The following is a 55,995-nucleotide window of genomic DNA, read 5'->3' as shown; positions in this document are numbered from 1 at the left end:
GGTTGGGCAATTCTGCAGCCGGTAGATGGTTCTGGGTGCCGACGTGCATACCATCATCCCCTAGAATTGTTCGGTTTCCGCCAAACCGGAAACCTACCGAAATAGTTCGATAAACCAACATCTTGCCGAAGGTTTTGAAGGCTTTCCGGCATTGCCGCATCGCCACATTCGGTGTTGCCGACAGGCCACATCGTGTGTCCATTCAGTGGCACCCGTGCACAAACCGTTTTGCTTACCCGACGAGCGCAGGCATAGTTCCTCGCGACGGTGGGGGGTTACTCGATCGTCCCGTGACAGAGGTTTCGCTGAAGTCCCTCGCGTGATGCGGGTGTGTCCGATGGCGCGAAGCGGCTGAAGCGGTTTTTCGGGATGGGAATGACGGGATCGTCCTGGGGGATTTAGGTCCGGTCGTCTCAGAAGAGCAACTTGGAGGTTTAACATGAAGACGGTTAAGAGCCTTATCCTTGGCTCGGCGGCGGCCCTGCTCGCCGTGGGCGCAGCCCAGGCGGCAGACCTTCCGATCAAGGCCAAGGCTGTCGAGTATGTGAAGGTCTGCTCCCTCTACGGCGCAGGCTTCTACTATATCCCCGGCACCGACACCTGCATCAAGCTCGGCGGCTATCTGCGCGCTGACGTGATCCTCGGTGGCGCGAACGACTACGGCTTCAACAACAGCCAGGCGACTGCGAACGGTGGTTCGAACAATCGTCTGACCAACTACTACTACAGCCGCGCTCGTACGGTCCTCAACATCGACACCCGCACGGCGACCGAATACGGCGTCGTCCGCACCTACGCTGATATGATCTTCAGCTACGACACGGGCAACATCACCAACACCAGCACTGGCTCGGCCTTCGCTGCTGGCGGCACGACGCTCGGCGTCTACAACGCGTTCATCCAGTTCGCTGGCTTCACCCTCGGTCGCTCGGTCTCGATCTTCGACACGCCGTGGCAGAGCTATCCGGCTGGTGGTCCCGATACCATTCCCGGCGGTTCCAACCACGTGACCGGTATCAACCAGATCGCCTACACCGCCGACTTCGGTCAGGGCATCACCGGCTCGCTGGCCTTGGAGAACCCGGACTCGCAGTCCAACGGCAACGGCAACCTGTGGAACGTGAACGGCTTCGCGGGAACCGGCTCGGTTAACGCCGCGGGCGTGATCACCACCACTCCGGCTGCCACCGTCGCCGGCAACGCCCTCATCAACGGTCAGTACGGCACGAACGCTCTGGGCGGCACGCGCTCGCCGGACATCGTCGGTGCCCTCCGCGTCGATCAGGCCTGGGGTCTGTTCCAGCTGTCGGCTGCTGCGCATGACATTCATCCCGCCTACTACGGCGGATCGGAAGTCACCGGTCATCCGTCGGACAAGTGGGGTTGGGCTGTGCAGGCCGCTCTGTCGATCAAGAACATCCCGACCGGTCCGGGTGACTCGATCAACTTGCAGGCTGTCTACACCGATGGCATGACCCGCGAGAACTTCCAGGTTCTGTTCCCGCAGCAGTTCGTCATGTTCAGCGGTACCGGCGTCGCCGGAGCCTATCAGAGCGTCGGTTTCGCCGGCATTTCTGACGGTGTCTTCGGAGCTGGCGGCAGCATCGAAACCACCAAGTCCTGGGGCTTCCGTGGCGGTTACACCCACAACTGGAACCCGAACTGGGCGACCGCGATCTACGGCGGCTATGCTGGCCTGAGCTACACCAGCAACGCGAAGGCGCTGATCTGCGCGAACTTCGTCGCCGCCTACGGCGCCGCCACGGCGACCTGCAACCCCGACTTCAACTTCGGCGTTGTCGGTATCAACACGGTCTGGACCCCGGTCAAGAACCTGGCCTTCACGGCTGACCTGAGCTGGTCGCGTCTGGATCAGAAGTACACTGGCACGATCGCCGTCCCCGCTTCGTCCTACTCGACGTTTGCGAAGCCGGCTGCGACGTACGAGCTTAAGGATCAGAACTCCCTGACCCTGATGCTCCGCGCCCAGCGCACCTTCTAATACCGTCTACGCAATCAACTTCGAGCCCCCGGCAGGTCACTGCCGGGGGCTTTTATTTTTGTCGATTTCATCCAGGAGCAGTCCTGCCTTCTTCTGGACGAGCGTGTCGACCCGTGCGCTGGCGCGGCATGGCGGTAGCTCATCGGCTGACGGATCCGATTCCGAGCGTCGCGTCGACTTGTGGCAGCCACGCCCAAATTCGAGCCGGCCCCAGCTGGGTCGGGCCCGGGGCGCGCCATCATCCTGAACAGACACTCATCTTGCGAGTGGCTTGCAGCTTCTGGCGGCCATTGCTGCTGCGCGCTCGTCGGCGTTCATTTTCGGGGTGAAAGCCGCATCTGCGGAGTTCCATCGCGAAAATTTCGCGAAACATTCGCGTCCGTGCCGGGGCAGCGCCGTGCCGAGCATAAGGCGAAACGGGCGTTCTTCTTTCGCACCGCCACGAGAATGGTCCGAGAATACACCAAAAGTGCCCCGCGAGCGCTGCGACCCCAACCCCAATCGCTGTCACGTTGAGGCCCATAGGAGATCGGACCGGCGCAGGTGGGCGGGCCGTGATCCACACATCGTGACTATGAGAGCAGTTTGGAGGTTGGAATGAAGACGGTGAAGAGCCTTATACTTGGCTCGGCGGCGGCGCTGGTGCTTGCTGTCGGTGGAGCTCAGGCCGCCGACCTTCCGATCAAGGCGAAGCCGATCGAGTATGTGCGGGTGTGCTCGCTGTATGGCGCGGGCTTCTTCTACATTCCCGGCACCGACACGTGCATCAAGCTGGGCGGCTATCTGCGCGTTGATGCCGCGTTCAACACCAACAACATCTTCCAGAACCAGGCGAACGGTACCGGCGGTGCCCGCAACCGGCTCAGCAACTACTACACGACCCGCTCCCGCGCCGACTTGACGATCGATACCCGCACGTCGACGGAATATGGCGTCGTCCGCACGTTCTTCGAAGGTGTGTTCCAATTCACCGGCGGGACCGTCTCCGGGTCGAACCCGACGACCTTTACCGGTGACGCGATCGGCGGTGGCACGCTCGGTGTCTTCAACGCCTTCATTCAGTTCGCCGGCTTCACCATGGGTCGAGCCTTGTCGGTTTTCGATGCCCCCTGGGCGAATTATCCCGGCAACAATTTCGACGGCCTGGCCGGTGGCGGCGGCACCATCACCGGTGTCAACCAGTTCACCTACACTGCCGATTTCGGCTCTGGAATCACGGCAGCGATTTCAGCCCAGGATTCCCAGGTGAACTCGCAGACCAACATCTGGAACACGACGGGGCAGACGGCGGCCGGCGTCCTCACCGGCAACTACGGCACGACGTCGTTCGGCGGCAACGTGTCTCCCGACATCGTCGGCATGGTGCGCGTCGACCAGGCCTGGGGTCTGGTTCAGGCGTCGGTCGCGGCTCACGACAACCACACCGCCTTCAACGGTGCCACCGAAGTCACGGGTCATCCGGCTGACAAATGGGGCTACGCCGCGCAGGTGGCGTTGTCGGTCAAGAACATCCCGACCGGTGTCGGCGACACGATCAACGTGCAGGGCGTCTACACCAACGGCGCCAGCCGCTACAATTTCCAGAGCCTCGCACCGATCAACTATGCGATGTATGGCGGCACCAACATGGCCGGTGCCTACCAGAGCCTCGGCTTCGCCGGCGTCTCCGACTCCGTGTTCGCGACGGGCACTCAGCAGCAGCTGACGACGACCTATGGTTTCCGCGGTGCCTACACTCACAACTGGGATCCGTTCTGGAACACCGCCGTTTACGGCTCCTATGCCGCCGTGCGTTACAACGCCACGGCCAAGGGCCTGATCTGTAACGGCGCAGGCATCGTCGAGCTGAAGATCGCGGCGGCCAACTGCAACCCCGACTTCAACATCTCGACGATCGGCCTCATCACCCGCTGGACGCCGGTCAAGAACCTGACGTTCTCGGCCGACGTGGCATGGACCCGGCTGGATCAGAAGTTCACCGGAACCGCCGTCGCTCCGGCTGTCGCCGCCGTGGCGAAGCCCGCAGCCACCTACCAGCTGAAGGACCAGGACTCGGTCTCGATGCTGCTGCGCGCCCAGCGCAACTGGTGATGCGGGGCGAGTGACGAATCGGATAGCGAATAGGGAGGATGGACGATCATCGTCAGTCTCTCTATTCGCTGTCGCTGGTCGCGGGCGACCTGCTTGTCCTGCCTGGCCTTATCGACTTGGTGCCGATTGGCGGTACCAAGCGCAATGAGTTGATGACCGCGCTCGGGTTCATGCCGCGAATGTGAGATGAGCCGGAGCTCAGCTCACATTGCTGTTGAGCCTCGCAGGTCTCATCCGGTCGCGATCTGATCCTGAATTATTTCGAGCTGAGCGCGCGGCCGTCTCCGCGATCTTGCACGGCCCAGGATCAACGGTGAAACGAACCGTGTGGAGCGCGACTTGCTGCTTCGGCTCTGAGCCGACCTCCGTCACACTCCCTCGAGTCGAGGCGCGCCACGGCGATGCTTCGTGCAGATCTCGGAATTCTCTTCAGCAGCGACCGCCTAGGAACTGGATTGCAGCGCCAATAGCTGCCGCGAGAAGCTGACCAGCGGCGATCACCGGTCCAAAGGACGTCTCTGGAGGCGCGCAGGACCTGTGACGAGAGTATGCCCCGGAGTTCGGCGAGCTCGCCCGTCGATGAGGAGGGCGGCTGTCTCGGAGATTCTGACGCTTTGCAAGGCTCACGGAACGAGCTGGCAGCGCTCGAATTGGTCTGCGTCCCTCGAACAATGGAGAAATTCAATGACAATAGTGAAACCGATCTGCGCGTCGATTGTGCTGTTGGTGGCGGCTACGGCGTTCACCCCGAGCTTTGCTCGAGGGCGAGGGCCCGGCCCGTGCACGAGCCCGGGCAATTACGCTGTCGGTGCGGAGGGCCCGGCGATGAGCGGCGGGCAGTTGATGGCTGGCGTCGGTCAGTGTCGGCGGGTCGCGGGGTGGCGCAACAGCTACGCTTACGATCGCGGACCGTGGCAGCAAGCCCCAAGCTATGGTTATCGCGAGCCGGATTACGGCTACGGTGCTGCCGGGTTCGGCTTTGGCGGCGGCGAATGGTGAGCAGCGCAGAAGCGCGGAAAGTGCGCCGGCGGCGAGTGAGTCGCCGGCGCAGCCTCATGAGAAGATGAGCAGAGATGGACCTTGATGGCCTTGCGTAGGCGTCACGGTCTTGTGCGGTCGGCAGCGATCGTCACCGGCGGCACAGCCTGCCCTTGCCGCCAAGCTGCTGGCCAGCGAACGACCCGACGGGACCCGGCAAGCTCACGGACGAGTCCCATGGTCTCCAAGCGGTCCAGCCCGAGCAAGACGGGCCGTGATCGGGAGCTATCTTTCGCGTCGCGACTCGCTACTCGACGACGGACCCACGGCGCAGATCGGCCTCGATCTGCAGCCGTGACCCGCCGCCGAAGCGGGCGCGATAGACCTGCAGATTTTCCATCACGCGCTGCACGTAGTTGCGGGTTTCCGCGAACGGGATCAGCTCCACCCAGTCGACCGCATCGACATTGGGATCGCGCGGATCGCCATATCGCTCGATCCATTTCTTCACGCTGCCCCGGCCGGCATTGTAGGCCGCGAACGTCATGATGTAGGAGCCGCGATAGTCCTCGAGCAGGCCGCCGAGCTCGGCCGCGCCGAGCTGGGCGTTATACACAGGATCGGTCTTCATCCGGTTGAGATCGAAGCTGACGCCGGCGCGCTTGCAGACATAGCGGCCCGCATCGGGCGTGACCTGCATCAGCCCGTAGGCCTGCGCCGGAGACACCACGGCCTGGTTGAACGCGCTTTCCTGGCGGGCGATCGAGAAAATCACGCTCTGCTCGACCTCGGGTCCGATCGACCGGAACGCCGGGATGCCGTTGACGGGATAGGCGTAATGATCGAACGGCAGCCCGCGATTGAGCGCGGCCTTGCCGACCAGCAGCATCGCCCGCGCATCGCTCTGCCGGCCAGCGGCCTCGGCGAGCCCGAGCAGCACGTCTGGATCGCCATTGTCACCCATATCCGCGAAGATCGGGATCGCGACCTCGCCCTCGTCGAGGTCGTACAGCAGCTGCACCGCGCGAACCACTTCGAGACGCTCCACACCGCGGCCACGGCCGCCGGGCGCAGCGTTGAGGCCGAGCTGCGGCAGCCCGAGCTTGGCCCGCGCCAGCTGGCCGTAATAGCTCGTCGACTGCTCGGCCGCTGACGTGTAGGCGGCGCGCGCCTCCTGCATCCGGCCCATCGCCTCTGCCGCGCGGCCCTGCCAATAGCCGGCGCGCGCCAGCGTGGTCGGGTTGACGCTGCCGACGCCGATGCGGGCAAAGTGCTGGGCGGCCGTCGCCGGATCTTTGAGGAAGCGCAGCGCGATCCAGCCGGCGGTGAATTCCTGCTCGGTCTTGTAGATGTCGCGATTCGGCAGCGCAGCGTCGCGAGCGATCAGATAGGCGCTGCGGTAGTCGCCGGTATCGATCATCTTGCGCGCCAGAAGGCGGCGCTCGATCCACCATTCGTCGAGATTGTGCAGGCGGCCGGAATCCTTCGGCGCGCTCAGCATCAGCTGCGCCGCTTCCGTGAAATTCTCGTCGCGCCTGAGCAACTGGATCTTGCTGAAGATGTAGCCGGCGTCGCCATGCAGCTCATGCGGCACCGCGTCGAGTAGCGCGCGGCTGTTGGCGGCCTTACGGTAGGCCGCGATGCGCGCCTTGGCCAGCGCCATGTGCCCGGAACCGAGCCGCTTGGCCGCGCGCAGCGCTGCCTCGTGCTCGCTGCCATACAGCAGCGTGTCCATCCGCGCCTTGTGGTCGCCGCCGGAGATCAGGGCGCCGAACTGGTCGAGGATGTTGTTCTCGGTCTCCTCCGACATCGCATCGTTGCGCCAGGCCTCGCGAACCAGGCGCTCGGCATTGGCGCGGTCGCCGCGGTTGAGCATGACGCGGGCGAGCGCGAACTTGCCCTTGGCCGACAGCGGCGATTCGTTCTCGAACCACGACCACACCACCGAATCGTCGCGCTTGTCGTCCCACAGCGCGGCCTCGAGACGGCGGCGCAGGAAGCTCTGCGACGGCCAGCTCGGATTGGCGGTGATGAAGGCGCGGTAGCGCTCGACGGTGGCGTTGTTGTTGTCGCTGCGCAGGATGACCCATTCCGCGAGCTTGCGGGCCACGGGGTCCGAGATGGCCTGCTCGACCTGGGTGGCGTCATCCGGCTTGCGCTTGCGCACCAGCTCGATGACGTTCTCGAGCGCATCCTTGTCCGACTGCGAGGTCGAGGCCGTCGCGGCGATCGCGGCCGTAGCGATGGGCTTGCGGGGAGCGGGGAGGGCCGCGTGCTGGCGCGGCGGCAGCGCGCTGGGCATTGCACTCGGCGCCGAACCTGGCACCGCCCCTGGCGTAGTATCCCTGGGGGCGCCGCGGCTTGGCTCGGCAGCGCCTTTGCCGATGCTCTTGGTGTCCCTGAGATCCGCCTTCACATCGGCCTTGGCTTCCGCCCGCGCGTCAACCTTGCTTCTGGACTCGGCGGTATCTCTTGCGGGCGTTGCGGGAATCATGGAACGCGCGATCGGGCGCGCCTTCGGGAGAGGAACTTTGTCCTTGGCCAGCGCGATATCTCCGCCAAGGGCGAGACCCAGCGTCAGGCCGGCGGCCAGTGACGCCGAGAGAGACATCGACAGGGCGGTCGATCGCAATACGGCGGCGCGGGCAGACACGGGTACGGCGTTCCTTTGCGGCGGATGACTTCGATCCCTGACGCTCTTGGTCTATCGAAAAGGTGAACAAATACTAAATGTACCGGGATCGTTTGCAACCTGCGCCAACACCGCGGCGAAATCACGACCGAAGGGCGGCGTCACGGCCGTCCGCGAACTGACGGACAATCGGTTTCCGGGTTCCACTGAGCGGCGGCGTGACGCGGGAGAGCCGAAGTCCGGGCTGATTCGATCAGTTCGCGTGCCTGTTGAGAAGGCAGCCGACGTCAGGGCAGGCCTTCCGCCAGATGTCCAGACCCGGTATGAAGTGCGCTTCGCTCTGGGGCAACGCGCGTTGGGAGGGAGTTTCATGGCAGCCAAGACGAATTTCCGAGGCTCTTTCACCGCCTTGGTGACCCCTTTCAAGAACGGATCCGTCGATGAGGCGGCGTTCCGCAGCCTGGTGAACTGGCAGATCGATGAGGGGACCAACGGCCTCGTGCCAGTCGGCACGACCGGCGAGAGTCCGACCTTGAGCCATGACGAGCACAAGCAGGTGGTCGAGTGGTGCATCGCCGAGGCCAAGGGCAGGGTGCCCGTGGTCGCCGGTGCCGGCTCAAATTCGACCAAGGAGGCCGTCGAGCTCGCCCAACATGCCGAGAAGGCCGGCGCCGATGCCGTGCTGGTCGTCACGCCGTACTACAACAAGCCGACGCAGGAAGGCCTGTATCAGCACTTCAAGGCGATCAACGACGCGATCGGCATTCCGATCATCATCTACAACATCCCGCCGCGCTCGGTGATCGACATGTCCGTCGACACCATGAAGCGGCTGTACGACCTGAAGAACATCGCCGGCGTGAAGGACGCCACCGCCAGCATGGTGCGGGTGTCGCAGCAGCGCGCGGCGCTCGGCGCGGAGTTCAACCAGCTCTCCGGAGAGGACGCCACCATCATCGGCTACATGGCCCATGGCGGCCATGGCTGCATCTCGGTGACGTCGAACGTGGCGCCGCGGCTGTGCGCGGAGTTCCACGCTGCCTGGCAGAAGGGCGATGTCGCCACGGCGCTGAAGATCCACGACAAGCTGATGCCGCTGCACACCAATTTGTTCATCGAGTCGAACCCGGCGCCGGTGAAATACGCGCTGTCGCTGCTCGGCAAGATCGACGAGAAGCTGCGGCTGCCGATGGTGCCGGTGTCCGAGCCGACCCGTGTGGCGGTGCGCCAGGCCATGGTGCATGCCGGGCTGATCAACTGAGCTGAGCCGTTTCTTGCACGTCTGATGGGGAGACAGACATGTTGAAGGAATTCCGAGAATTCGCGATGAAGGGCAATGTCGTCGACCTCGCGGTCGGCGTCATCATCGGCGGCGCGTTCGGCGCCATCGTGACCTCGCTGGTCGGCGACATCATCATGCCGATCATCGGCGCCATCACCGGTGGTTTGGACTTTTCGAACTACTTCATTCCGCTCGCCAAGTCGGTCACTGCGACCAACCTGGCGGACGCAAAGAAGCAGGGCGCCGTGCTCGCCTATGGCAGCTTCCTGACGCTGACGCTGAACTTCTTCATCGTCGCCTTCGTGCTGTTCATGGTGATCCGCGGCATGAACAAGCTGAAGCGCCGGCAAGAGGCTGCTCCGGCCGCGCCGCCGAAGCCGAGTGCCGAGGTCGAGCTTCTCACCGAAATCAGGGATCTCCTGAAGAAAGCCTGACGTGGCGAACAAGAACGAGCCGAAGATCACCGTTGCCGCCGAGAACCGCAAGGCGCGGTTCAACTATGCGATCGAGGACACGATCGAGGCCGGCATTGCGCTGACCGGCACCGAGGTGAAGTCGGTCCGCGGCGGCAAATCGACGATCGCGGAATCCTATGCGGATTCCCGCGACGGCGAGATATGGCTGATCAACGCCAACATTCCCGAATATCTGCAGGCCAACCGCTTCAATCACGAGCCGAAGCGGCCGCGCAAGCTCTTGCTGCATCGCAAGCAGATCAACAAGCTGATGGGCGCGGTCGAGCGTGAGGGCATGACGCTGATCCCGCTCAAGCTCTATTTCAACGAGCGTGGCCGCGCCAAGCTGCTGCTGGCTGTCGCCAAGGGCAAGAAGCTGCACGACAAGCGCGAGAGCGAGAAGAAGCGCGATTGGGGCCGCGAGAAGGGTCGCCTGCTGCGCGCGCGCGGTTGACGCGCTGCGAGCCGTTGCGCGCTTGCCTGGGCCGCAGTCTGAACGCCAGAGCCTTGCCTAAACCTTCTTAGTGCCTCAGCCGTGGGATGCACCGATGACTCAGAAGAACCTGCTGGAGGTCGACTGGAGCAAGATCCCGGTGCCGGCCGATGACGGTGCGGCCGATCATCTCGTCGGCATGACCCTTCCGCCGCTCAGCCTGCGCGCCACCGACGACTCGCTGGTGACGCTGTCGGATCTGCCGGGACGGACGGTGGTGTTCGCCTATCCGCGCACCGGCGAGCCCGGCAAGGTGTCGCTGGTCGAGGACTGGGACCTGATCCCGGGCGCACGCGGCTGCACGCCGCAGGCCTGCAGCTTCCGCGACCTGTTCGGCGAGCTCAAGGCGGCCGGCGCCACGCACGTCTTCGGCCTGTCGACGCAGAGCAACGCCTATCAGACCGAGATGGCCTCGCGGCTGCATCTGCCGTTCCCGGTGTTGTCCGACGAGAAGCTGGAACTGACCCACGCGCTGCGCCTGCCGACGATGGAGATCGCCGGCCTGACCCTGATCAAGCGCCTCGCGCTGATCGTCGACGACGCTCGCATCACCCACGTGTTCTACCCGGTGTTCCCGCCAGACCGGAACGCGACCGACGTGCTGGACTGGCTGAAGGATCATCCAGCGTCGACGGCCTGAGACAGGCGTAGGGTGGGCAAAGCAGGCCGCGCGTGCCCACCGGCGGTGCCGGTGAGTGAGGCCGGTGGGCACGGCGCGCGAAGCAGCAATGCGAACGACAACGACACGGGCGCGCCTTTGCCCACCCTGGTGACGGGCAACTCATGAGTTCGACCGCGCGAACGCTGTCCGATACAGCGCCCTCTCCCACAAGGGGAGAGGGCGCAGTTATGGGCACCGCGCTCGCGTCCGGAAATGCTTGCTCCTCCGAACTAATCCAGCTCGGCCTTCACGCGGGCGAAGACTGCGTGGAACATCTCGGTCGTCAGCACGCCGGTGTTCGTGTTGTAGCGCGAGCAGTGGTAGCTGTCGTACAGCCTGATGCCGCCGGCCTGGTGCACGGCGCCATGGGAAAACGGCGCTGCGGCGGCGCGCAGGCCGAGGAGCTTCAGCAGCGTGTCATGCGAGATGCGGCCGAGCGCCACGATGCTGCGCAGGCGCGGCATCGCGGCGATGCTGGCGGCGAGGAAGCTGCGGCACTGGTTGATCTCGGCCGGCAGCGGCTTGTTCTGCGGCGGCACGCAGCGCACGGCATTGCTGATGCGGCAGTCGATCAGGGTCAGCCCGTCATCCGGACGTGCGTCGAACCGGCCTTTGGCGAAACCATATTGCAGCAGCGTGCCGTACAGCAGTTCGCCGGCGTAATCGCCGGTGAACGGCCGGCCGGTGCGGTTGGCGCCCTGCAGTCCCGGCGCCAGGCCGACGATCAGGAGGCGGGCGTTCGCGTCGCCGAACGACGGAACGGGCGCATTGAACCAGGACGGCTCGCGCGCCCGCTGCGCGGTGCGGAAATCCACCAGACGCGGGCACAGCGGACAATCACGGTCCGGATCGGTCGGGTGAGCCACTGAGGAATGTGAGGCCGAATCGGTCGTTCGAGTGCCGCGCGGGACCGGCCTAGTCCTCGAAATCGTCATCGGGAGACGTCGTGGTGGGCGTGGGCGTGCGAGCGGCCGGCGTGGTCGAGCGCTGCAGGAATTGCGGCGAATGGTGGCGCGGCTCGCGCGGGGCCGGGCGTTCGGACGGATCGCGGCCGAGCTTCGACTGCAACTCGACGAGGTCGGTGAAAACGTCCGCCTGGCGGCGCAGCTCGTCGGCGATCATCGGGGGCTGGCTCGAGATGGTCGAGATCACGGTGACGCGAACACCGCGGCGCTGCATTGCTTCGACCAGCGAGCGGAAGTCGCCGTCACCTGAGAACAGCACCATCTGGTCGATGTGCTCGGCAAGCTCCATGGCGTCGACCGCGAGCTCGATGTCCATGTTGCCCTTGACCTTGCGGCGGCCGCTGGCGTCGATGAACTCCTTGGTCGCCTTGGTCACGACCGTGTAGCCGTTGTAGTCCAGCCAGTCGATCAAGGGGCGAATCGACGAATATTCCTGATCCTCGATAATGGCCGTGTAGTAGAACGCACGAAGCAGCGTGCCGCGGCTCTGAAATTCCTTGAGGAGGCGCTTATAGTCGATGTCGAAGCCGAGCGTCTTGGCCGTTGCGTATAGGTTGGCGCCGTCAATGAAGAGCGCAATCTTATTGGTCGAAGATGACATTCAGTGTCTCGCGTTCAGTTAGCTTCTGTTTTTGGCGCGATGGGGTGGGTCGCGCATTCCATCTCAAGATACTGCCAAGGCGCGTGCGGACGGTCAGGTGTGACGTTACCGCAAACGGGATTGATCGGGGCAACAAAGGCGCACTTGTGACCGCGCAATGAAGCGTTTTCTTGTCCAAAGCCATGTTTGGCGGCTCCGGACGGCCCGTCAGCAAGGTCCCGGAATTCGACACCCCTTGCCGGTTAAAGAGACCGGTGGCCAGTTTGGCCTTGCGAAAACCGGTCAGTCTCTATAACTAGCCCAACATAATCAGCATATTAAGCACACAAAGGACCGGAGCGACAATGGCGCGCGTCACTGTGGAAGATTGTATCGATAAAGTCGACAACCGGTTTGACCTGGTCCTCCTGGCCGCGCATCGCGCGCGTATGATCTCGTCAGGTTCGCAACTTACAATTGACAGAGATAATGACAAGAATCCCGTTGTGGCACTCCGGGAGATTGCGGATTCGACCATTTCTCCCGAGGATCTGAAGGAAGAACTGGTGCATTCGCTGCAGAAGTTCGTCGAGGTCGACGAGCCCGAGCCCGACACGGTGCCGCTGATCGGCTCGGCTGGTGCCAGCGTCGATGCTGACGACACCGAGGTCGCCGTCGAGCGGATGACCGAGGAAGAGCTGCTCAAGGGTCTCGAAGGTCTCGCTCCGCCGGAGGAGCAGCCGGAAGAGGACGAGTGACGTCCTTCATCACCGCCGGCGCAAGCCTGGATTAACTTGTGAGATTGTGAAGGCCCGGACATCGTCCGGGCCTTTGCATTTGAACGTCATTTCGTGATTACCATAGGTCGCGCTGCGACCGCCTGCCGTCGGGTGGATTCGGTCCCAAAGATAAAGGTTTAGTCATTTTCCATGGTGGTTCCGGGCCACACTCCTCAGCAGATGCAGGCGGCGGCCGAATCAGCCGCGGTGGCGCCGCCGGCTGAGCGGCCGCGGCCGCCGAAGCCGCGCTCGCGCATGATGCGGCAGTACGACCTCGTCGAGCGGGTCCGTTCCTACAATCCGGATACGAACGAGGATCTGCTCAATCGCGCCTATGTGTACGCGATGAAGGCGCACGGCTCGCAGACGCGGGCCTCGGGCGACCCGTATTTTACCCATCCCCTCGAGGTCGCGGCCATTTTGACCGACCTCAAGCTGGACGACGCCACGATCGTCGCGGCGCTGCTGCACGACACGATCGAGGATACCGAGGCGACCCGCGCCGAGATCGACCGCTTCTTCGGGCCGGAGATCGGCGCGCTGGTCGAGGGTTTGACCAAGCTGAAGCGGCTCGAGCTGGTGTCGCGGGAGGCCAAGCAGGCCGAGAACCTGCGCAAGCTGTTGCTGGCGATCGCCGACGATGTCCGCGTGCTGCTCGTCAAGCTCGCCGACCGCCTGCACAACATGCGCACGCTCGACTTCGTGCCGGAGGCCTCGCGCCGCCGCATCGCCGAGGAGACGCTCGACATCTATGCGCCGCTGGCCGGCCGCATGGGCATGCAGGAGATGCGCGAGGAGCTGGAGGATCTCTCCTTCCGCACGCTCGATCCGCAGGCCTATGGCGTCGTGATGCAGCGGCTGGACGCGCTGGCCGACCGCAACCGCAATCTGATCGGCGAGATCGAGAGCCAGCTGGCGCGCAAGTTCCGCGACCATGGGCTGACCGCCCGGGTGTTCGGCCGGCGCAAGCGGCCATTCTCGATCTGGACCAAGATGGAGCGCAAATCCATCGGCTTCGAGCAGCTGTCCGACATCTTCGGCTTCCGCGTCATCATGCCGGACCTCGAATCCTGCTACCGCGCGCTCGGCATCGTGCACACGACCTGGCCGGTCGTGCCGGGGCGCTTCAAGGATTACATCTCGACGCCGAAGCAGAACGACTATCGCTCCATCCACACCACCGTGATCGGGCCGGGCAAGCAGCGCGTCGAGCTGCAGATCCGCACCGAGGACATGGACCAGATCGCCGAGCTCGGCATCGCCGCGCACGCCTTCTACAAGGACGACATCGGCTCGCCGACCGAGCTCCTGAAGCGCGAATCGAATGCGTTCGCCTGGCTGCGCCACACCATCGGCATCCTCTCGGAGAGCGCCAATCCGGAGGAGTTCCTCGAGCACACCAAGCTCGAGCTGTTTCACGATCAGGTGTTCTGCTTTACGCCGAAGGGCAAGCTGATCGCGCTGCCGCGCCACGCCAATGTGATCGACTTCGCCTATGCCGTGCATACCGATGTCGGCAACAGCGCCGTCGGCTGCAAGATCAACGGCAAGTTCGCCGCGCTCTCGTCGGAGCTGCAGAACGGCGACGAGGTCGAGGTGCTCACCTCGGATGCGCAGTCGGCGCCGCCCTCGGCCTGGGAGACGCTCGCCATCACCGGCAAGGCGCGGGCGGCGATCCGGCGCGCCACGCGCACCGCGGTGCGCGATCAATATGCCGGGCTCGGCCGACGCATCGTCGAACGCCTGTTCGAGCGCACCAAGCTCGAATATGCCGACGACAAGCTCAAGGGCGCGCTGCCGCGGCTGGCGCGGGCGTCGATCGAGGACGTGATGGCGGCGGTCGGGCGCGGCGAGATCAAGGCGTCCGACGTCGCCCGCGCGATGTATCCCGACTACAAGGAAGAGCGCGTCGTGCGCTATGGCGCCAAGAAGACGGCAACGCCGGCTGCAAAAACCGCGGCACCGGCAACCGAGCCGGCGCGCGGCGCATTCGCGATTCCGATCAGCGGCCTCAACTCCGGCCTGCCGGTGAAGTTCGCGCCCAATGGCGGCGCCGTGCCGGGCGACCGCATCGTCGGCATCGTCACGCCGGGCGAGGGCATCACGATCTATCCGATCCAGTCGCCGGCGCTGAAGGATTTCGAGGACGAGCCGGAGCGCTGGCTCGACGTGCGCTGGGACGTCGATGAAACCACGCCCCAGCGCTTTCCGGCGCGCATCAAGGTCGAGAACGTCAACGAGCCCGGCAGCCTCGCGCAGGTGGCGACCGTCATTGCCGAGCACGACGGCAACATCGACAATATCAGCATGAGCCGCCGCTCGCCGGACTTCACCGAGCTGACGATCGATCTCGAAGTCTACGACCTCAAGCATCTCTCGGCGATCATCAACCAGCTGCGCGCCAAGACGATCGTGGCGAAGGTCGACCGTGTGAATGGCTAATCTGCGGGTTTGGCCGCAGCGTTTCCTCCGGCGATGAGCTAAACCAGCAATTCCGTTTTGAGAGAACACCGCGAGCCTGCCGATGTCCCATCCCCCGAAGCTGCGCCTCGGCGTCAATGTCGACCACATCGCTACGTTGCGGAATGCGCGCGGCGGCCGTGCGCCGGATCCGGTACGCGCTGCGCTGCTCGCCATCGAGGCCGGCGCCGACGGCATCACCGCGCATCTGCGCGAGGACCGGCGGCACATCCGCGACGACGACATGGCCCGCCTCAAGGCGCAGATCTCCAGGCCGCTGAACTTCGAGATGGCGGCCACCGAGGAGATGGTGCGGATCGCGCTGGCGACGAAGCCGCATGCCTGCTGCCTGGTGCCCGAGCGGCGCGAGGAACTGACCACCGAGGGCGGGCTCGACGTCGTCGGCCAGCACAATGCGCTGGCGCCGGCGATCGCCCGGCTCAGCGAGGCCGGCATCCGGGTCTCGCTGTTCATCGCCGCCGACCCCGCCCAGATCGAGATGGCGGCGCGGCTGCGCGCGCCAGTCATCGAGATCCATACCGGCGGCTGGTGCGACGCGATCACCGATGGCCACCATGACAAGGCGGACGCCGAATGGCAGCGCATCGTGGCCGGTGCCCGCCAAGCCTATGCCGCAGGGCTCGAGGTCCATGCCGGCCATGGCCTGGATTACGCCACCGCCGAGCAGATCGCGGCCTTGCCTGAAATCCGCGAGCTGAACATCGGCTACTTCATAATGGGCGAGGCGCTGTTCGTGGGCCTGGCCGAGAGCGTGCGGACGATGCGCGCGGCGATGGATCGGGGCCGCGACCGGGCGACAGGGGCCACGGCATGATCATCGGCATCGGCTCGGACCTGATCGACATCCGCAGGGTCGGCGAGGTGATCGAGCGCCACGGCGAGCGCTTCCTGAACCGGATCTTCACCGAGGCCGAGCGCGCCAAGGCCGAGCGGCGGGCCAAGAACGAGAAGATGGTGGTCGCCACCTACGCCAAGCGATTCGCCGCCAAGGAGGCCTGCTCCAAGGCGCTCGGCACCGGCATCCGCCAGGGCGTGTGGTGGCGCGACATGGGCGTGGTCAACCTTCCGGGCGGCCGCCCGACCATGCTGCTGACGGGCGGCGCAGCCGAGCGGCTGAAGGCGCTGACCCCCGCGGGGCACGAGGCCCGGATCGACCTGTCGATCACCGACGACTGGCCGCTCGCCCAGGCTTTCGTCATCATTTCGGCGGTGCCCCTGGCGTCGTCCTGAGCCGGGCCGACGCCCAAGCGAAAACAAAAATACGATTGATTCCAGCATCTTATATTATTTTGATGCGGCTCTTGATTGCGCCGCCCCGCACAGTCGTCTAAAACCCGCCGGGATCGAACCGGCAACATCAAAGGCGGATTCTGGCTCAAACCGGAGTTGGCCTTGACCACCAGAATCAGGACAGACTCCCTTAAGCTGCGGACCCATACGTTGTTCGCGGTCGGCGGGGTGTTATGCAACGGCTGGCGAATCATCGGACCATTCGCCCAGGGACAGTGAAAGAGCGATGAGCGTGACCTCCGGAACCAAGACTGAGAGCGGCATCGGTGAAACCGTTCGTGTGGTCGTTCATGCCCTCCTGATCGCACTCGTGATCCGCACGTTCCTGTTCCAGCCCTTCAACATCCCCTCGGGATCAATGAAGGCGACCTTGCTGGTCGGCGATTATCTGTTCGTGTCGAAATATTCGTACGGCTATAGCCATTTCTCGATTCCGCAGTCGCCCAACATCTTCTCGGGCCGCATCTTCGGCTCGGAGCCTCGGCGCGGCGACATCGTCGTGTTTCGCCTGCCGAAGGACACCGAAATCGACTACATCAAGCGCGTGATCGGACTGCCGGGCGACCGCATCCAGATGCGTGACGGCCTGCTGTACATCAACGACGCGCCGGTCCAGCGCGAGCGGCTGACCGACTTCGTCGGCGAGGATCCCTGCGGCACCGCCGATTCGATCGCGCGGGTGAAGCGCTGGAAGGAGACGCTGCCGAACGGCGTCAGCTACGAAACCCTGGATTGCTTCGACCACGGCCCTTACGATAGTACGGACGTGTATACGGTGCCGCCCGGCAACTTCTTCATGATGGGCGACAACCGCGACAACTCGACTGACAGCCGTGTTCAGACGGCGGTCGGCTATGTCCCGTTCGAGAACATCATCGGCCGCGCCCAGATGATCTTCTTCTCCATTCGGGAGAACGAGCATGCCTGGGCGTTCTGGCGCTGGCCGATGTCCATCCGTTGGGAACGTCTGTTCAAGATCGTACGATGATCGACGACTCACCCGAGATCCAGACGACGCAGGCTGCTGCAACGAGCCCGCAAGCCGGCGCGGGCGCGCTCGAGGCTGCGCCCAAGACGTCGACGCGACCCAAGCCGGACGCGAAGCCTGAGGTGAAGTCTGAGGCAAAGGTCGAGCTTAAGGTCGAGCCGAAGATCGAAGCGAAGTCTGACGCGAAGACCGAAGCGAAGTCTGCCAATCCTGCCGAGCCGGCCTCCGAGGTCGATGGCCAGGGACCGAACGGCGTTGCGCCTCCGGTCGATGCGGAATCCGATGCCAAGCCGTCCGGCAAGGCCAAGGGCAGCCGCCGGACCAAGACCGCCGGAACCGGAGTCACGAAGAGCGTGAAGGCCGCCGAGAAGGCGGCCAATGCCGCGATCGAGGCGCGGATCGGCCATCGCTTCGCCGATCCGTCACTGCTCAGCACGGCCTTCACCCATGTCTCAGCGCTGAAATCCTCCAAGAAGCGCGGCGACAGCTATCAGCGCCTCGAATTCCTCGGTGACCACGTCCTGGGCCTGATCGTGTCGGACATGCTGTACCGCGCGTTCCCGAGCGCCGACGAAGGCGAACTGTCGAAGCGGCTGGCCGATCTCGTGCGCAAGGAGAGCTGCGCCGATGTCGCCAAGTCGCTTGGCCTGCTGGATGACATCAAGCTCGGCGCCGTTGGCGCCGGCGCCGGCGCGCGGCTGCGCAAATCGGTGCTCGGCGATGTCTGCGAGGCGGTGATCGGCGCGATCTTCCTGGATGGCGGCTACACGGCTGCGGCCGGCTTCGTCGAGCGCAACTGGACCGAGCGCATGCGCAAGCCGCGGCGGCCGCTGCGCGATCCGAAGACCGTGTTGCAGGAGTGGGCGCAGGGCAAGGGCTTGCCGACGCCGGTCTATCGCGAGGTCGAGCGCACCGGCCCGCATCACGATCCGCAATTCCGCGTTGCTGTCGATCTGCCCGGTCTGGAGCCGGCCGAAGGGGTGGGCGGATCCAAGCGGGCAGCCGAGAAGGTGGCGGCATCCGTGATGATCGAGCGCGAGGGCGTGAGCGGCGGCAGCAATGACGGCTGAGCAACAGGCCGGGCAGGGCGCGACCCGCTGCGGTTTCGTCGCGCTGATCGGCGCTCCGAATGTCGGCAAGTCGACCCTCGTCAATGCGCTGGTCGGCTCCAAGGTCACGATCGTCTCGCGCAAGGTGCAGACGACGCGCGCGCTGATCCGCGGCATCGTCATCGAAGGTCAATCGCAGATCATCCTGGTCGACACGCCCGGCATCTTCTCGCCGAAGCGAAGGCTCGACCGCGCGATGGTCACGACGGCCTGGAGCGGCGCGCATGACGCCGATCTGGTCTGCGTGCTGCTCGATGCCAAGAAGGGCCTGGACGACGAGGCGCAGGCCATCATCGACAAGGCGGCTTCGGTGGCGCACGAGAAGATACTGGTCGTCAACAAGGTCGACCTGGTGCCGCGGGAAAAGCTGCTGGCTTTGGTCGCCGCGGCCAATGAGAAGCTGGCCTTCGCGCGCACCTTCATGATCTCGGCGCTGTCGGGGGACGGCGTCGACGATCTCCGGCGCGCGCTGGCCGAGATGGTGCCGCCGGGACCGTTCCATTACCCCGAAGACCAGATGTCGGACGCGCCGATGCGTCACCTCGCGGCCGAGATCACCCGCGAGAAGATCTATTCGCACCTGCATCAGGAATTGCCCTATCAGTCCACGGTCGAGACCGACAGCTGGACCGAGCGCAACGACGGTTCGATCCGGATCGAGCAGACAATCTTCGTGGAGCGTGACAGCCAGCGCAAGATCGTGCTCGGCAAGGGCGGCGCGACGATCAAGTCGATCGGGGCGCAGTCGCGCAAGGAGATCGCCGAGATCACCGGCGTGCCGGTGCATCTGTTCCTGTTCGTGAAGGTGCGTGAGAACTGGGGCGACGATCCCGACCGCTATCGAGAGATGGGTCTCGAGTTCCCTAGAGAATGACGATGAGCGTGCCGCGCAACGTGTTGTGGTTCGAAGTGCTGCTCTACAGCTCGCTGATGCTGGATGCGCTCTCGGTTGCCGTCTCGGATCGCACGCCGACGCTCGAGATCACCGAGGACATGATCACGGCGCAGACCATTCTCAACGGCGTCGTCATCCTGCTGATGTTCTATTTCGTCTATCTCGCTGCGCAACGACGCAAGAACTGGCCGCGCTGGGTGCTGCTGGCGGCGCTGGTGCTGTCCGGCGTCTCGCTGGTCCAGGTGATCGGCGACAAGGGCATGACGCTCGATGCCGGCATCGAGGTGATCTCCTGCGCGTTGACGGCGATGGGGCTGTACTACTCCTTCACCGGCGACGCGCGCGGCTGGTTCGACGCTTAGTTGATGCGTGGTAGGGTGGGCAAAGCGCAGCGTGCCCACCGCGATCCGGGCGGTCCTGCCACTGGTGGGCCCGCTGCGCTTTGCCCGCCCTACGGTTTCGTCAATGCTGGCGGCTTTCGGGCGGCCGATTCGTGGAGACCGCTCACCCGATGGAATGGACCGATGACGGCATCGTGCTGGGGCTGCGGCGGCACGGCGAATCCTCCGCCGTCGTCGAACTGCTGACGCGCGAGCACGGCCGCCATCTCGGTCTCGTGCGCGGTGCCGCGGGCAAGCGGATGCGGCCGGTCCTGCAGCCCGGCAACACGGTGCGCGCGATCTGGCGGGCGCGGCTCGACGAGCATCTCGGCATGTACGCCGTCGACGGGCTCACCTTGCGCGCCGCGGAGCTGATGTCCGCCTCGCACGGTGCCTATGGCGTGACGCACCTGGCGTCCCTTGCACGGCTGTTGCCCGAGCGCGATCCGCACGAGGACATGTATTTCAGGCTCGAACATGCGCTTGATGATTTCGCGGATGCCGGCGCCGCCGCTGCCCATATCGTGCGCTTCGAGCTCGCGATCCTGACCGAGCTCGGCTTTGGTCTCGATCTGGAATCCTGCGCGGCGACCGGCGAGACCTCCGACCTGATCTACGTCTCGCCGAAATCCGGCGGCGCGGTCTCGCGCACCGCCGGCGCGCCATGGGCCGACCGGCTGCTGCCTTTGCCGCCATTCCTGCGCGAGAGCGACGAGGATCACGGCTGGTCCGACCAGGATCTGCTCGACGGTTTTCGCCTCACCGGCCTGTTCCTGCTGCGCCACGTCCTGGAGCCGCGGGGGCAAGGCCATTCGGATGCGCGTGAAGGCTTCATCAATGCGGTGACGCGGGCGAGGACGCGGCTCACGCGCGCTTGAGCCGAGAGGGGAAACATCATGGGACTGCTCGTCGACGGCCAATGGCACGACGTCTGGTATGACACGGCGGCCTCCGGCGGCCGCTTCGTGCGCAAGGATTCGGCCTTTCGCAGCTTCGTCACATCCGACGGCAGCCCGGGTCCGACCGGCAGTGGTGGCTTCAAGGCCGAGGCCGGGCGGTATCATCTCTATGTCAGCCTCGCTTGTCCGTGGGCGCACCGCACCCTGATCATGCGCACGCTCAAGGGGCTCGAGGGGATGATCTCCGTCTCCGTCGTGCACTGGCTGATGCGCGAGCGGGGCTGGACGTTTGCCGAGGGTCCCGGCGTCGTCGCTGATGAGATCAATCATGCGGAGGTCCTGCACCAGGTCTACACCGCGGCCGATCCACACTATTCCGGCCGTGTCACCGTGCCGGTGCTCTGGGACAAGGCGCAGCGGACGATCGTCAACAACGAGTCCTCCGAGATCATCCGGATCCTGAACGCGGCTTTCGACGGCATCGGCGCCAAGCCAGGCGACCATTATCCGCAGGCATTGCGCGGCGAGATCGACGCAATCAATGCCCGCGTCTACGACACGCTCAACAACGGCGTCTACAAATGCGGCTTTGCGACCACGCAAGCGGCTTACGAGGAGGCCATCGGGCCGCTGTTCGCGACGCTCGACTGGCTCGATGAACGGCTTGCAATGCGGCGCTTCCTGTTGGGCGACGCCGTCACCGAGGCCGATATCCGGCTGTTCACGACCCTGATCCGCTTCGATGCCGTCTATGTCGGCCACTTCAAGTGCAATATCCGCCGTATCGCCGACTATCCGAATCTCTCGGCCTACACGCGCGATCTCTACCAATGGCCGGGGATCGCCGAGACCGTGAACTTCCAGCATATCAAGGGGCACTATTACGAAAGCCACCGCACAATCAATCCGACCGGCATCGTTCCGCTCGGCCCGCAGCAGGATTTCACCGCGCCGCACGGCCGCGCGCGGCTGGCAACGTCCTGACGGCGGCATGACAGGGGAACGCGACCTCGGCACGCTGCTGCTGACGATGACGCCCGAGATGCAGGACGGCGTCTTCGTGTTCTGCGGCCTCGCCGACGGCAGAGAGCTTCCCGCGACGCTGACCCCCTTGATGCTGTTTCGCGAGCGCGAAGGCATCACGCTGATCGTCCGGCGTGAGGAGGCGGAGCGGGCCGGGCTGGACTATCAGTTCGCGGCGCGTCTCATCACCCTTTCGGTGCATTCCGCGCTCGACGCCGTCGGCTTTCTCGCCGCCGTCACGGCGAAGCTGGCGGCGGCCGGCATCAGCGTCAATGCCGTGTCGGCCCTTCATCATGATCATCTGTTCGTCCCCGAAGCGCAGGGCGACGAGGCGATGCGGCTGCTGCGGGAGCTGTCTCGCAACGCAGCCGGTGAATGATCGCGCCGGCCGGCGAAGGTTAGGTCTTGCCCCGAGTGTGATGTCGCGACTGGTTGCGCGGAGGTGCGCTCGGCTTCTTGCGTGGGCTGGGCCGCGAACGATGCGCGCCGCCGATCGCGCGGGACGCCGGTGGACGGCGCGGCCCGGTCAAGGTTCGCGCGGCTTGCGCGCGAACCATTTCGATGAGCATCATCGCGGCCGGCGACAGGGTTCGGCCCTTCAGTCGCAAAATGCCGAACTGCGCCAGCAGCAGGTTGGTCGCGCGAGGCTCGCGCAGCTCGACCACGTTGAGCCGGACCAGCTGGCCGGAGGCAAGCTCGTGGGTGAGAACCGCATCGCCCGCGACCAGCACGACATCCGAGCGAAGAGCCATCTGCACGAGCAGGCCCGCATTCTCGGATTCGAGCGCGACGTCGAAGCCGCGCCCTCCCGGTGCAGCGATCAGCTCATCCAATCGCCTGCTGAATTCCGGCGGCAGCGCGACGGAGGCGAAGTGCTGCCCGGCCAGATCGCGGGCCAAGAGCTCGCGCCGGCTCGCCAAGGGATGTGACGGCCGGCAGTAGAAGTGTCCGGGGAGGCTGCCGAGCGGCTCGATGTCAAGGCTGTCGTCAGCGCGGATGTCGGTGATGTGCGCCAGGAAAAAATCGAGCTTTCCCTGCTGCAGCACCTCCATCAGGGCGCGCCAATTATCCTGCACGACGGTTATGCGCACCGACGGATGGTCCGAATACAGCCGCGCCATGGCATCCGGCAGCAAGGTCAGGCCGGTGAACGCGCCCACGCCCACCGTCACCTCGCCGGCATCTCCCGAGCGCAACAGCCGCATCTCGCGGCCGATATCGTCGGCGCCCGACAGCAGTGAGCGGGCCCGCGCCACCAGTCGCTCGCCGACCGCGGTGATCTCGACCGCGCGCGAGCTGCGGTCGAACAACCGCATGCCCGCCGATTGCTCGAGCGTCTGCAGGCTGCGGCTCAGGGCCGACTGGGTGACATGGGCGCGCTTGGCGGCCCGTGCGAAATGCCGTTCTTCCGCGAGGTAGACCAGCTGCTGCAACTGACGCAAGGTCGGCGGATGCATCGATGATCCCAACTCATTGATCTGACCATAACAATTCATTGGATTTCTAAGACGGTCAATCTCAGAATGGCGCAAACATATCAGGGGAAATACCGGGGCGGGCCGCCGTGTCGCGCCAGTCTCCGGCTTCCCCGTCAAGAGGCTTTCCAATGCCCAATGGCGCGCAAGCTCTGGTCAGGACCCTCGCCAATGCCGGCGTGCGGGTCTGCTTCACCAATCCCGGCACCTCTGAAATGCACTTCGTCGCCGCGTTGGACACGGCGTCGGAGATGCGCGCGGTGCTGTGCCTGTTCGAAGGCGTCGCCACCGGTGCTGCGGACGGCTATGCCCGCATGACCGGCACGCCGGCGGCGACTCTGCTGCATCTCGGCTGCGGGCTCGGTAACGGCCTCGCCAACCTGCACAATGCGCGCAAGGGCAAGGTGCCCGTCGTCAACATCGTCGGTGACCACGCGACCTATCACGTCAAATACGACGCTCAGCTGCAGTCGGACATCGAGACCGTCGCGCGCAACGTCTCACCGAGCTTCGTCTGGACCTCGCAGGTGACATCCGAACTCTGCCGCGATGCGGTCGCGGCGGTGAAAGCTGCGTGCTCATGGCCGGGGCAGGTGGCGACCCTGATCCTGCCGGCCGACGTGTCCTGGGGCGAGGGCGGCGTGCCCGAGCCGGCACCGGTGATCGAGCCGCCGCCTTTGGCCGACGACGCGGCCGTGCAGGCAGTCGCCGCCGCGATCAAGGCGGGCGGCCGCAGCGCCATCCTGCTGGGCGGCACGGCGTTGCAGGAGCAGGCGCTGCTCGCCGCCGCACGCATCGCCGCGAGCTGCGGCGTCAAGGTTTTCGCCGAGACGTTTCCGACGCGGATGGAACGCGGCGCCGGCCTGCCGGGCGTCGAACGCATCGCCTATCTCGCCGAGATGGCACAGATCCAGCTCAAGGAGATCGACACGCTCGTCCTGGTCGATGCCAAGGCGCCGGTCTCGTTCTTTGCCTATCCTGGCAAGAGGAGCTATCTGCCGCACGACGGCTGCAAGGTGCTGACGCTCTCGACGCCTGCGGAAGATGCCGCGGGAAGCCTGGCCAAGCTGGTCAAGGCGCTCGGCGCCGAGCAGGCGACACCAGAATTGGCGGCCCCTTCGCGGCCCGGGCGTCCGCGCGGCAACAGGCTGACGGCTGAGAAGGTCTGCAAGGCCGTCGGCCATCTTCTGCCGGAGAACGCCATCATCATCGACGAGGCGATCAGCTCCGGCCTGATGCTGTCGAAGTTCACCGCCGGCGCGCCGCGCCACGATCTGATCACCTTGACCGGCGGCGCCATCGGGCAGGGGCTGCCGAATGCGATCGGCGCCGCGATTGCCTGCCCGGACCGGCCGGTGATCGCGCTGATCGGCGATGGCAGCTCGATGTACACGATCCAGTCGTTGTGGACGATCGCGCGCGAGCGGCTCAACGTCACCGCGGTGATCTTCAACAACGCATCCTACTCGGTGCTCAATGTCGAACTGGAGCGGGTCGGGGCCGAGAAGATCGGACCGAAGGCGCGTGCGCAGCTCGACCTGCACGGGCCGGTGCTGAAATTCGCGCAGATCGCCGACGGCATGGGCGTGCGGGCGACACGCGTCACCACGCCGGACGAGTTCACCGATGCGCTGGCCTGTTCGCTGAAGCGCCCGGGTCCCCATCTGATCGAGGCCGTGGTGCCGCCGGCGCTGAGCGGGCTGAAGCTGAAGCTGCTGCCGCATCTGCTGGGATCGCTCGACCGCGTGCCGCTGCCGGTGGCGCGCATGCTCAAGCGCAAGATTGCGCCGTGACATGAGCGCGCCGCTGCAAGCCGACCTCGTCATCGCCGGCGGCGGCCTCGCCGGCATCGTCACCGCGCTCGAGGCTTTGCGCGCCGGCAACTCCGTCGTAATCGTCGATCGCGATACGCCGGAGCGGTTCGGTGGACTGGCGCTGTGGGCCTTCGGAGGCATGGCGCTGGTCGGCACGCCCTTGCAGGCGCGGATGAAGATCCCGGACACGCCGGAGATCGCGCTGCGCGACTGGATCCGGTTCGGCGAGCTCGACGAGCGCGAGCACTGGCCGTTGCAGTGGGCGCGCTATTACGTCGAGCATTCGCGGAGCGAGATCTACGACTGGCTGTCGTCGCACGGCGTGACCTTTATGCCCGCCGTGAACTGGGTCGAGCGCGGCCTCGTGGGCGACGGCAACGCGCTGCCGCGCTATCACATCGTCTGGGGCACCTCGCAGCGGCTGACGCGCGTGATGATCGCCGCGATGCGCGCCGCCGATCGCGGCGGCAAGCTGACGGTGCTGCATCGTCATCGCGTGGTCGGCCTCGATCGGGCGGGCGGAGCTATGGCGGGCGTCATCGCCGTCAATGAGGATAGCGGTGCCGAGATCCGCATCGCTGCGCCGCTGACGGTGCTCGCCATGGGCGGCATCAATGGCGGCCATGCGGAGGCGCGCGCCAACTGGGTGAAGGGACGGCCGATGCCGTCCGCCATGCTCAACGGCGCGCACCCGTTCGCCGACGGCAAGCTGCATCATCACGCGGCCGAGACCATCGGCGCGCAGATCACCCATGCCGGCGAAATGTGGAACTACGCCGCCGGAATTCCGCATCCGTTTCCGCATTTCGACGGTCACGGCCTGTCGCTGGTGCCGTGCAAATCGGCGCTGTGGCTCGACCATCGCGGCGAGCGCATCGGCCCGCAGCCGCTGGTCACCGGCTTCGACACCTACGATCTGTGCCAGCGCGTCGCCGCGCAGGAGAAGCCGTATACGTGGCACCTGTTGAACTGGCGGATTGCCGCCAAGGAGTTCGCGATCTCGGGCGCCGAGCACAATGCGCGCATCCGCGAGCGGCAGATGCCGATGTTCCTCAAGGAGACGTTGCTCGGCAATCACCGCCTGGTCCGGCAGATGCAGCGCGAGAGCCGGCATTTCCTGGTCGACGAGACGCTGGCGGGCCTTGCCGCCAAGATGAACGCGTTCACCGGCACCGACGACATCAAGCCCGAGGTGCTGCAGGCGACCGCCGATGCCTTCGATGCGAACTTCGAGAACGGCGACAAGCTCTTCAACGACGACCAGCTGCGCCGCATCCTGCACGCGCGGCAATGGGGACCCGACAAGCTGCGCACCTGCAAGCCGGCGCCGCTGCAGATGCGCGGGGCCGGGCCGTTCATCGCGATCCACATGCAGCTGATCACCCGCAAGAGCCTCGGCGGCCTGAAGACCGATCTGCACAGCCGGCTGCTCGACGCCGCGGGCAGCCCGATCAGCGGCCTCTACGCCGTCGGCGAAGCCGCGGGCTTCGGGGGCGGTGGCGCCTCGGGCAAGCGCTCGCTGGAGGGAACATTTCTGCCCGGCTGCATCCTCACGGCAAAGGCAGCGGTAAAGGCGATGTGAGGAGCGCGAGGGCAACGAGCGATGTTCCTCAAGACAGGCGCGTCGCTTAGTGAGGGGCAGGATCTCTCCGCACGTCATTCCGGGGCGCACCGTAATGACGATGTGCGACAGCTTGGGCTTCTCGCGCGTGGCAGCACTGCCCTAAACACACGAAAAGTTTTGCGCCGCCGCTGTCGATCCACCTCTCATGCGTTCGTCTTCAAGGCACAGCCATGGAGACCCCGTCATGAAGATCTACTGGATCAAGGCCCAGGCCCCGCGCCGCGTGCTGGCGCTGGTCAAGCATCTCGGCGTGCCCGCCGAATTCATCGACATCACGGGCCGCATGAAGACCGAGGACTACGCCGCGCTCAATCCCAACATGAAGGCGCCGGTGCTGGTCGACGGTGGTACCGTCTTGTGGGAGTCCACCGCCATCATGGCCCATCTCTGCGTCCGCGAGAGCTGCGACATGTGGCCGTCACGCGACCCGCGGGAACAGGTCGAGGTGCTGCGCTGGCTGGCCTGGACCGACAGCCATTGGAATCCGGCCGTCGCGCCATTCTATTTCGAGCACATCGTGCGGAGGAACTTCAACCTCGGTGCGCCCGATCGCGCGTCGCTTGTCGGCAAGGTTGCCAACCTAAAGACTTTCGCCTCCGTGCTCGACGCCCATCTGCGCGCGCACGGCCACATCGCTTGCGATCGGCTCACCATCGCGGACTTTGCCGCGGCTTCGATGGCCGCCGACTGGCGCGAGGCGGAAATGCCGCTGGATCAGTTTCCTAACATCGGGCGCTGGCTGGACGGCCTGATGCGCTTGCCGGCCTGGGCCGAGCCATGGCCGGAGCAGCGCTCGGCGGCGGCCTAAGTCCACCCGCGCGATCGACATCGGCGACCGGCCGCCGAGGCCGGTGCGGGGATGCGTGCGAGTTCGATCGTCAGAACGAGTCCACGGGGATCGCTGCGCCACAGAGCGCGGCGATCAGCGTGAGGAGCAATCCGATCCCCGCAAACAAGGCGACCGTTTCCAGGTCCTGGCGCGACTTGGCCTTGTCGCTTGCAAGCTTTGCGGACCGGAACGAATGCGGGACGAGGACATCGAGGTGACTCTTGTCGAACATCGGTACGCTCCAGCATCCTGGGAACCGGAATGGGATGAGCCGCGGAATGGTCTGAAGATCATTCGAGCGACTGCCGCAATTCACGCGGAGGATCTCGCTCTCGTATTGATTTGGTCTCGGTCGGCCCAGGCAAGTTCAAACCGGCAAGTTCAAACCCCCACTCCGATGCATACCCAAGCGCGCACGTCATCCTGCATATGGACGATAACCGCCGGCGAGATGGTTTGTCGGATGCTGATGTGAATTTGCGCATCGCGGCGGGGTGCTAATGAGTGAGTTGGCTCTACACCCGCGGCATGATCTGCAATTCCAGCAGCGCCAGCCGCTGCATGACGGCCGGATCGCGCTCGCCGGTCTTCGCTGTCCGCAGCACCGACTCCGCGAGAAGGGTGACGTGGGTCGAGCTGACCGGCTCCGGCAACGATGCAATCGCGCCGTCCAGCGCCTGCGTCATCAGCGAGATCACGTCGGGGGAAAAAGCAGCGTCCGAAAAATCCTTCATGGCAAGCTTCCGCAGCAAAGGGCTTGGGCTGATCATCGATGACGCGGTACGCTGCGATGCCCGACAAGGGTTACGATCAGTAACGCGCCGCCGCCCAGCCGGGTTCCCGCGCATCGATGTCCTTCGGATCTACAGAAATCGCCGATCTCCCATGCGAAAACTGCCCGTCGAGCCAATCTGCCGCAGCCTTGGCCGCTTGTGCCGTCGGGCAAATCAGGCGGATGTTTCAGCCCATCCCGCCTCACTCGGAGGGGCGTTTGCGCGCGATCGTCACGACACGCGAGGCGGGGATGCGGTGGCCTGTCGGCTCGCAGCGCGTCGGTTGCGCGCGGACGAACGAGTTCGGCAGGACGATGAAGTCGCAGCGTCCCGGCGCCCCGATGCTGGCGTCAAGTTCGCGGTCGATGCCTTCGTGCATCTCGCGGGCGATGGTGGCTAAAAGCCCGGACACCAGGGAGACTGCGTATAAATCGTCAACCCATCGCGCAGGGAAGGCCGGGTCGTCCGGCTGACCCGTGGTACCTGCCGCCTGCATTCTTTCTCGCAGGCGGGCCACGGACCTCAGCCGAGGTCCGGCCTTCCCTGCGCCCTCTGAGTGGAGAGGGTGACCTAATTGGATAGCTCGGGCGCTCACAGTGTCGCGGGAGCGCGGAGACGCGTCTGATGATGAGTTGTATGTCGCTCCGGTCTCAGTCGTCATCGCCCGCGCAGGCGGGCGATCCAGTACGCCGCGGCCCATCGGCTCAATCATGACCGCTGGTGATTACTGGATCGCCCGGTCAAGCCGGGCGACGACCCCGAGGGGGAAGCTACCCCTTGATGAACGCCAGCAGGTCCGCGTTGATCACGTCGGCATGCGTCGTGGCCATGCCGTGCGGGAAGCCCGGATAGGTCTTCAACGTCCCATGCTTCAGCAGCTTGATGCCGATGCGCGCGGAATCGTCGATCGGCACGATCTGGTCATCCTCGCCATGCATGAGCAGTACCGGCACGTCGATCGCCTTCAGGTCCTCGGTGAAGTCGGTCTCCGAGAACGCCTTGATGCAATCGTAATGCGCTTTGGCGCCGCCCATCATGCCCTGGCGCCACCAATTGCGGATCACACCTTCGGAGATCTTGGCGCCGTCGCGGTTGAAGCCGTAGAACGGGCCGGTCGGGATATCGAGGAAGAACTGCGCGCGGTTGGCGGTGAGCGCCGTGCGGAAGCCGTCGAACACCTCGATCGGCAGGCCGCCGGGGTTGTTAGCTGTCTTCAGCATGATCGGCGGCACCGCGCCGAGCAGGGCGGCCTTTGCGACGCGGCCCTTGCCGTGCTTGGCGACGTAGCGCGCGACCTCGCCGCCGCCGGTGGAGTGGCCGACGTGAACCGCATCTCTCAGGTCCAGCTTCGCAGCAAGCGCGGCGACGTCGGCCGCGTAGGTGTCCATCTCGTTGCCATTCTCGGTCTGGCTCGAGCGGCCGTGGCCGCGGCGGTCATGCGCGATGACGCGAAACCCCTTGGCGAGGAAGAACAGCATCTGCGCGTCCCAATCGTCCGACGACAGCGGCCAGCCATGATGAAAGACGATGGGCTGTCCCGAGCCCCAGTCCTTGTAGAAGATCTGCGTGCCGTCCGATGTCGTCACGAATCCTGAGCTCATGGGTCTGCCTTTCTGATGGGGCGCAATCGTGTGTCGCTCCGCGCTGTCGCCTTGCGAGGATGCGAACGTCACCTTAGCGAGTGCTGGTGACGCTCTCAGTAATACTGATGGATGTGCGACATTGTTGCGTCCGGTGGACGTGCGCGATCGCTGCTCATTTGATGAGCTGATCAGACTGCGGGGTGCGCGGCGAGATCGTTCGCTTCTTCGACGGCCGCCCGGTTCCGCGGCACATCGCCGTGAATCGCCGGGCGGAACCGGGCGAGCCCATCGTTGCGCCGCGGCCCGCGATCGCATAAAGCCTGTTCCCAAATCGTTCACGTCAGCCCCTGATTTGGGCTAACCCACTGAAAGCTCTACGCGAATGGGAAAATCACTGATTCCGCCGGAGCCTGCGGAGATTCACGAGGTCGCGCTGCGCGACGCGCTGGAGGAGCGCTATCTCGCCTATGCGCTGTCGACCATCATGCACCGGGCGCTGCCGGATGCCCGCGACGGCCTCAAGCCCGTGCACCGGCGCATCCTCTACGGCATGCGGCTCTTGCGGCTCGATCCCGGCACCGCGTTCAAGAAGTCGGCGAAGATCGTCGGCGACGTGATGGGCTCGTTCCATCCGCATGGCGACCAGGCGATCTACGACGCGATGGTGCGCCTCGCGCAGGACTTCTCGTCGCGCTATCCGCTGGTCGACGGCCAGGGCAATTTCGGCAACATCGACGGCGATAACCCGGCCGCCTACCGCTACACGGAAGCGCGCATGACCGATGTCGCGCGCCTCCTGCTCGAGGGCATCGACGAGGACGGCGTCGAGTTCCGGCCGAACTATGACGGCCAGTCGAAGGAGCCGGTGGTGCTGCCCGGCGGCTTCCCGAACCTGCTCGCCAACGGCGCGCAGGGCATCGCGGTTGGCATGGCGACCTCGATCCCGCCGCACAACGCTGCCGAACTGTGCGACGCCGCACTGCATCTGATCGAAAAGCCCGACGCCAAGTCGCGCGCGCTACTGCGCTGGGTGAAGGGTCCGGACTTCCCGACCGGCGGCACCGTGATCGACTCCAAGGAGTCGATCATCGAGGCCTACACCACCGGCCGCGGCTCGTTCCGCGTCCGCGCCAAGTGGAAGCAGGAAGAGGGTAATCGCGGCACCTGGGTGGTCGTGATCACCGAGATTCCGTTTCTCGTGCAGAAGTCGCGGCTGGTCGAGAAGATCGCCGAGCTCTTGAACGAGAAGAAGCTGCCGCTGGTCGGCGACGTCCGCGACGAATCCGCCGAGGACGTGCGGCTCGTGATCGAGCCGAAGTCGAAGAACGTCGATCCCGCCCTGATGATGGAGTCGCTGTTCCGGCTGACGGATCTCGAGAGCAAGATTCCGCTGAACCTCAACGTGCTGATCAAGGGCAAGATTCCCAAGGTGGTCGGCCTCGCCGAGTGCCTGCGCGAATGGCTCGATCATCTGCGCGACGTGCTGCTGCGCCGCTCGAACTACCGCAAGAAGCAGATCGAGAACCGGCTCGAGATTCTCGGCGGCTATCTGATCGCCTATCTCAACATCGACGAGGTGATCCGGATCATCCGCACCGAGGACGAGCCGAAGCCGGTCCTGATGAAGACCTTCAAGCTCACCGAGGTGCAGGCTGAGGCCATCCTCAACATGCGCCTGCGCTCTCTGCGCAAGCTCGAGGAAATGGAGATCCGCACCGAGGACAAGAACCTGCGCGGCGAGCTCAAGGGCATCAACGAGCTGCTCGGCTCCGAGCCGTTGCAGTGGGCCAAGGTCGGCGAGCAGGTCAAGACCGTGCGCGACATGTTCGGGCCGAAGACCCCGCTCGGCAAGCGTCGCACCAATTTCGCCGACGCGCCGGAGCACGATCTCGCCGCCATCGAGGAGGCCTTCATCGAGCGCGAGCCGGTCACGGTGGTCGTCTCCGAGAAGGGCTGGGTGCGGACGCTGAAGGGGCACGTCGCCGATCTGTCGAACCTGCAGTTCAAGACCGACGACCAGCTCGGCCAATCGTTCTTTGCCGAGAACACCTCGAAGGTGCTGCTGTTCGCGACCAACGGCAAGTTCTACTCGCTCGATGTCGGCAAGCTGCCCGGCGGCCGCGGCCATGGCGAGCCGATCCGCATGTTCATCGATCTCGACCAGGACGCCTCGATCGTGTCGATGTTCGTCACCAAGGGCGAGCGCAAGTTCCTGGTGGCGGCCTCCGACGGCCAGGGCTTCGTGGTCAAGGAAGAGGATTGCGTCAGCAACACCCGCAAGGGCAAGCAGGTGCTGAACGTGACGGCCCCCGCCGAGGCGCGCGCGATCTGCACGGTCACCGGCGATCAGGTCGCGGTCATCGGCACCAACCACAAGATGGTGGTGTTCGGCCTCGACCAGGTGCCGGAGATGGCGCGGGGCCGCGGCGTCCGCCTGCAGAAATACACCAGCGCCCAGCTCTCCGACGTCACCACGTTCGAGCAGAAGCAGGGCTTGGCCTGGAAGGATTCCGCCGGCCGCGACCAGGGCCTGAGCTGGAAGGAGCTCGCCGACTACCGCGGCAACCGCGCCGACGCCGGCCGTATCGCGCAGGGCCTGCCAAAGTCGAACAAGTTCAACCGGCCGATCGAGTGAGGCGGGCAGAGTGACGATCGAACACCTCTTCGGTCTGCCACTCACCGCGACGACAGAAAAGGTCGTCGTCCCGGGCAAGCCCCGCGCGCATAGCGCGTGGGGCGCCGACCCGGGACCCATAGCCACAGGATGTAGGAATGGGCGGGCTGGAACGACGCGCATGCCAATTAATTGCCGCCGGTGGCTATGGGTCCCGGCGTTCGCCGGGACGACATCGAGGCTGGTCTTGAGCAGCGGGTGTTAGGTCGCATGGCGCAGTCGCATTCCGATCACGACGACCACGACCATGATCATTCCCGCGATCACGCCCACGCGCATTCTCATTCCCACTCCCACGCCGGCCACAGCCACGCGCCCACGAGCTTCGGCGCGGCCTTCGCGATCGGCGTTGCGCTGAACACGGCCTTTGTCATCGCCGAGCTGATCTTCGGCTATGCCGCGAACTCGCTGGCGCTGATCTCCGACGCGATCCACAATCTCTCCGACGTGATGTCGCTGCTGCTGGCCTGGGGCGCGCTGTGGCTGTCCGGGCGGCGGCCGACCGACCGCCACACCTACGGCTATCGCCGCGCGTCCATCCTTGCCGCGCTGATCAATGCCGGCCTGCTGCTGCTCGTGGTCGGCGGCATCGCGGTCGAAGCGTTCGACCGGCTGCGCAATCCCGGCGATGTCGCCGGCGTCACCGTGCTGTGGGTCGCGGCGCTCGGCATCGCCATCAATGGCGCCACCGCGATGCTGTTCATGCGCGGCCGCGACACCGACCTCAACATCCGCGGCGCCTATCTGCACATGGCGGCGGATGCCGCCGTGTCGTTCGGCGTCGTCGTTGCCGCGCTGGTGACGATCTGGACCGGCTGGCTGTGGGTCGATCCGGTCGTCAGCCTCGTTATCGCGCTCGTCGTGCTGCTCAGCGGCTGGGATCTCGCCCGCGACAGCGTCAACCTCGCGCTCGATGCGGTGCCGCGCGACATCGCGCTGCCGCAGGTGCGCGACTATCTCGCCTCGCTCGAGGGCGTCAGCGAGGTGCACGACCTCCACATCTGGGCGATGAGTACCAACGAGACCGCGCTGACCGCACATCTGGTGCGGCCGGGCGGCACCGACGACGCCTTCCTGCATCGCGTCTGCGCCGAGCTGTCCCAGCGCTTCAACATCCAGCATCCGACCTTGCAGATCGAGGCCGACGGCAAGCCGTGCAAGCTGGCGCCCGCCGACGTGGTGTGAGCCGATGCCTCAGCTCCAACCCGCCAGCCTGATCAGCACGCCGGCGGCGCAGGACGCTCCGAGCACGGTCAGCATGCCCAGCCTGAAGCGGAGGATGGCGAGCGCCGCGGCCAGCGACAGCACCAGCGCGGCGCCGTCGACGCTTGAAAGCCTGGGCGCGTCGAAGTCGAGTCCGAAGCCGCTGATCGGGATGGTCTGGCGAAACAGCGTATGCAGCGCGAACCAGATCGACAGATTGAGGATCACGCCGACCACCGCCGCGGTGATCGCGCCGAGCGCGCCCGCGAGTCCCTTGTTGCCGCGCAGCCGCTCGATATACGGCGCGCCGACGAAGATCCACAGGAAGCACGGCGCGAACGTCACCCAGGTGGCGAGCAGCCCGCCCAGCGTGCCGGCGATCAGTGGCGACAGCGAACCGGGATCGCGCGCGGCGGCGACGAAGCCGACGAATTGCAGCACCATGATCAGCGGGCCTGGCGTGGTCTCGGCCATGCCGAGCCCGTCCAGCATCTCCGGCGGGGTGAGCCAATGATAGTGCTCGACCGCCTGCTGCCCGACATAGGCGAGCACCGCATAGGCGCCGCCGAACGTCACCATCGCCATCTTGCTGAAGAACAGCGCGATCTGGCTGAACGTGCTGCCGCTGCCCGTCGCCGCAACGATCGTGGCCACCGGCACCAGCCACAGCGCGAGCCAGATCAGCGCGGTGAGCAGCGTGCGCTGCTTGTCCGGCCTGGCGTGCGCGGGCAGATTCTCGCCGAGTGCACTGTCGCCATCGCCATTGGTGTTGGAGCCATGACCCGCTGCGGCGAATTCGGGCCGGCCGGCGCGGGTGCCGAGATAGCCGATCAAGCCGGCGGCGATGATGATGACCGGGAACGGCACCGCAAAGAAGAAGATCGCGACGAACGCCGCCGCCGCGAGCCCGATCATGACATTGTTGCGCAAGGCGCGGCTGCCGACCCGCACCACCGCCTGGATGACGATCGCGAGCACCGCGGCCTTCAGGCCGAAGAACAGCGCCTCGACGAACCAGACATGGCCGAACGCGACGTAGATCCAGCTCAGCGCCATGATCGCGAGGATGCCGGGCAGGATGAACAGGCCGCCCGCCATCAGGCCGCCCGCCGTCCGGTGCATCAGCCAGCCGATATAGGTCGCGAGCTGCTGTGCCTCGGGTCCAGGCAGCAGCATGCAGTAGTTCAGCGCATGCAGGAACCGGCTCTCCGACACCCAGCGTTTCTCGTCGACGATGATCCGGTGCATCACCGCGATCTGTCCGGCCGGGCCGCCGAACGACAGCAACGCCACCCGCAACCAAACCTTGAAGGCCTCGGCAAAGCTGACGCCGTGGCCGGCATCAGCTTCAGTGGGGGCAGTCGATGAGACCAGCTCGGTCATGGCTTCACCTTGTTGGTCGGCCAGTTGTGCGATTCGCTCGTAGCGTCGCGGCACCAGCGATAGAACGCATCATACAGGCCAAGGCCAGCGTCGAGTTGAGAAAGATCGTCATCGTACATGCGCGACAGACCGAGCGACGCCGCGAGCAGGCCCGGCGCCTCCTGGCTGAGATCGAGCCGAGCAGTATCGGCCGCGCGGACGATGACAGCAAGGCGCTGCAGCGCAGGGGTCGTCAGCCCGAATTCTTCGACCATCACGTCGAAGGTGCAGAGCTCACCACGATGACTCCAGAAGGTGTTCTCGACGTCGAACGGCGCGGCCTGGAAGCGTTCGGCAACCGCCATGACCTCGGATGGCGCGACATACAGGAACACGGCCTGCGGGTCGACGAAGCGGCGGATCAGCCAGGGGCAGGCAATGCGGTCGATCTTCGGCCGGGCGCGGGTCACCCAGACGGTTCGCCCATCGGCATCGCGCGGCGGCAGTCTGTCTGCGGGAACGAGCGGAAAGCCCGCGGCATTCCAGGCCTCGAAGCCACCCTCGAGATTTTCAGCCGTGGCCTTGGCGACGCGCAGCCAGGCCGCGGCGCCGTGCGAGAGCTTGGCGCCCCGCTGGCAGATGACGACCACGGAGCGGCCGGCGAATTCCGTGCTCCACTGCGGAGCCTCCAGCGCGGGGCGCTGAATCGCCCCGGGGACGAGCCGCGGATCTGCGGCGAAATCCTCGACGGTGCGAACATCGATCAGAAGCGGCGCCTGCGGTGTTCCGATCAGACGGATGAGCTTGTCGGGAGAAATCGATGCGAAGGATGACATGATGCGTCCTCGTGCCAGAATGACGGGACGCGATACTTGGGCATGTCGCCTCGTGGGGAGATCGCGAAGTCCCCATGCAGAACATTACAGCGGAACCCGGGCGCCCTGTCAATCATGGTGCACGGGAGTTGCATTGCGCTGTGCTAACATGGATGGCGCGCCTCATAGGACGCGCTTCTTTTGAAGTCGGGGACTGATTTTGACAAGTGTAACGATCTTTCACAATCCTGCCTGCGGCACGTCGCGCAACACGCTGGCGATGATCCGCGCCTCGGGCGAGGAGCCGGATGTGATCGAATATCTAAAGACGCCGCCGAGCCGCGAGCAGCTGATTGCCCTGATCAATGCGATGGGCGTGAGGGTGCGAGACGTGCTGCGTGAAAAGGGGACGCCCTATGCCGACCTCGGGCTCGCCGACCCCAAATGGACCGATGACCAGCTGATCGAGGCGATGCTCGTCTATCCGATCCTCATCAACCGGCCGATCGTGGTGACGGGCAAGGGCGCGCGGCTGTGCCGTCCGTCAGAGCTTGTGCTCGACCTGCTCGATCGTCCGGTCTCCTCCTTCACCAAGGAGGATGGCGAGGTGGTGAGCTGGACTGCGAAGTGATGTTTGTCAAAACCAGCGTTGACGAGTTGGATGCATGGACCTATCAGCCCGCCGCGATCTGATCAGCTGGCTTGTTTCCCAAAGCCTGACCGGCGTGCCGGAAAACGAAATTCTACGCGGTTTCTGCGAGCGTTGCCGTTCAGCGGGGCTCGAACTGTCGCGCAGCCTCGCGATCATCGACACGTTGCATCCGATCTTCGAGGGACGCGGTTTCCGCTGGAACGATTATGATACCAACGAGGCCGACACCTTCGAATATGGCTCGAGCAACGAGGGCGAGGCGGCCCAGAACTGGCGGCGCTCGGTCTTCCATCACATGCTAGAGACTGGCGACGACGAGTTCCGCATCGACCTGTTGAACGCGGCGCATCTGGATTTTCCGGTCATCGAGGAGCTGTCCGCACAGGGGCATCGGCACTACCTCGCCTTCGTGCACCGCTTCGGCGAGGCCGGCACGCTCGGCCAGATGGATTGCTTCTATTCGAACTGGCTGACGCGATCCGACGGCGGCTTCACGGAAGCGCAGATCGAAGCATTGCGGGACCTTGTTCCGCTGCTGGCGCTGACTGTCAAATCGGCGCAGCAGGTCGACATCGTGCGCACGCTCGGCCGCGTCTATCTCGGCCGCGACGCCTCGGAGCAGGTGCTGCGGGGCCGGATCTCCCGCGGCGTCACCGAGCGCATCAACGCGGTGCTGTGGTTCTCCGACCTGCGCAGCTCCACCGCGATCTCAGAGAACATCTCGCCGGATGAAATCATCCCGCTGCTGAACGACTATGCGGAGGCGTCGATCGATGCGATCTACGAGGCCGGCGGTGACGTGCTGAAGCTGATCGGCGACGGCGTGCTGGCGATCTTCACCGGCGGCGACATGAGCGCGGCCCGGCAGGCGGCGCTGCGCGCCGAGCACCGCTTCCGCCTCAACATCGCAAAGCTCAATGCGCGGCGGAGCGGTGAAGGCCGGCCGGTCACGTCGGCCTATGTCGGCCTGCATCTCGGCGAGGTGTTCTACGGCAATATCGGCAGCGACGACCGGCTCGACTTCACCGTGGTGGGACCGGCAGTGAACGAGGTCAGCCGTATCGCCTCGATGTGCCGCTCGGTGGATCGCGAACTGCTGGCCTCCTCGGAGTTCTGCGCGGGCCTCGACGACGAGGGGCGGCGCTACATGGTGTCGACCGGTCGCTACGCGCTGCGCGGCATCGGTCGGGCGCAGGACCTCTACACGCTCGACCCGGAGATCGCAGCCAATCCCGCCGCGACGCGCGCCTATGAAAGCTATCTGGCCGACGAGATGTCGCATCCTTGACCCACGTCAATGCCCCCAGGAGCCTTGTTAGCCCAGCATCGTCCGCCGGGGAGACGCTCATGTACACGCATATCTTGCTACCAACGGACGGATCCGATCTGTCCAGGGCCGCGATCAGGCACGGCGTCGCGCTGGCCAGGGCGACGGGCGCCAAGGTCACGGCGCTGGTGGTGTCGACGCCTCTGCATTCCCTCGTCGTCGATCCGCACGCTGCCACCAAGGCGCTCGCACAATACAAGTCGCTGGTGGCCGATCAGACCGCGAAATATCTGGATCACGTGAAGGAGGATGCAGAGCAGGCGGGCGTTGCCTGCGCCACGCTCTGCGTCGAGCACGACAAGCCCTATGAGGCGATCGTCGAGACGGCGCGCAATCATGGGTGTGACCTGGTGCTGATGGCCTCGCACGGGCTGCGCGGCGTCTCCGCTCTTCTCGGCAGCGAGACCCTGAAGGTGCTGACGCATTCGACCGTGCCGATCCTGGTCTATCGCTAGGCCGGCTGCGGCTCCGGCTGGCGCGCGATCGCAACCGCGGGCGAGGTGAGGATGATCAGGGCCTGCAGGCCGAAAATTCCCGCGGCGAGATAGAGACAGGCGTCGGCGCCGTAGCGGCCCCCGACGATGGCGCCGAGCAGCGAGCCCGCCGGGCGGGCACCGTAGCTCAGGATGTTGATGGCCGAGACGCGGCCGAGCAGTCCCGCCGGTGTCACCGACTGGCGCAAGGTGGTGGTCGAAATCACCCACAGGATGGGTCCCGCGCCGAGCATGAAGAAGCTCAGTGCGGCAAGAAGAGGAGAAGGGAAGAAGGTGGTAAGCGCCATCATCAGCGCGGCAGCAAAGCCGGTGACAGGACCGAGCCCGATCACGGTGCCGAACGGCAGGCGTCGCAGCATGCGTGTTGCCAGGAGCGCGCCGCAGACCATGCCGACGCCGAACATCGACAGCACCGTGCCGACGCCGCCCGCCGACAGGCCGAGCCGGTGCACCGCATAGGGCACGAACACCGCGAGCAGCAGGAAGTGCGCCGTGTTGAAGATGAACTGTGTCACGAACACCGGCCGCAGCAGCGAATGGTTCAAGACGAACGCGGCGCCCTCGCGGATGTCGGCGAACGGATGGCGGCGCGGCGCCGGGGGGCGGACCGGCTCGGTGATGCCGGCGAGGCACAGGGTGGCGATCAGCGACAGCGCGGCGGCGACGCCGAAGGCGGGCGCGACGCCGATCCATCCGACCAGCATGCCGCCGACCGCGGGCCCGGCCGCGAAGGCAACGGTGCGAGCCAGCTCGATCCGCGCATTGGCCGCGGCCAGTTGCGCGGGGGAAACCAGGCTCGGCACCAGAGCGGGCGCGGCGACGCTGAACACGACGGTGCCACACACCGCCGCAAATCCAAGGGTGGCGAGCAGCGGCAAAGTGAGGACACCGGCCGCGAAGGCCATGAGGATCGCGAGCAGCGCCAGCGCGCGCAGCGCTTCGGCGGCAGCCATCAGCAGCCGTCGCGGCATGCGGTCGGCGAGCAGGCCGGCCGGGATGGCGAACAGCACGAACGGTGCAGTCAGTGCGGTTTGCAGGATTCCGGTCTCGCCCTCGCCGACCCCGAGCGCCAGCACGGCGACGATCGGCGCGGCGGCGAGTGCGATCTGCTCGGCAGATTGTGCTGTGAGGTTGGACCAGGCGAGACGATGAAATTTGGCGGGCAGGGCAGAGGACGGCGGCATGTCGGGGGACCTGAGGTGATGATGCGGCCATCATCAGCGCGGCGGGCCCTCGCGCCCACCCGCTTTCCGATCAGAGCCGTCGCCGTCCGCTCAGCCCGCTGTCGGCGCTTCCGCGAGTCCCCATTGCTCGGGCAAGGTACGGAACGCCAGATGCGTGCCGGCATTCAGCGGCGCGGTCTTGAAGCCGAACTTGTGCCAAGCCAGCGCCAGCGCATGCTTGGTGTAGATCGAGATGTGGCCGTTGCGCGGGCCGATGTACCACCAGGACATGCCTTGAGTGTCGAAGTCGTCCGGCTGGGTCAATGTCGAGTAGAACACCGCACCCGGCTCGGCCACGCAGGCCGCCATCGCGCCGATCGCGGCCAGCGGATCGGGCACATGCTCGAGCGTCTCGAAGCAGGTCACCAGATCGTATCGGCCTTCGGGGCGGGTCGCATGCTCCGGCACCATCGGATCGTAGGTGACGGCTTCGGCGAAACCATGGGCGCGCAGGCTGGTGCAGAACACGTCGTTGCCGCCGCCGAAGTCGAGCACACGCATGCCAGCTTTATGCGGCGCCCAGAAGCGCGCCACGGCCGCCGCATTGTCGGTGGGCCGCTTGATCCGATAGTCTGGATCCACGGCTTCATAGCCGTCGTTGTAGATGTGGGTCTTGAACTGCTCGATGCTCCAGTCGTCAAAGGCGTCCGTGAACAGGAAGCCGCAATCGGCGCAGCGGCGGTAATAGATCGGTACGCCGGTCAGCGAGACCCGATGCGCCTGCGCGGTCTGGCAGGGGCGATTCATGTCGACGACGCCATAGAGGTCGGCAGGACCGTCACAGATCTTGCAGGGCACGGATGCGTTCGAAACGGGCCGGAGACCGAGTTGAGGTGCGAGCATGTTGGATCCCGTCATTGGGAAAATAGGGCCGGTCGTCGCCGAGGCGCCGTCTTCGCGCCACGCACGAATCGGCAAGAGCCAGCGGTCCCGATGATGGAGCGGTATGGGAATATTTCCACTGGTCCATGGACGGCATCATTCACACAAGCCGCTTTTGCAAATAAGTTGCATTAAAGGTCGGCTTCGTTCAGGATGGTGCGATGGACGCCAAATCGCCAGACCTTTCGCAACTCCATGCCATGGTTTCGCCGGGTGACGGCTTGATGACCGACGGGTGGCGCAACGCGCGCGGCGAGCCGTCGCTGGGCAACATGTTCGCGTCGGTTCGAACCTCCGCCAAAGGTTCGCTGTGGCGGAAGCTGATAGCCTTTCTCGGGCCTGGTTATCTCGTGGCCGTGGGCTACATGGACCCCGGCAATTGGGCGACGTCGCTCGCCGGCGGTTCCAAATTCGGCTACGTGCTGCTCTCCGTCGCGCTGCTCTCCAATCTGATGGCCATCGTGCTGCAGTCGCTATGCACCCGGCTGGGTGTCGCAACCGGGCGCGACCTGGCGCAGGCCTGTCGCGACTCGACGCCGCGCTGGGTCTCGGTGCCGTTATGGCTGTCTGCGGAGATCGCAATCACTGCGACCGATCTGGCCGAGGTCATCGGCACCGCGATCGGGCTCAGCCTCCTGTTCGGGCTGCCGCTGTCGATCGGCGTCTGCGTCACCGCGCTCGATGTCTTCCTGATCCTGGCGCTGCAGGCGTTCGGCTTTCGCTGGATCGAGGCTTTCGTGGTTGCGCTGCTCGGAATCATCGCGCTGTGCTTCGCAATCCAGATCGCGATGGCGCAGCCGGACTGGGCGCAGGTGATCAAGGGCTTCGTTCCGAGCGGCCAGCTGATCGCCAATCCCGAAATGCTGTATCTGGCGCTCGGCATTCTCGGCGCGACCGTGATGCCGCACAATCTCTATCTCCATTCCGGGCTGGTGCAGACCCGCGGCTATGGCGATAGCCCGGAGGAGAAGCGCGAGGCGATCACGCTCTCGACGATCGATTCGACGATCGCGTTGTGTCTGGCGCTCACCATCAACGCCTCGATTCTGATCCTGGCCGCGGCCACATTCCACAAGACCGGACAGCACGACGTCGCCGAGCTCGACCAGGCGCATGCGTTCCTGGCGCCGCTGCTGGGATCGACGCTCGCGCCGACGCTGTTTGCCATCGCGCTGCTGTGCTGTGGCCTGAACTCGACGATCACTGCCACGCTGTCTGGCCAGATCGTGATGGAGGGCTTCCTGCAATGGCGGATCGCGCCGTGGCTGCGCCGCCTGATCACGCGGATGATCGCGATCGTGCCAGCCGTTGTCGTGACGATCTGGGCCGGCGAAAAGGCCACCGGACAGCTTCTGATTCTCAGTCAGGTCGTGCTCAGCCTGCAGCTGCCGTTCGCCGTCGTGCCGCTGGTTCTGATCACGGCGAGCCGCTCGAAGATGGGCCAGTTCGTGGCGCCGCGCTGGTTGACGGCCATCGCCGGCGCAATCGCCGTGGCGATCATCGTGCTCAACGCCAAGCTGGTATGGGATCTCGCGGCGGGATGAAGAGAGGCGGATGGGGAGTAGGGCATAGGAACCGCTACTCGCCCCTTGTCACTCCTGCGGCTCCGGCGCTGGTCCGCCCTCTGCCTCGACGCGGAGCCAGCCGGCAGCCGCCAGGCGCTGCTGCGGCAGATAGCGGCTCTTGTAGTCCATCTTTTTCGAGCCTTCGATCCAGTAGCCGAGATAGACGTAAGGCAGCCCTTGGCGCCGTGCGCGGGCGATGTGGTCGAGGATCATGAATGTGCCGAGCGAGCGCGTCGTCTCCGAGGGGTCGAAGAACGAATACACCATCGACAGCCCATCACTGAGCACGTCGGTCAGAGCCACCGCCACCAGCTCGCCGCCGCGCGCATTCGGCCCGTTGCTGAGGTTGCGGCGGCGGTACTCGATGATGCGCGTCTCGACATGGCTGTCCTCGACCATCATCGCATAGTCGAGCACGGTCATGTCGGCCATGCCGCCGTGCCGGTGGCGCTGATCGAGATAGCTGCGGAAGATCGAATATTGCTCCGAGGTCGGAACGGCGCTGCGTTGCTCGCCGACAAGGTCGGAATTGCGCGCGAGCACCTTGCGGAAATTGCGCGAGGGACGGAATTCGTTGGCGATCACGCGGACCGAGACGCAGGCGCGGCACTGGTCGCAGGCCGGACGGTAGGCGATCGACTGGCTGCGGCGGAAGCCGCCATGGGTCAGGAGATCGTTGAGGTCGGTGGCTTTGTCGCCGACCAGATGCGTGAACACCTTCCGCTCCTGACGCCCGGGGAGATAGGGGCAGGGGGAGGGGGCGGTCAGGTAAAATTGCGGGGTGTCACGCGAATGTTGGGTCAAGGAATGTCGCGAGCCTCCAAAGCGGACGTGAAACAAGAGGAACGTGAAACGGTGAACGTGAACAGAATTGCGCTCCGAAGACGGCCGGTCAATCGCTTTTGATGCGCCACCTCAGGTCTCACCACATACGCGCGGGTTCGCCGAGTTGCGCCCGTACCGATGTGTTGATCACGACCGTGCCAAGCACGAAGTCGTGCAGCAGGCGGCGGCGTCCGTTGAAGAGCCCGATCAGCAACACCAGCGGTGACAGCACGGAAACCGAAATCCAGAAGCAGACCGCATGCACGGCACCGAGCACAAAATAGCCCGGTGCGCCGTACCAGGTCCGCAACTGCAGATCCATCATTCGCATGCCGATCGTGGCCGAGTTCGGGCCGCCGATGGTGGCGCCGTAGTAGACGATCGCCCAGACCACGGAGGCCGGCGACACCAGCCAGAACAGGGCCCAGCCGAGGCCGAGGGTGACCACGCCGAACAGGAAGATGAAGATCAGCGCCAGGATCACCGGCACCGAGAGCACCAAGAGATCGATCAGGAACGCGATCGATCGCCGCATCAGCACGCCGCGAAACAGCTCCGGCTGCTCAGCGGGATCGTAGGCATGCGGCCGTACGCCGGGCCCGCCGCTGGACCAGCCGCCGCCATTGCCGGGGCCCGTATACGCCATCGAAGTACCCTCCCGAATTGGCTAACAGGACATGGGAACACGGCGTGCGCTTGCAAGGGGCGATCCTTGCAACGCCCGCGGCAAATTTTCGGCGGTCTCGCGATTTTCTGACGGCGGCGAGCCTCGCGGCGGGGTCAATGTCCGCCGCGACGTGTCCGGGGATTAGCTCTGCCGGCGCAACCGCTCGGCGGCCTGCGGCGCGAAATAGGTGAGGACACCATCTGCGCCGGCGCGCTTGAAAGCCAGCAGGCTCTCCATGATGGCCCGGTCACCGTCGATCCAGCCATTGTTGGCGGCCGCGGCAATCATCGCGTATTCGCCCGATACCTGATAGGCGAAGGTCGGCATGCTGAAGGTGTCCTTCACGCGGCGGACGACGTCGAGATAGGGCATGCCCGGCTTCACCATCACCATGTCGGCGCCTTCGGCGATGTCGAGCTCGACCTCGCGCAGCGCCTCATCGGTGTTGGCGCTGTCCATCTGGTAGGTGCGCTTGTCGCCGGTCAGCGTCTTGGCCGAGCCGATCGCGTCGCGGAACGGGCCGTAGAAGGCGGAGGCATATTTGGCCGCATAAGCCATGATCTGCACGTCGAGGAAGCCCGACTGGTCCAGCGCCTGACGGATCGCGCCAACGCGGCCGTCCATCATGTCCGATGGCGCGATGATGTCGCAGCCGGCCTCGGCCTGAACCAGCGCCTGGCGCACCAGCACCGCGACGGTCTCGTCATTCAGGATGCGGCCGTCCTTGATCAGCCCGTCATGGCCATGGCTGGTAAACGGGTCCAGCGCCACGTCGCAGAGCACGCCGATCTCCGGGAACTCCTTCTTGATCGCGCGCACCGCCTGGCAAACCAGATTGTCGGGATTGCAGGCCTCCGAGCCGTGCTCGTCGCGCAGCGACGGCTCGGTGTAGGGGAACAGCGCGATACAGGGAATATCGAGCTTGGCGGCGCGCTCGGCGTCGCGCACGATCTCGTCGACGCTCAGCCGCTCGACGCCGGGCATGGACGCGACGGTGCTGCGGGTCCGGTCGCCTTGTACGACGAACAGCGGCCAGATCAGATCGTCGGTGGTCAGGACGTTTTCGCGGACCAGGCGGCGGGCCCATTCCGCCTTGCGGTTTCGCCGGGGGCGGATGGTCAAATCGAGCACCGGTGGTGTTCCCGCGGCGGGGTTACGCGCGACGTCGCGCACATCGATCGGGCGCCCGAATTTGATCGCCATGGGGTGCTGGCTCCTTGAGCTGGCCGGTGAGCCGGATTGATTTGTTGGTATTCCAACAATGTGTAGCACTTTGGACGCCGCACGTCACTTGACCTGACGCAAGCGGCCCGGGTTGATTTCTGCCCGGATTGATTTCACGGTGCGGCATGGCCAGCGGTCGCGGTCGAGATTCCCGGCCAATTGCCGCGGCCAAGAATTGCCATCCTCCTGGTCTTGAGAGCCCCGATGTTTCCGACGATCACGTGCCAGACCCGCGCGAGCTGCCATGGCTGAGATTCCCTCGGCGCGCGATCTGGCGCGCGACAATGCCGCCATGTCGATTGCCGCGATGTCCTCGGAGCGGCGGGATGGCGACGAGAACGTCTGGACGCGCCGGCTGGTGCTGTTCCTGCGGGTCATGGCGATGCTGTCGATCGCCAAGGGCCTCTATCACTGGGCGCAGGTGACCGGCTTCATTGGCGGCGAGGACGATGCATTCGAGAACCAGGCCATGGCCTGGCAGGCCGCCACGGTCTATTTCGCCGTGATTGAGCTCGTCGCCGCGGTCGGTCTCTGGCTGGCGACGCCGTGGGGCGCGGTGGTGTGGCTGACCACGGTCGTGTCGATGGCGGTCATCGAGCTGATGTTCCCCGGCATCTATGGCGGCAACCTTCTGGTGGTCGGCGGCGAGGCGGTCATGCTGGCCGCCTATCTGGTGCTCGCCTGGATGGCCGCGCGCGAACGACCACCGTAGGTGGTGGGTTCGGAGCGTTGCACGGCGTCAATCCTTTCAACGCCTTGCAGGTAATGTTTCGAACACCTTAAGAGCGTCTGCCACAGCTGTTACACAGACCTTAGCGGGCAGCACTCCCCTCTTTTGGAATGCGACAGGGCTGTGAAACGAAACGCGAACATTGCCCGTCGACCGTCAATGGACTCTTGCAAAAGCCTCTGTAATCACTGAATTAAAAGACGATTCACTCTCCGCGATTCATTCTCTCTTTATGCTCTTATTTAAGGCGATCTTCAAAGCACCCCCCTTAAGTTCGCTCTATCAGACGGGACACAAGTTTCGTCGAATAAGTCGACAAAAACGACGACAGGGGAAGTGTCATGATGAAAGCCGTTGCGACGGCCGTGGAGACTGCTGCGCCGGGCACGGGCGGCACCGTCCAGTCGCTGTATCTGGAAGCGTTGACTCTCGTGGAGCGGCTGCATCGCCGCCTGCTCGACGTCATCAAAGACGAGTTCGACCGCCGCGGTCGTTCCGACATCAACTCGGTCCAGGCGCTGCTACTCTATAACATCGGCGACAAGGAGCTGACCGCCGGCGAGTTGCGTACGCGCGGCTACTACCTCGGCTCCAACGTGTCCTACAATCTGAAGAAGCTGGTCGAGCTCGGCTTCCTCGATCACCAGCGCTCGCGCGTGGATCGCCGCTCGGTGCGTATCCGCCTGACGCCGCAGGGCCAGGAGATCCGCCGCATCGTCGACGCGCTCTATCAGAAGCACGTCAAGACCGTGGAGCAGGTCGGCGGCATCTCGGGCGAGGAGTTCTCCACGCTCAACAAGTCGCTGCATCGCCTCGAGCGGTTCTGGACCGATCAGATCCTGTATCGGCTCTGACACGCACATCGTTTCGGCGAGCCGGCCTCCGCATCGGAGAGCCAAGACCGGACAGCCGTTGATCGTCTGAGTTCGACTCCGCGTCGGCCCTCACGGGCCGGCGCTTTTTCTTATGATGGCGGCGCGCCTATTCGCGGCTGCGAGAAACATGCGTTGCGAACTGGAACCAATCGCGCCTCCGGGACTTGTCCCCGCCGGAGGTCGGATCATGCTGCACGATCACGGAATGCAGGTGATGAACGTGGAGGTGGTCGCCGACTCCTACGCGATCGCATCCAATTATCTGCGTCTGTCCGGAGCGTTGCCGGACACGATCGCGCCGAACGAACAGCTCGTCGATATCATCGTTCAGCTGATCCACCGCGGAGAATTCAACAAGCTCAGGCTGGCCAACAAGGCGATCTCGATGTTCGAGATGGCCCGTCAGGCCTGATCATCAAGAGGGGATGATATGGAAGCCGCCATCGATCGCATCATGCATACATACGACCTGCTGGCAAACCGCACTGCTGCGGCCAGCGAGGAGGCCCGCCGCAAGGTCAGTGCCTACATCCAGACGCTGTTTGAGGCCGGCGAGCGCGACCCGCATCGGCTGACGGTTTGCGGCCTGACCTATCTGCGCCAGCTCGACGGCCGCGTCGATCCGGTGAAGGCGGGCTACACCGGCCTCTGATGTCCGCGGCGCGAGATGCTCGCGCTGGGCGCTTGCCTCATAATACCGACAACCTGTATGAGACCGTCGAGTTTCATGCAGGTTGTTCGTTTTTTGGGGGCGAGATGTTCGGGATGTCGCGCACGCTGTTCGTGCCGCTGCTGATGATGGCGACTTGCTCCCAGAACGAAACTCCGGCAACCGATGCGGCGACGCCAGCGGCTGCCGCAGCGGTGATGGTCGAGAACCCGACCAAGATCGGGGAATGCGCCGAGCGGACCATCGCCTCCATCTCGACCCGCTTCAACGAGAAGCTGCCGTCCAGGCCGCCCAGGCCCGGCAAGGATGGCGGCAGCTTCGTGCAGTACACCAGCAAGCACACCCAGGTGTCCTACGACTGGAGCGCAGTATTGGCGCATTCCAAGATCGGCGACCGCGTCCGGATGTGCCTCGTTTCCATCCCCAAGGACTGCCCGCCGGGTGATGACCGCGGCCGCGTCTACGAGACCACCAATCTGAGGACCAACGAGTCCTGGACCATGCCGGACGACCCCCACATGTGCGGCGGTGCCTAGCGCCATCGGCGGCTCTTTTGTCTGCCGTCCGTCCACCATATCTGGCATAATGGCGTCGGCCGACCCGCAACGGCTGGCCTGTTCCTTCGCCTCTCCCTTGGCCTGCCGCCGCCCGTATGGTAGACGGCAGGGGTCTTTTCCGACCGCCTTCACTGAACCGACCGCAGGCTCCTTAAGGCCTTGCGGACGTGGAGATATTCAGCCGATGACCGCTTCTGCCAAGCCCGTATCGTCAGTCGATTCCTTCTTTTCCGCCACCCTGGCCGAGGCTGATCCCGAGATCGCCGCCGCCATCAGGGGCGAACTCGGTCGGCAACGGCACGAAATCGAGCTGATCGCTTCGGAAAACATCGTCAGCCGGGCGGTCCTGGAGGCCCAGGGCTCGGTGATGACCAACAAGTATGCCGAGGGCTATCCGGGCGCTCGGTATTACGGCGGCTGCGAATGGGTCGACGTCGCCGAGAACCTCGCGATCGACCGCGCCAAGAAGCTGTTCGGCGCCAATTTCGCCAACGTCCAGCCGAACTCGGGCAGCCAGATGAATCAGGCCGTGTTCCTGGCGCTGCTGCAGCCGGGCGACACCTTCATGGGCCTCGACCTCGCCGCGGGCGGTCATCTCACCCACGGTTCGCCGGTCAATATGTCCGGCAAGTGGTTCAAGGCCGCGCATTACACCGTGCGCCGCGACGACCACCTCATCGACATGGATGCGGTGGCCAAGCAGGCCGAAGAGGTGAAGCCGAAGCTGATCATCGCCGGCGGCAGTGCCTATTCGCGCCCGTGGGACTTCAAGCGCTTCCGCGAGATCGCGGACAGCGTCGGCGCCTATCTGCTGGTCGACATGGCCCACTTCGCCGGCCTCGTCGCTGGTGGCGTGCATGCCTCGCCGGTGCCTTACGCTCACATCACCACCACCACGACCCATAAGTCGCTGCGCGGTCCGCGCGGCGGCCTGATGCTCTGGAATGACGAGCAGTTCACCAAGAAGTTCAACTCGGCGATCTTCCCGGGACTTCAGGGCGGTCCGCTCATGCACGTGATCGCGGCCAAGGCGGTGGCGTTCGCCGAGGCGCTGCGGCCGGAGTTCAAGGCCTACGCGAAGAACGTCGTGGAGAATGCGAAGGCGCTGGCGGAATCGCTGCGCGCGCAAGGCTTCGACATCGTCTCCGGCGGCACCGACAACCACCTGATGCTGGTCGATCTTCGGCCCAAGGGCCTGAAGGGCAACGTGTCCGAGAAGGCGCTCGTCCGCGCCGCCATCACCTGCAACAAGAACGGCATTCCGTTCGACCCCGAGAAGCCGTTCGTCACCTCCGGCCTGCGCCTGGGCACGCCGGCAGCGACCACCCGCGGCTTCGGCGTCGCTGAATTCCAGCAGGTCGGCAGTCTGATCGCCGAGGTGCTGAACGCGATCGCGCAGGGCCCTGACGGCAGCGCGCCGCTGGTCGAAGCCGCGGTCAAGGAGAAGGTGAAGGCGCTGACCGACCGGTTCCCGATCTATCAGTAAGGCGTAAGGCGACATGCGCTGCCCGAGCTGCAACAGCCTCGATACGCAGGTGAAGGACTCCCGCCCCACCGAGGATTCCTCGGTGATCCGGCGGCGGCGGGTCTGCGTCACCTGCAACTTCCGCTTCACGACCTTCGAGCGGGTGCAGCTGCGCGAACTCACCGTCATCAAGCGCAACGGCCGTCGCGTGCCGTTCGACCGCGACAAGCTGATGCGCTCGGTGCAGATCTCGCTGCGCAAGCGCTCGGTCGATCCGGAGCGGGTCGAGAAGATGGTGTCGGCGATCGTGCGCGAGCTCGAGAGCGGCGGTGAATCAGAAGTCTCGTCGGAGGCGATCGGCGAGATCGTGATGGAGCATCTGCGCGATCTCGACGACGTCGCCTATGTCCGCTTCGCCTCGGTTTACCGCAATTTCCGCGAGGCCAAGGATTTCGAGGCGGTGCTCGGCGAGCTCTCGGCGGAGGACGAAACCCCGCGGCTGGCGCCGGTCCGCAAATGATCTTCCGGGTGCTGGTCGATCAGGTCGGCGAGAAGCTGAAGGCGCAGAAGGACGCCGACCGCCGCTTCATGCAGTTGGCGCTGACGCTCGGCCGTCGCGGGCAGGGGCGGACGTGGCCGAACCCGGCCGTCGGTGCCGTCGTGGTCAAGGATGGCGTGATCGTCGGTCGCGGCTGGACCCAGCCGGGCGGCCGGCCGCATGCCGAGCCGGAGGCGCTGCGGCGCGCGGGCGAGGCGGCCAAGGGCGCCACGCTCTATGTGACCTTGGAGCCGTGCTCGCATTTCGGCAAGTCGCCGCCCTGCGCCGACGCGGTGATCGCCGCCGGCATCAGCCGCGTCGTGTCGGCAGTCGAGGATCCCAATCCGGAGGTCGCGGCGCAGGGGCACGCCAAGCTCAGGGCGGCCGGCATTCAGGTCGAGGTCGGACTGTGCTCGGCGGACGCCAAGCGCGACCATGCCGGGCATTTCCGCCGCATCCGCGATGGGCGGCCGCAGGTGATCCTCAAGCTGGCCGTCTCGGCGGACGACAAGATCGCCGCCGCAGGCAGCAAGCCGGTTGCGATTACCGGCGAAGCCGCGCGCACGCGCGTGCATCTGCTGCGCGCGCAGAGCGATGCGATCCTCATTGGGGTGCGCACCGCGATCGCCGATGATCCCTTGCTGACCTGCCGCCTGCCGGGCATGGAGCCGCGGTCGCCTGTTCGCGTCGTGCTCGATCCGATGCTGCGGCTTCCGTCGGCCAGCCGTCTGATACAGTCCGCGCGCACCACGCCGCTGTGGCTCGTCGCGTCCGAGGTGGCGGAGCCTGCGACCGCGACAAGGCTAGGCGCCGCCGGTGCGCAGGTGATCCGCGTGCCGCCGCAGGCCGACCCTTCCGCGCTCGAGCCGCCCGCCGTGCTCAAGGCTCTCGCCGAGAAGGGTATCACGCGCCTGATGATCGAAGGCGGCAGCCGCGTAGCATCATCTTTCATGCAGAGCGGCCTCGTCGATGAGATCTGGCTGCTGCGCGGCCCCCGCGAGATCGGCGCCGATGGCATCGCTGCGCTGGACGCATTGCCGCTGACCGCAATCACGCAGTCGCCCGCTTATCGCGTTCGTGCTAGCGAAACGCTCGATCCCGACATCCTTACGATTTACGAGCGCGTGTAATGTTTACCGGCATCGTCACCGACATCGGCGAGATCGTCAGCCTGACGCCGCGGACCGAGGGCAAGCTGCACCGGCTGCGCATCGCCAGCGCTTACGACCAGTCCACGATCGCCGATGGCGCGTCGATCGCCAACAATGGCGTCTGCCTCACGGTTGTGCAGTCCGGTATTGCCGACGGAAAGACCTGGTTCGAGGTCGATGCCGCCGCGGAGACTCTGGCGCTGACGACCGCCAAGCATTGGCGCGTCGGCACCAAGCTGAATCTGGAGCGCGCGCTGAAGATCGGCGACGAGCTCGGCGGCCATATCGTCTCCGGCCATGTCGACGGCATCGCCACCATCGTCAGCCGCGAGAACCTGCCGGATATGGCGCGGTTCGTGTTCAGGACAACGCGCGAGCTGGCCCGCTTCATCGCCACCAAGGGTTCGATCACCCTCGATGGCGTGTCGCTCACGGTCAACACCGTGGACGAACTCACCTTCTCGGTGCTGATCATTCCGCATACCCTGGCGGTCACCACGCTGTCATCCTGGCAGACGGGCAGCGAGGTCAATATCGAGGTCGACCTGATGGCGCGCTATGCGGCGCGCCTCACGGAAATGAAGTAGCTTGGAATCGAAGACGCTGGCGCCTAAAACGCCGGCCCATCTCCTCATGGTGAGGAGGCGCATGCACCGGAGCAGGCCGAGCACTCGCGAGGCCGGACGAAACCGATGCACTTCGAAGGCGCCGTCTCGAACCATGAGGCCCTAATCGATCTCGGCCCTTCGAGGTCAGGCCAAGTGGCCGATCCTCAGGGCGAGGCAGTTTCAAAACGGATTGTAAACATGGCAGACGCACGGCGCGCGCCGCTGAAAGACCAGACCGACATCACCGGCGCTCGCGCGCTCATCGTCGAGGCCCGCTTCTACGACGACATTCAGGACGCGATGCTGGAAGGCGCTACCGCCGAGCTGAAGGCGGCCGGCGTCAGCTACGACGTCCTCACCGTCACGGGCTCGTTGGAGATCCCGGCGACGATCGCCATCGCCCTGGATGCGGCCGCCAAGACCGGCAAGCCTTACGATCTCGCGATCGCGCTCGGTTGCGTGATCCGCGGTGACACCATCCATTTCGAGATCGTCTCGCAGGAATCCTCCCGCGCGCTGATGGACCTGTCGGTCGCGCGCGGCCTGCCGCTCGGCAATGGCATTCTCACCGTCAACACCGAGGATCAGGCGTGGGCGCGTGCCCGCGTCTCCGAGATGAACAAGGGCGGCGATGCCGCCCGCGCTGCGCTCGCCGTGCTGCGCATCAAGCGCCGCCTGTCGCGAGGCTGAGATGGCCGAGAACAAACCCTTCAGGGGCCCGATCCGCGCCAACACCGACCGCAAGGCCAACCGCCGCGGCGCCGCGCGCCTTGCCGCCGTGCAGGCGCTCTACCAGATGGACATCGCCGGCGCCGGCATCAACGACGTGCTGGCCGAGTTCGAGAGCCACTGGCTCGGCAATGAGGTCGAGGGCGAGCAGTATCTCCCTGCGGAGGCCGCCTTCTTCCGCGACATCGTCTCCGGCGTGGTGCGCGACCAGACCAAGATCGATCCGGTGCTGGACACCGCGCTGGAGCGCGGCTGGCCGCTGCAGCGGATCGAGGCCATCCTGCGCGCAGTGCTGCGCGCCGGAGCCTATGAGCTGGAGCGGCGCAAGGACGTGCCGGCCAAGGTCGTCGTGTCCGAATATGTCGACATCGCCCACGCCTTCGTCGAGCGCGACGAGACCGGCATGGTCAACGCCGTGCTGGAGCAACTGGCGCGTCAGTATCGCGGCGACGAGATGGGACCGAAGTAGCGATGCAAGTCGGCGCAGGATTCGGCGAAAGAGTCTTGCGGATCGGCAATTGGTCAGCGCCTTCACTCCGCTGTCATCACCCGCGAAAGCGGGTGATCCAGTATTCCAGAGACGTCAGTGGGATACGGAGGGGCCGCGGCGTACTGCATCGCCCGGTCAAGCCGGGCGATGACGGCGGAGAGTGGGGAGGGCACGCATGACCCAAGCTACCTCCGACAAAGACTCCCCCATCGCGCGTTACTTCAAGCCGCTGGCCACCGATCCCGGCGCGTTTCCAGCGTGTTCACTCCGCTGTCATCACCCGCGAAAGCGGGTGATCCAGTATTCCAGAGACGTCAGTGCGATACGGAGGGGCTGCGGCGTACTGGATCGCCCGGTCAAGCCGGGCGATGACGGCGGAGAGTGGGGAGGGCACGCATGACCCAGGCTACCTCCGACGAAGACTCCCCCATCGCGCGTTACTTCAAGCCGCTGGCCACCGATCCCGGCGCGTTTCCAGCGTGTTCACTCCGCTGTCATCACCCGCGAAAGCGGGTGATCCAGTATTCCAGAAACGTCAGTGGGATACGGAGGGGCCGCGGCGTACTGGATCGCCCGGTCAAGCCGGGCGATGACGGCGGAGAGTGGGGAGGGCACGCATGACCCAGGCTCCCTCCGGCGAAGATTCCCTCATCGCCCGCTACTTCAAGCCGTTGGCGACCGATCCCGGCGCTTTCGGCCTCGTCGATGATGCCGCCGCCATCCCGGCCGGCGGTGACGACCTCGTCGTCAACACCGACGCTATCGTCGAAGGCGTCCATTATCTGCCTGACGATCCGCCCGACACGATCGCGCGCAAGGCACTGCGGGTGAACCTGTCCGATCTCGCCGCCAAGGGCGCGGTGCCGGCCGGCTTCCTGCTGACGCTCGCACTGCGTCAGAAGGACGAGACCTGGCTCGCCGCTTTCGCTGGCGGTCTTGGCGAGGACGCAGCGACCTTCGGCTGCCCGCTGCTCGGCGGTGACACCGTGTCAACGCCGGGCCCCGTCATGATATCCGTCACCGCCTGGGGGCGTGTTCCCAGAGGCCGCATGGTGCACCGCTTCGGCGCTCGACCCGGCGACCGGGTGATGGTCACTGGCACGATCGGTGATGCCGCGCTCGGCCTGCGCGTTCTTCAGGGCAGAGCAGAGGCGGGCGTACTGGACGCCGATGCCGCCGCGCGGGAAATGCTGATCGGCCGCTATCGTGTGCCGCAACCGCGCAGCGCGCTGGCAACCGCCGTGCGGGACTACGCGACGGCATCGATGGACGTCTCCGATGGACTTGCCGGCGACCTGACCAAGCTTTGTGCTGCCTCTTCCGCGAGCGCCGACATTGCTCTGTCATACGTTCCGATCTCATCAGCAGCTGCCAAGCTGATTGCCGAAGGCGTGGTGCAACTGGAAACTTTGATCTCCGGCGGCGACGACTACGAGATCCTCTGCACCGTTCCCGCAGCGCAATGCGAAGCATTTCGCACTGCGGCTGTCGCTGCCGGCATCGCCGTCACCGACATCGGCGCGATCGTCGAGGGCACGCAGGCGCCGCGCTTCCTTGACGGCCAGGGCCGTCCAGTCCGCTTGAAACGGCTGTCCTACAGCCACTTCTGAGACCCATTCGCAGCCGCACAATGCGACCAAAGAAGCGTCTGAATTTGGAGCGGTTCAGGTGTCGCGGCGTTGCGTCAACATGGCGATTTTGGCAAGGTCCACGACGTTCGAGGCGGTTCCGCCCGGAGCTGCCTGACAAGGGGGCGTGCGTCGCACAAGCGCGGCGTGACGTAGTTCAAAAAAGCAAAGAGCCGAGGAAACTAAATGTCAGCTTTATGGGTGATCGTGCTCTGCGGAGCGCTGTCGATCGTCTATGCGATCTGGGCCACACAATCGGTGCTCAGCGCAGACGCCGGCAATGCGCGCATGCAGGAAATCGCGGCGGCCGTGGCCGAGGGCGCTCAGGCCTATCTCCGCCGCCAATATACGACGATCGGAATCGTCGGCGTCGTGATCTTCGTGCTCCTTGCTTATTTCCTCGGCACTCTCGTCGCAGTCGGCTTCGCGATTGGTGCCATTCTCTCCGGCGCCGCCGGCTTCATCGGAATGAACGTCTCGGTGCGTGCCAACGTTCGCACCGCCCAGGCGGCGACCACCTCGCTCGCCGGCGGCCTCGAACTCGCCTTCAAGGCCGGCGCCATCACCGGCCTGCTCGTCGCCGGTCTCGCGCTGCTCGGCGTCACTATCTACTTCGGCGTCCTCACCGGCTTCCTGAAGCTCGCGCCCGACAGCCGCACCGTGATCGACGCGCTGGTCGCGCTCGGCTTCGGCGCCTCGCTGATCTCGATCTTCGCCCGTCTCGGCGGCGGCATCTTCACCAAGGGCGCCGACGTCGGCGGCGACCTCGTCGGCAAGGTCGAAGCGGGCATTCCCGAGGATGATCCGCGCAACCCGGCGACCATCGCCGACAACGTCGGCGACAATGTCGGCGACTGCGCCGGCATGGCGGCCGACCTGTTCGAGACCTACGCGGTGACCGCGGTCGCCACCATGGTGCTGGCCGCGATCTTCTTCGCCAAATCGTCGCTGCTCGCGAACATGATGACCTTGCCGCTCGCCATCGGCGGCATCTGCATCCTAACTTCGATCGCCGGCACCTTCTTCGTCAAGCTCGGCGCCAGCCAGTCGATCATGGGCGCGCTGTACAAGGGCCTGATCGCGACTGGCGTGCTGTCGCTGGTCGGTCTCGCGATTGCGATCGCTTGGCTGATCGGCTTCGGCAAGCTCGACGGCGTCGACTACACGGGGTCGGCATTGTTCATCTGCGGCGTCGTCGGCCTCGTCGTCACCGGTCTGATCATCTGGATCACCGAGTACTACACCGGCACCGACTTCCGCCCGGTGAAGTCGATCGCGGCGGCCTCGGTCACCGGTCACGGCACCAACGTGATCCAGGGCCTCGCCATCTCGATGGAGGCGACCGCGCTGCCCGCAATCGTGATCATCGCCGGCATCCTGGTCACCTACAGCCTCGCCGGCCTGTTCGGCATCGCGATCGCGACCACGACGATGCTGGCGCTCGCCGGCATGATCGTCGCGCTCGACGCCTTCGGCCCGGTCACCGACAACGCCGGCGGCATCGCCGAAATGGCCGGTCTGCCCAAGGAGGTCCGCAAGTCGACCGACGCGCTCGACGCG

General features: G+C 65.3%; 56 protein-coding genes (1 of these 56 cut by a window edge). 41 read left to right on the top strand and 15 right to left on the bottom strand.

Annotated features, from left to right (window positions below):
• Positions 1 to 439 precede the first annotated feature (439 nt).
• The 4 genes from BRADO_RS20870 (at position 440) to BRADO_RS35105 (ending at position 5,092) form a co-directional block, all read left to right on the top strand.
• Positions 440 to 2,002 (top strand): porin, encoded by a 1,563-nt coding sequence (locus tag BRADO_RS20870; RefSeq protein WP_011927330.1) that lies wholly within the window; start codon positions 440 to 442, stop codon positions 2,000 to 2,002.
• 597 nt (positions 2,003 to 2,599) lie between these two features.
• Positions 2,600 to 4,093: a porin gene (locus BRADO_RS20865; protein WP_011927329.1), complete on the top strand. Its 1,494-nt coding sequence runs from the start codon at positions 2,600 to 2,602 to the stop codon at positions 4,091 to 4,093.
• 38 nt (positions 4,094 to 4,131) lie between these two features.
• Entirely contained in the window at positions 4,132 to 4,278 is a 147-nt protein-coding gene (locus tag BRADO_RS35110; protein WP_157872596.1) for a hypothetical protein, read from the top strand.
• 640 nt (positions 4,279 to 4,918) lie between these two features.
• Positions 4,919 to 5,092, top strand: coding sequence for a hypothetical protein (locus tag BRADO_RS35105; protein WP_157872595.1), 174 nt, complete (start codon positions 4,919 to 4,921; stop codon positions 5,090 to 5,092).
• 286 nt (positions 5,093 to 5,378) lie between these two features.
• Here the strand turns inward: BRADO_RS35105 and BRADO_RS20860 are convergent, their stop codons facing one another.
• A complete protein-coding gene (locus BRADO_RS20860; RefSeq protein ID WP_050781024.1) occupies positions 5,379 to 7,682 on the bottom strand; it encodes a lytic transglycosylase domain-containing protein in 2,304 nt (767 codons plus the stop codon).
• Positions 7,683 to 8,073: 391 nt separating this feature from the next.
• Between BRADO_RS20860 and dapA the strand changes: the two genes are divergently transcribed.
• The 4 genes from dapA to BRADO_RS20840 all read left to right on the top strand — a co-directional run bounded on the left by dapA (position 8,074) and on the right by BRADO_RS20840 (position 10,573).
• The gene (gene dapA / locus BRADO_RS20855; RefSeq protein ID WP_011927326.1) at positions 8,074 to 8,964 is read left to right on the top strand and encodes a 4-hydroxy-tetrahydrodipicolinate synthase; all 891 of its coding nucleotides are present in this window, start codon (positions 8,074 to 8,076) and stop codon (positions 8,962 to 8,964) included.
• A 38-nt stretch (positions 8,965 to 9,002) separates the two neighbouring features.
• Entirely contained in the window at positions 9,003 to 9,419 is a 417-nt protein-coding gene (gene mscL / locus BRADO_RS20850; protein WP_011927325.1) for a large conductance mechanosensitive channel protein MscL, read from the top strand.
• A gap of 1 nt (position 9,420) precedes the next feature.
• Positions 9,421 to 9,894, top strand: a complete 474-nt coding sequence (gene smpB / locus BRADO_RS20845; protein WP_008962897.1) for an SsrA-binding protein SmpB — start codon at positions 9,421 to 9,423, stop codon at positions 9,892 to 9,894.
• A gap of 94 nt (positions 9,895 to 9,988) precedes the next feature.
• Complete coding sequence (locus BRADO_RS20840) at positions 9,989 to 10,573, top strand: peroxiredoxin (RefSeq protein WP_011927324.1); 585 nt, start codon at positions 9,989 to 9,991, stop codon at positions 10,571 to 10,573.
• A 251-nt stretch (positions 10,574 to 10,824) separates the two neighbouring features.
• Here BRADO_RS20840 and BRADO_RS20835 read toward each other — a convergent pair whose 3' ends face one another.
• Positions 10,825 to 11,529, bottom strand: coding sequence for a uracil-DNA glycosylase (locus BRADO_RS20835; RefSeq protein WP_041756772.1), 705 nt, complete (start codon positions 11,527 to 11,529; stop codon positions 10,825 to 10,827).
• A complete protein-coding gene (locus BRADO_RS20830) occupies positions 11,510 to 12,160 on the bottom strand; it encodes an NYN domain-containing protein (RefSeq protein WP_008962894.1) in 651 nt (216 codons plus the stop codon). The genes BRADO_RS20835 and BRADO_RS20830 overlap by 20 nt, the downstream gene beginning before the upstream one ends.
• A gap of 344 nt (positions 12,161 to 12,504) precedes the next feature.
• Here BRADO_RS20830 and rpoZ point away from each other — a divergent pair, with 344 nt between their 5' ends.
• From rpoZ to BRADO_RS20775, 11 genes are all read left to right on the top strand, one after another.
• Positions 12,505 to 12,897, top strand: coding sequence for a DNA-directed RNA polymerase subunit omega (rpoZ, locus tag BRADO_RS20825; RefSeq protein ID WP_006612728.1), 393 nt, complete (start codon positions 12,505 to 12,507; stop codon positions 12,895 to 12,897).
• Positions 12,898 to 13,068: 171 nt separating this feature from the next.
• The gene (locus BRADO_RS20820; protein WP_011927322.1) at positions 13,069 to 15,360 is read left to right on the top strand and encodes a bifunctional (p)ppGpp synthetase/guanosine-3',5'-bis(diphosphate) 3'-pyrophosphohydrolase; all 2,292 of its coding nucleotides are present in this window, start codon (positions 13,069 to 13,071) and stop codon (positions 15,358 to 15,360) included.
• Positions 15,361 to 15,442: 82 nt separating this feature from the next.
• On the top strand, positions 15,443 to 16,213 hold the full coding sequence (locus tag BRADO_RS20815) for a pyridoxine 5'-phosphate synthase (RefSeq protein WP_011927321.1): 771 nt from the start codon (positions 15,443 to 15,445) through the stop codon (positions 16,211 to 16,213).
• Entirely contained in the window at positions 16,210 to 16,629 is a 420-nt protein-coding gene (gene acpS, locus BRADO_RS20810; protein WP_011927320.1) for a holo-ACP synthase, read from the top strand. Before BRADO_RS20815 ends, acpS begins: the two co-directional genes overlap by 4 nt.
• 286 nt (positions 16,630 to 16,915) lie before the next feature.
• Positions 16,916 to 17,677, top strand: coding sequence for a signal peptidase I (gene lepB / locus BRADO_RS20805; protein WP_011927319.1), 762 nt, complete (start codon positions 16,916 to 16,918; stop codon positions 17,675 to 17,677).
• On the top strand, positions 17,674 to 18,747 hold the full coding sequence (gene rnc / locus BRADO_RS20800) for a ribonuclease III (protein WP_011927318.1): 1,074 nt from the start codon (positions 17,674 to 17,676) through the stop codon (positions 18,745 to 18,747). Before lepB ends, rnc begins: the two co-directional genes overlap by 4 nt.
• Positions 18,737 to 19,660: a GTPase Era gene (era, locus tag BRADO_RS20795; RefSeq protein ID WP_011927317.1), complete on the top strand. Its 924-nt coding sequence runs from the start codon at positions 18,737 to 18,739 to the stop codon at positions 19,658 to 19,660. The genes rnc and era overlap by 11 nt, the downstream gene beginning before the upstream one ends.
• Positions 19,661 to 19,662: 2 nt before the next feature.
• Positions 19,663 to 20,043, top strand: a complete 381-nt coding sequence (locus BRADO_RS20790; RefSeq protein WP_011927316.1) for a hypothetical protein — start codon at positions 19,663 to 19,665, stop codon at positions 20,041 to 20,043.
• A 149-nt stretch (positions 20,044 to 20,192) separates the two neighbouring features.
• Positions 20,193 to 20,939 carry a DNA repair protein RecO gene (recO, locus tag BRADO_RS20785; protein ID WP_011927315.1) on the top strand — a complete coding sequence of 249 codons (747 nt, stop codon included), beginning with the start codon at positions 20,193 to 20,195 and terminating at the stop codon, positions 20,937 to 20,939.
• Positions 20,940 to 20,957: 18 nt separating this feature from the next.
• Positions 20,958 to 21,944: a glutathione S-transferase family protein gene (locus BRADO_RS20780; RefSeq protein WP_011927314.1), complete on the top strand. Its 987-nt coding sequence runs from the start codon at positions 20,958 to 20,960 to the stop codon at positions 21,942 to 21,944.
• Between the two features lie 7 nt (positions 21,945 to 21,951).
• On the top strand, positions 21,952 to 22,362 hold the full coding sequence (locus BRADO_RS20775) for an ACT domain-containing protein (protein WP_011927313.1): 411 nt from the start codon (positions 21,952 to 21,954) through the stop codon (positions 22,360 to 22,362).
• 19 nt (positions 22,363 to 22,381) lie between these two features.
• Here BRADO_RS20775 and BRADO_RS20770 read toward each other — a convergent pair whose 3' ends face one another.
• Complete coding sequence (locus tag BRADO_RS20770; RefSeq protein ID WP_011927312.1) at positions 22,382 to 23,440, bottom strand: LysR family transcriptional regulator; 1,059 nt, start codon at positions 23,438 to 23,440, stop codon at positions 22,382 to 22,384.
• A gap of 149 nt (positions 23,441 to 23,589) precedes the next feature.
• On the opposite strand from BRADO_RS20770, the gene BRADO_RS20765 reads away from it, so the two are divergent.
• The 3 genes from BRADO_RS20765 to BRADO_RS20755 all read left to right on the top strand — a co-directional run bounded on the left by BRADO_RS20765 (position 23,590) and on the right by BRADO_RS20755 (position 27,704).
• Positions 23,590 to 25,251: an acetolactate synthase large subunit gene (locus BRADO_RS20765; RefSeq protein WP_011927311.1), complete on the top strand. Its 1,662-nt coding sequence runs from the start codon at positions 23,590 to 23,592 to the stop codon at positions 25,249 to 25,251.
• A gap of 1 nt (position 25,252) precedes the next feature.
• Entirely contained in the window at positions 25,253 to 26,854 is a 1,602-nt protein-coding gene (locus BRADO_RS20760) for an FAD-binding protein (RefSeq protein ID WP_041756771.1), read from the top strand.
• A gap of 226 nt (positions 26,855 to 27,080) precedes the next feature.
• The gene (locus BRADO_RS20755) at positions 27,081 to 27,704 is read left to right on the top strand and encodes a glutathione S-transferase family protein (protein WP_011927309.1); all 624 of its coding nucleotides are present in this window, start codon (positions 27,081 to 27,083) and stop codon (positions 27,702 to 27,704) included.
• A gap of 70 nt (positions 27,705 to 27,774) precedes the next feature.
• Here BRADO_RS20755 and BRADO_RS20750 read toward each other — a convergent pair whose 3' ends face one another.
• The 4 genes from BRADO_RS20750 to BRADO_RS20735 all read right to left on the bottom strand — a co-directional run bounded on the left by BRADO_RS20750 (position 27,775) and on the right by BRADO_RS20735 (position 30,099).
• A complete protein-coding gene (locus BRADO_RS20750; RefSeq protein ID WP_011927308.1) occupies positions 27,775 to 27,957 on the bottom strand; it encodes a hypothetical protein in 183 nt (60 codons plus the stop codon).
• Between the two features lie 283 nt (positions 27,958 to 28,240).
• A complete protein-coding gene (locus tag BRADO_RS20745) occupies positions 28,241 to 28,459 on the bottom strand; it encodes a hypothetical protein (protein WP_011927307.1) in 219 nt (72 codons plus the stop codon).
• 241 nt (positions 28,460 to 28,700) lie between these two features.
• Positions 28,701 to 28,994 (bottom strand): hypothetical protein, encoded by a 294-nt coding sequence (locus BRADO_RS20740; RefSeq protein WP_244422855.1) that lies wholly within the window; start codon positions 28,992 to 28,994, stop codon positions 28,701 to 28,703.
• Positions 28,995 to 29,268: 274 nt separating this feature from the next.
• Complete coding sequence (locus tag BRADO_RS20735; protein WP_011927306.1) at positions 29,269 to 30,099, bottom strand: alpha/beta fold hydrolase; 831 nt, start codon at positions 30,097 to 30,099, stop codon at positions 29,269 to 29,271.
• 364 nt (positions 30,100 to 30,463) lie between these two features.
• Here BRADO_RS20735 and parC point away from each other — a divergent pair, with 364 nt between their 5' ends.
• Both parC and BRADO_RS20725 read left to right on the top strand, forming a co-directional pair.
• The gene (parC, locus tag BRADO_RS20730) at positions 30,464 to 32,716 is read left to right on the top strand and encodes a DNA topoisomerase IV subunit A (protein ID WP_011927305.1); all 2,253 of its coding nucleotides are present in this window, start codon (positions 30,464 to 30,466) and stop codon (positions 32,714 to 32,716) included.
• Between the two features lie 249 nt (positions 32,717 to 32,965).
• Complete coding sequence (locus tag BRADO_RS20725) at positions 32,966 to 33,940, top strand: cation diffusion facilitator family transporter (protein ID WP_011927304.1); 975 nt, start codon at positions 32,966 to 32,968, stop codon at positions 33,938 to 33,940.
• Between the two features lie 9 nt (positions 33,941 to 33,949).
• Here BRADO_RS20725 and chrA read toward each other — a convergent pair whose 3' ends face one another.
• The gene (chrA, locus tag BRADO_RS20720; RefSeq protein ID WP_011927303.1) at positions 33,950 to 35,341 is read right to left on the bottom strand and encodes a chromate efflux transporter; all 1,392 of its coding nucleotides are present in this window, start codon (positions 35,339 to 35,341) and stop codon (positions 33,950 to 33,952) included.
• Complete coding sequence (locus tag BRADO_RS20715; protein ID WP_011927302.1) at positions 35,338 to 36,156, bottom strand: sulfurtransferase/chromate resistance protein; 819 nt, start codon at positions 36,154 to 36,156, stop codon at positions 35,338 to 35,340. The genes chrA and BRADO_RS20715 overlap by 4 nt, the downstream gene beginning before the upstream one ends.
• 199 nt (positions 36,157 to 36,355) lie before the next feature.
• Here BRADO_RS20715 and arsC point away from each other — a divergent pair, with 199 nt between their 5' ends.
• The 3 genes from arsC to BRADO_RS20700 are packed head-to-tail and all read left to right on the top strand — an operon-like array spanning position 36,356 to position 38,569.
• Complete coding sequence (arsC, locus tag BRADO_RS20710) at positions 36,356 to 36,766, top strand: arsenate reductase (glutaredoxin) (RefSeq protein WP_011927301.1); 411 nt, start codon at positions 36,356 to 36,358, stop codon at positions 36,764 to 36,766.
• 34 nt (positions 36,767 to 36,800) lie between these two features.
• A complete protein-coding gene (locus BRADO_RS20705; protein WP_011927300.1) occupies positions 36,801 to 38,075 on the top strand; it encodes an adenylate/guanylate cyclase domain-containing protein in 1,275 nt (424 codons plus the stop codon).
• A 59-nt stretch (positions 38,076 to 38,134) separates the two neighbouring features.
• Positions 38,135 to 38,569 carry a universal stress protein gene (locus tag BRADO_RS20700; protein WP_011927299.1) on the top strand — a complete coding sequence of 145 codons (435 nt, stop codon included), beginning with the start codon at positions 38,135 to 38,137 and terminating at the stop codon, positions 38,567 to 38,569.
• Here BRADO_RS20700 and BRADO_RS20695 read toward each other — a convergent pair.
• Both BRADO_RS20695 and BRADO_RS20690 read right to left on the bottom strand, forming a co-directional pair.
• The gene (locus BRADO_RS20695) at positions 38,566 to 39,792 is read right to left on the bottom strand and encodes an MFS transporter (RefSeq protein ID WP_011927298.1); all 1,227 of its coding nucleotides are present in this window, start codon (positions 39,790 to 39,792) and stop codon (positions 38,566 to 38,568) included. The genes BRADO_RS20700 and BRADO_RS20695 overlap by 4 nt on opposite strands.
• Positions 39,793 to 39,882: 90 nt before the next feature.
• Positions 39,883 to 40,674, bottom strand: a complete 792-nt coding sequence (locus tag BRADO_RS20690; protein ID WP_011927297.1) for a class I SAM-dependent methyltransferase — start codon at positions 40,672 to 40,674, stop codon at positions 39,883 to 39,885.
• 200 nt (positions 40,675 to 40,874) lie between these two features.
• Here BRADO_RS20690 and BRADO_RS20685 point away from each other — a divergent pair, with 200 nt between their 5' ends.
• Positions 40,875 to 42,257, top strand: coding sequence for an Nramp family divalent metal transporter (locus tag BRADO_RS20685; protein ID WP_011927296.1), 1,383 nt, complete (start codon positions 40,875 to 40,877; stop codon positions 42,255 to 42,257).
• A gap of 48 nt (positions 42,258 to 42,305) precedes the next feature.
• Here BRADO_RS20685 and BRADO_RS20680 read toward each other — a convergent pair whose 3' ends face one another.
• The 3 genes from BRADO_RS20680 to hemB form a co-directional block, all read right to left on the bottom strand.
• Positions 42,306 to 43,082 (bottom strand): arginyltransferase, encoded by a 777-nt coding sequence (locus tag BRADO_RS20680; protein WP_011927295.1) that lies wholly within the window; start codon positions 43,080 to 43,082, stop codon positions 42,306 to 42,308.
• A gap of 118 nt (positions 43,083 to 43,200) precedes the next feature.
• Positions 43,201 to 43,749: an RDD family protein gene (locus BRADO_RS20675; RefSeq protein WP_011927294.1), complete on the bottom strand. Its 549-nt coding sequence runs from the start codon at positions 43,747 to 43,749 to the stop codon at positions 43,201 to 43,203.
• A 162-nt stretch (positions 43,750 to 43,911) separates the two neighbouring features.
• The gene (gene hemB / locus BRADO_RS20670; protein WP_011927293.1) at positions 43,912 to 44,973 is read right to left on the bottom strand and encodes a porphobilinogen synthase; all 1,062 of its coding nucleotides are present in this window, start codon (positions 44,971 to 44,973) and stop codon (positions 43,912 to 43,914) included.
• Between the two features lie 265 nt (positions 44,974 to 45,238).
• On the opposite strand from hemB, the gene BRADO_RS20665 reads away from it, so the two are divergent.
• The 13 genes from BRADO_RS20665 to BRADO_RS20605 all read left to right on the top strand — a co-directional run.
• Positions 45,239 to 45,706: a DUF6163 family protein gene (locus BRADO_RS20665; RefSeq protein WP_011927292.1), complete on the top strand. Its 468-nt coding sequence runs from the start codon at positions 45,239 to 45,241 to the stop codon at positions 45,704 to 45,706.
• A gap of 359 nt (positions 45,707 to 46,065) precedes the next feature.
• The gene (ldtR, locus tag BRADO_RS20660) at positions 46,066 to 46,578 is read left to right on the top strand and encodes a transcriptional regulator LdtR (protein WP_011927291.1); all 513 of its coding nucleotides are present in this window, start codon (positions 46,066 to 46,068) and stop codon (positions 46,576 to 46,578) included.
• A 208-nt stretch (positions 46,579 to 46,786) separates the two neighbouring features.
• Entirely contained in the window at positions 46,787 to 47,011 is a 225-nt protein-coding gene (locus BRADO_RS20655; protein ID WP_011927290.1) for a hypothetical protein, read from the top strand.
• Between the two features lie 18 nt (positions 47,012 to 47,029).
• Positions 47,030 to 47,251: a hypothetical protein gene (locus tag BRADO_RS20650; protein ID WP_006612770.1), complete on the top strand. Its 222-nt coding sequence runs from the start codon at positions 47,030 to 47,032 to the stop codon at positions 47,249 to 47,251.
• A gap of 113 nt (positions 47,252 to 47,364) precedes the next feature.
• Positions 47,365 to 47,805, top strand: a complete 441-nt coding sequence (locus BRADO_RS20645) for a hypothetical protein (RefSeq protein ID WP_011927289.1) — start codon at positions 47,365 to 47,367, stop codon at positions 47,803 to 47,805.
• Positions 47,806 to 48,010: 205 nt separating this feature from the next.
• Positions 48,011 to 49,312 (top strand): serine hydroxymethyltransferase, encoded by a 1,302-nt coding sequence (glyA, locus tag BRADO_RS20640; protein WP_011927288.1) that lies wholly within the window; start codon positions 48,011 to 48,013, stop codon positions 49,310 to 49,312.
• A gap of 13 nt (positions 49,313 to 49,325) precedes the next feature.
• Positions 49,326 to 49,811: a transcriptional regulator NrdR gene (gene nrdR, locus BRADO_RS20635; protein ID WP_011927287.1), complete on the top strand. Its 486-nt coding sequence runs from the start codon at positions 49,326 to 49,328 to the stop codon at positions 49,809 to 49,811.
• A complete protein-coding gene (ribD, locus tag BRADO_RS20630; protein WP_011927286.1) occupies positions 49,808 to 50,959 on the top strand; it encodes a bifunctional diaminohydroxyphosphoribosylaminopyrimidine deaminase/5-amino-6-(5-phosphoribosylamino)uracil reductase RibD in 1,152 nt (383 codons plus the stop codon). Before nrdR ends, ribD begins: the two co-directional genes overlap by 4 nt.
• Entirely contained in the window at positions 50,959 to 51,567 is a 609-nt protein-coding gene (locus BRADO_RS20625) for a riboflavin synthase (RefSeq protein WP_011927285.1), read from the top strand. The genes ribD and BRADO_RS20625 overlap by 1 nt, the downstream gene beginning before the upstream one ends.
• A 219-nt stretch (positions 51,568 to 51,786) precedes the next feature.
• Positions 51,787 to 52,278: a 6,7-dimethyl-8-ribityllumazine synthase gene (ribH, locus tag BRADO_RS20620; protein ID WP_011927284.1), complete on the top strand. Its 492-nt coding sequence runs from the start codon at positions 51,787 to 51,789 to the stop codon at positions 52,276 to 52,278.
• 1 nt (position 52,279) lies between these two features.
• Positions 52,280 to 52,786, top strand: coding sequence for a transcription antitermination factor NusB (gene nusB / locus BRADO_RS20615; protein WP_011927283.1), 507 nt, complete (start codon positions 52,280 to 52,282; stop codon positions 52,784 to 52,786).
• A 638-nt stretch (positions 52,787 to 53,424) separates the two neighbouring features.
• A complete protein-coding gene (thiL, locus tag BRADO_RS20610) occupies positions 53,425 to 54,417 on the top strand; it encodes a thiamine-phosphate kinase (protein ID WP_011927282.1) in 993 nt (330 codons plus the stop codon).
• A gap of 204 nt (positions 54,418 to 54,621) precedes the next feature.
• Positions 54,622 to 55,995, top strand: partial view of a sodium-translocating pyrophosphatase gene (locus BRADO_RS20605; RefSeq protein WP_011927281.1) — the 5' portion only. The gene runs 747 nt beyond the window's last position; 1,374 of the gene's 2,121 nt are visible here — the first part of the coding sequence; it begins with the start codon at positions 54,622 to 54,624; the stop codon falls past the right edge of the window.

The sequence above is a fragment of the Bradyrhizobium sp. ORS 278 genome (assembly GCF_000026145.1).
Lineage (GTDB): Bacteria > Pseudomonadota > Alphaproteobacteria > Rhizobiales > Xanthobacteraceae > Bradyrhizobium.
This window is presented reverse-complemented; position numbering and strand designations above follow the sequence as displayed.

Bases quoted from the DNA above. Each gene is read 5' to 3' on its own strand.
- BRADO_RS20725 (WP_011927304.1), top strand. From the start codon at position 32,966: ATGGCGCAGTCGCATTCCGATCACGACGACCACGACCATGATCATTCC.
- recO (WP_011927315.1), top strand. From the start codon at position 20,193: ATGGAATGGACCGATGACGGCATCGTGCTGGGGCTGCGGCGGCACGGC.
- BRADO_RS20770 (WP_011927312.1), bottom strand. From the start codon at position 23,440: ATGCATCCGCCGACCTTGCGTCAGTTGCAGCAGCTGGTCTACCTCGCG.
- hemB (WP_011927293.1), bottom strand. From the start codon at position 44,973: ATGGCGATCAAATTCGGGCGCCCGATCGATGTGCGCGACGTCGCGCGT.
- BRADO_RS20865 (WP_011927329.1), top strand. From the start codon at position 2,600: ATGAAGACGGTGAAGAGCCTTATACTTGGCTCGGCGGCGGCGCTGGTG.
- glyA (WP_011927288.1), top strand. From the start codon at position 48,011: ATGACCGCTTCTGCCAAGCCCGTATCGTCAGTCGATTCCTTCTTTTCC.
- BRADO_RS20700 (WP_011927299.1), top strand. From the start codon at position 38,135: ATGTACACGCATATCTTGCTACCAACGGACGGATCCGATCTGTCCAGG.
- BRADO_RS20645 (WP_011927289.1), top strand. From the start codon at position 47,365: ATGTCGCGCACGCTGTTCGTGCCGCTGCTGATGATGGCGACTTGCTCC.
- BRADO_RS20870 (WP_011927330.1), top strand. From the start codon at position 440: ATGAAGACGGTTAAGAGCCTTATCCTTGGCTCGGCGGCGGCCCTGCTC.
- BRADO_RS20760 (WP_041756771.1), top strand. From the start codon at position 25,253: ATGAGCGCGCCGCTGCAAGCCGACCTCGTCATCGCCGGCGGCGGCCTC.
- ldtR (WP_011927291.1), top strand. From the start codon at position 46,066: ATGATGAAAGCCGTTGCGACGGCCGTGGAGACTGCTGCGCCGGGCACG.
- thiL (WP_011927282.1), top strand. From the start codon at position 53,425: ATGACCCAGGCTCCCTCCGGCGAAGATTCCCTCATCGCCCGCTACTTC.
- dapA (WP_011927326.1), top strand. From the start codon at position 8,074: ATGGCAGCCAAGACGAATTTCCGAGGCTCTTTCACCGCCTTGGTGACC.
- BRADO_RS20840 (WP_011927324.1), top strand. From the start codon at position 9,989: ATGACTCAGAAGAACCTGCTGGAGGTCGACTGGAGCAAGATCCCGGTG.
- BRADO_RS20755 (WP_011927309.1), top strand. From the start codon at position 27,081: ATGAAGATCTACTGGATCAAGGCCCAGGCCCCGCGCCGCGTGCTGGCG.
- nrdR (WP_011927287.1), top strand. From the start codon at position 49,326: ATGCGCTGCCCGAGCTGCAACAGCCTCGATACGCAGGTGAAGGACTCC.
- BRADO_RS20735 (WP_011927306.1), bottom strand. From the start codon at position 30,099: ATGAGCTCAGGATTCGTGACGACATCGGACGGCACGCAGATCTTCTAC.
- BRADO_RS20750 (WP_011927308.1), bottom strand. From the start codon at position 27,957: ATGTTCGACAAGAGTCACCTCGATGTCCTCGTCCCGCATTCGTTCCGG.
- BRADO_RS20685 (WP_011927296.1), top strand. From the start codon at position 40,875: ATGGACGCCAAATCGCCAGACCTTTCGCAACTCCATGCCATGGTTTCG.
- BRADO_RS20740 (WP_244422855.1), bottom strand. From the start codon at position 28,994: ATGCAGGCGGCAGGTACCACGGGTCAGCCGGACGACCCGGCCTTCCCT.
- rpoZ (WP_006612728.1), top strand. From the start codon at position 12,505: ATGGCGCGCGTCACTGTGGAAGATTGTATCGATAAAGTCGACAACCGG.
- BRADO_RS20675 (WP_011927294.1), bottom strand. From the start codon at position 43,749: ATGGCGTATACGGGCCCCGGCAATGGCGGCGGCTGGTCCAGCGGCGGG.
- BRADO_RS20650 (WP_006612770.1), top strand. From the start codon at position 47,030: ATGGAAGCCGCCATCGATCGCATCATGCATACATACGACCTGCTGGCA.
- BRADO_RS20790 (WP_011927316.1), top strand. From the start codon at position 19,663: ATGAGCGTGCCGCGCAACGTGTTGTGGTTCGAAGTGCTGCTCTACAGC.
- BRADO_RS35110 (WP_157872596.1), top strand. From the start codon at position 4,132: ATGGACGATCATCGTCAGTCTCTCTATTCGCTGTCGCTGGTCGCGGGC.
- era (WP_011927317.1), top strand. From the start codon at position 18,737: ATGACGGCTGAGCAACAGGCCGGGCAGGGCGCGACCCGCTGCGGTTTC.
- mscL (WP_011927325.1), top strand. From the start codon at position 9,003: ATGTTGAAGGAATTCCGAGAATTCGCGATGAAGGGCAATGTCGTCGAC.
- BRADO_RS20715 (WP_011927302.1), bottom strand. From the start codon at position 36,156: ATGTCATCCTTCGCATCGATTTCTCCCGACAAGCTCATCCGTCTGATC.
- BRADO_RS20835 (WP_041756772.1), bottom strand. From the start codon at position 11,529: ATGACGATTTCGAGGACTAGGCCGGTCCCGCGCGGCACTCGAACGACC.
- BRADO_RS20655 (WP_011927290.1), top strand. From the start codon at position 46,787: ATGCTGCACGATCACGGAATGCAGGTGATGAACGTGGAGGTGGTCGCC.
- ribH (WP_011927284.1), top strand. From the start codon at position 51,787: ATGGCAGACGCACGGCGCGCGCCGCTGAAAGACCAGACCGACATCACC.
- ribD (WP_011927286.1), top strand. From the start codon at position 49,808: ATGATCTTCCGGGTGCTGGTCGATCAGGTCGGCGAGAAGCTGAAGGCG.
- BRADO_RS20780 (WP_011927314.1), top strand. From the start codon at position 20,958: ATGGGACTGCTCGTCGACGGCCAATGGCACGACGTCTGGTATGACACG.
- BRADO_RS20815 (WP_011927321.1), top strand. From the start codon at position 15,443: ATGTCCCATCCCCCGAAGCTGCGCCTCGGCGTCAATGTCGACCACATC.
- BRADO_RS20830 (WP_008962894.1), bottom strand. From the start codon at position 12,160: ATGTCATCTTCGACCAATAAGATTGCGCTCTTCATTGACGGCGCCAAC.
- BRADO_RS20860 (WP_050781024.1), bottom strand. From the start codon at position 7,682: ATGTCTCTCTCGGCGTCACTGGCCGCCGGCCTGACGCTGGGTCTCGCC.
- BRADO_RS20765 (WP_011927311.1), top strand. From the start codon at position 23,590: ATGCCCAATGGCGCGCAAGCTCTGGTCAGGACCCTCGCCAATGCCGGC.
- rnc (WP_011927318.1), top strand. From the start codon at position 17,674: ATGATCGACGACTCACCCGAGATCCAGACGACGCAGGCTGCTGCAACG.
- BRADO_RS20695 (WP_011927298.1), bottom strand. From the start codon at position 39,792: ATGCCGCCGTCCTCTGCCCTGCCCGCCAAATTTCATCGTCTCGCCTGG.
- parC (WP_011927305.1), top strand. From the start codon at position 30,464: ATGGGAAAATCACTGATTCCGCCGGAGCCTGCGGAGATTCACGAGGTC.
- BRADO_RS20775 (WP_011927313.1), top strand. From the start codon at position 21,952: ATGACAGGGGAACGCGACCTCGGCACGCTGCTGCTGACGATGACGCCC.
- BRADO_RS20705 (WP_011927300.1), top strand. From the start codon at position 36,801: ATGGACCTATCAGCCCGCCGCGATCTGATCAGCTGGCTTGTTTCCCAA.
- acpS (WP_011927320.1), top strand. From the start codon at position 16,210: ATGATCATCGGCATCGGCTCGGACCTGATCGACATCCGCAGGGTCGGC.
- BRADO_RS20690 (WP_011927297.1), bottom strand. From the start codon at position 40,674: ATGCTCGCACCTCAACTCGGTCTCCGGCCCGTTTCGAACGCATCCGTG.
- BRADO_RS20625 (WP_011927285.1), top strand. From the start codon at position 50,959: ATGTTTACCGGCATCGTCACCGACATCGGCGAGATCGTCAGCCTGACG.
- BRADO_RS20665 (WP_011927292.1), top strand. From the start codon at position 45,239: ATGGCTGAGATTCCCTCGGCGCGCGATCTGGCGCGCGACAATGCCGCC.
- nusB (WP_011927283.1), top strand. From the start codon at position 52,280: ATGGCCGAGAACAAACCCTTCAGGGGCCCGATCCGCGCCAACACCGAC.
- lepB (WP_011927319.1), top strand. From the start codon at position 16,916: ATGAGCGTGACCTCCGGAACCAAGACTGAGAGCGGCATCGGTGAAACC.
- BRADO_RS35105 (WP_157872595.1), top strand. From the start codon at position 4,919: ATGAGCGGCGGGCAGTTGATGGCTGGCGTCGGTCAGTGTCGGCGGGTC.
- BRADO_RS20820 (WP_011927322.1), top strand. From the start codon at position 13,069: ATGGTGGTTCCGGGCCACACTCCTCAGCAGATGCAGGCGGCGGCCGAA.
- chrA (WP_011927303.1), bottom strand. From the start codon at position 35,341: ATGACCGAGCTGGTCTCATCGACTGCCCCCACTGAAGCTGATGCCGGC.
- BRADO_RS20745 (WP_011927307.1), bottom strand. From the start codon at position 28,459: ATGAAGGATTTTTCGGACGCTGCTTTTTCCCCCGACGTGATCTCGCTG.